45 protein-coding genes and 2 pseudogenes (1 of these 47 running past the window's edge) are annotated in these 57671 nt (G+C 65.8%); 19 read left to right on the top strand and 28 right to left on the bottom strand.

Annotated features, from left to right (window positions below):
• From HWX87_RS35110 to gstA, 4 genes are all read right to left on the bottom strand, one after another.
• A protein-coding gene (locus tag HWX87_RS35110; RefSeq protein ID WP_176051450.1) for an efflux RND transporter periplasmic adaptor subunit crosses the window boundary here: on the bottom strand, nucleotides 1-1460 show its 5' portion. 85 nt of this gene lie to the left of the window's left edge; only the first 1460 of its 1545 coding nucleotides appear in the window; its start codon is at nucleotides 1458-1460; its stop codon lies beyond the left edge, outside the window.
• A gap of 11 nt (nucleotides 1461-1471) precedes the next feature.
• Nucleotides 1472-2764 (bottom strand): TolC family protein, encoded by a 1293-nt coding sequence (locus tag HWX87_RS35105; protein WP_176051449.1) that lies wholly within the window; start codon nucleotides 2762-2764, stop codon nucleotides 1472-1474.
• Nucleotides 2765-2856: 92 nt separating this feature from the next.
• Nucleotides 2857-3234, bottom strand: coding sequence for a hypothetical protein (locus HWX87_RS35100; RefSeq protein WP_176051448.1), 378 nt, complete (start codon nucleotides 3232-3234; stop codon nucleotides 2857-2859).
• Between the two features lie 87 nt (nucleotides 3235-3321).
• Nucleotides 3322-3954 carry a glutathione transferase GstA gene (gene gstA / locus HWX87_RS35095; protein ID WP_176051447.1) on the bottom strand — a complete coding sequence of 211 codons (633 nt, stop codon included), beginning with the start codon at nucleotides 3952-3954 and terminating at the stop codon, nucleotides 3322-3324.
• Nucleotides 3955-4090: 136 nt separating this feature from the next.
• Between gstA and HWX87_RS35090 the strand changes: the two genes are divergently transcribed.
• The 3 genes from HWX87_RS35090 to HWX87_RS35080 are packed head-to-tail and all read left to right on the top strand — an operon-like array spanning nucleotide 4091 to nucleotide 5795.
• Nucleotides 4091-4486, top strand: a complete 396-nt coding sequence (locus tag HWX87_RS35090) for a helix-turn-helix domain-containing protein (RefSeq protein WP_176051446.1) — start codon at nucleotides 4091-4093, stop codon at nucleotides 4484-4486.
• A gap of 33 nt (nucleotides 4487-4519) precedes the next feature.
• Nucleotides 4520-4888: a hypothetical protein gene (locus HWX87_RS35085; RefSeq protein ID WP_176051445.1), complete on the top strand. Its 369-nt coding sequence runs from the start codon at nucleotides 4520-4522 to the stop codon at nucleotides 4886-4888.
• Nucleotides 4889-4931: 43 nt separating this feature from the next.
• Nucleotides 4932-5795 carry an SH3 domain-containing protein gene (locus tag HWX87_RS35080; RefSeq protein ID WP_176051444.1) on the top strand — a complete coding sequence of 288 codons (864 nt, stop codon included), beginning with the start codon at nucleotides 4932-4934 and terminating at the stop codon, nucleotides 5793-5795.
• 74 nt (nucleotides 5796-5869) lie between these two features.
• On the opposite strand, the pseudogene HWX87_RS38360 reads toward HWX87_RS35080, so the two are convergent.
• The 3 genes and pseudogenes from HWX87_RS38360 to HWX87_RS35070 all read right to left on the bottom strand — a co-directional run.
• A pseudogene (locus HWX87_RS38360) lies at nucleotides 5870-6188 on the bottom strand (DNA-binding protein); the annotation flags it as partial.
• The gene (locus HWX87_RS35075; protein WP_176051443.1) at nucleotides 6185-7942 is read right to left on the bottom strand and encodes a ShlB/FhaC/HecB family hemolysin secretion/activation protein; all 1758 of its coding nucleotides are present in this window, start codon (nucleotides 7940-7942) and stop codon (nucleotides 6185-6187) included. The gene HWX87_RS35075 and the pseudogene HWX87_RS38360, both read right to left, overlap by 4 nt.
• Nucleotides 7943-8780: 838 nt before the next feature.
• Entirely contained in the window at nucleotides 8781-17900 is a 9120-nt protein-coding gene (locus tag HWX87_RS35070; protein WP_176051442.1) for a hemagglutinin repeat-containing protein, read from the bottom strand.
• Between the two features lie 543 nt (nucleotides 17901-18443).
• On the opposite strand from HWX87_RS35070, the gene HWX87_RS35065 reads away from it, so the two are divergent.
• Nucleotides 18444-19829 (top strand): MFS transporter, encoded by a 1386-nt coding sequence (locus tag HWX87_RS35065; RefSeq protein ID WP_176051441.1) that lies wholly within the window; start codon nucleotides 18444-18446, stop codon nucleotides 19827-19829.
• Between the two features lie 57 nt (nucleotides 19830-19886).
• On the opposite strand, the gene HWX87_RS35060 is transcribed toward HWX87_RS35065, so the two are convergent.
• From HWX87_RS35060 to HWX87_RS35045, 4 genes are all read right to left on the bottom strand, one after another.
• Nucleotides 19887-20963, bottom strand: coding sequence for a C45 family peptidase (locus HWX87_RS35060; RefSeq protein ID WP_176051440.1), 1077 nt, complete (start codon nucleotides 20961-20963; stop codon nucleotides 19887-19889).
• An 87-nt stretch (nucleotides 20964-21050) separates the two neighbouring features.
• Nucleotides 21051-22634: a DUF3138 family protein gene (locus tag HWX87_RS35055; RefSeq protein WP_176051439.1), complete on the bottom strand. Its 1584-nt coding sequence runs from the start codon at nucleotides 22632-22634 to the stop codon at nucleotides 21051-21053.
• 97 nt (nucleotides 22635-22731) lie between these two features.
• Nucleotides 22732-23847, bottom strand: coding sequence for a polyamine ABC transporter substrate-binding protein (locus HWX87_RS35050; RefSeq protein WP_176051438.1), 1116 nt, complete (start codon nucleotides 23845-23847; stop codon nucleotides 22732-22734).
• Between the two features lie 210 nt (nucleotides 23848-24057).
• Nucleotides 24058-25782 carry an amidohydrolase gene (locus HWX87_RS35045; protein ID WP_176051437.1) on the bottom strand — a complete coding sequence of 575 codons (1725 nt, stop codon included), beginning with the start codon at nucleotides 25780-25782 and terminating at the stop codon, nucleotides 24058-24060.
• Between the two features lie 238 nt (nucleotides 25783-26020).
• Here HWX87_RS35045 and HWX87_RS35040 point away from each other — a divergent pair, with 238 nt between their 5' ends.
• Nucleotides 26021-26851, top strand: coding sequence for a helix-turn-helix transcriptional regulator (locus HWX87_RS35040; RefSeq protein WP_039320668.1), 831 nt, complete (start codon nucleotides 26021-26023; stop codon nucleotides 26849-26851).
• 14 nt (nucleotides 26852-26865) lie between these two features.
• Here HWX87_RS35040 and HWX87_RS35035 read toward each other — a convergent pair whose 3' ends face one another.
• The 4 genes from HWX87_RS35035 to HWX87_RS35020 all read right to left on the bottom strand — a co-directional run bounded on the left by HWX87_RS35035 (nucleotide 26866) and on the right by HWX87_RS35020 (nucleotide 31088).
• Nucleotides 26866-27786 carry a LysR family transcriptional regulator gene (locus tag HWX87_RS35035; RefSeq protein ID WP_039320670.1) on the bottom strand — a complete coding sequence of 307 codons (921 nt, stop codon included), beginning with the start codon at nucleotides 27784-27786 and terminating at the stop codon, nucleotides 26866-26868.
• A 133-nt stretch (nucleotides 27787-27919) separates the two neighbouring features.
• Nucleotides 27920-29110, bottom strand: a complete 1191-nt coding sequence (locus HWX87_RS35030) for an MFS transporter (RefSeq protein ID WP_176051436.1) — start codon at nucleotides 29108-29110, stop codon at nucleotides 27920-27922.
• A gap of 87 nt (nucleotides 29111-29197) precedes the next feature.
• Complete coding sequence (locus HWX87_RS35025) at nucleotides 29198-30658, bottom strand: FAD-dependent oxidoreductase (protein WP_176051435.1); 1461 nt, start codon at nucleotides 30656-30658, stop codon at nucleotides 29198-29200.
• Nucleotides 30659-30743: 85 nt separating this feature from the next.
• Entirely contained in the window at nucleotides 30744-31088 is a 345-nt protein-coding gene (locus HWX87_RS35020; protein ID WP_011356376.1) for a cupin domain-containing protein, read from the bottom strand.
• A gap of 198 nt (nucleotides 31089-31286) precedes the next feature.
• On the opposite strand from HWX87_RS35020, the gene HWX87_RS35015 reads away from it, so the two are divergent.
• The 3 genes from HWX87_RS35015 (at nucleotide 31287) to HWX87_RS35005 (ending at nucleotide 34795) form a co-directional block, all read left to right on the top strand.
• On the top strand, nucleotides 31287-32171 hold the full coding sequence (locus HWX87_RS35015; RefSeq protein WP_176051434.1) for a helix-turn-helix transcriptional regulator: 885 nt from the start codon (nucleotides 31287-31289) through the stop codon (nucleotides 32169-32171).
• Between the two features lie 163 nt (nucleotides 32172-32334).
• Complete coding sequence (speB, locus tag HWX87_RS35010) at nucleotides 32335-33285, top strand: agmatinase (RefSeq protein WP_176051433.1); 951 nt, start codon at nucleotides 32335-32337, stop codon at nucleotides 33283-33285.
• Nucleotides 33286-33313: 28 nt separating this feature from the next.
• Nucleotides 33314-34795 (top strand): aldehyde dehydrogenase family protein, encoded by a 1482-nt coding sequence (locus HWX87_RS35005; RefSeq protein ID WP_176051432.1) that lies wholly within the window; start codon nucleotides 33314-33316, stop codon nucleotides 34793-34795.
• A gap of 152 nt (nucleotides 34796-34947) precedes the next feature.
• Here the strand turns inward: HWX87_RS35005 and HWX87_RS35000 are convergent, their stop codons facing one another.
• The gene (locus HWX87_RS35000; protein ID WP_176051431.1) at nucleotides 34948-35832 is read right to left on the bottom strand and encodes a patatin-like phospholipase family protein; all 885 of its coding nucleotides are present in this window, start codon (nucleotides 35830-35832) and stop codon (nucleotides 34948-34950) included.
• Nucleotides 35833-36346: 514 nt separating this feature from the next.
• Between HWX87_RS35000 and motA the strand changes: the two genes are divergently transcribed.
• The 4 genes from motA to HWX87_RS34980 all read left to right on the top strand — a co-directional run bounded on the left by motA (nucleotide 36347) and on the right by HWX87_RS34980 (nucleotide 40352).
• Nucleotides 36347-37216, top strand: coding sequence for a flagellar motor stator protein MotA (gene motA, locus HWX87_RS34995; RefSeq protein WP_176051430.1), 870 nt, complete (start codon nucleotides 36347-36349; stop codon nucleotides 37214-37216).
• 27 nt (nucleotides 37217-37243) lie between these two features.
• Nucleotides 37244-38215 (top strand): flagellar motor protein MotB, encoded by a 972-nt coding sequence (gene motB / locus HWX87_RS34990; RefSeq protein ID WP_176051429.1) that lies wholly within the window; start codon nucleotides 37244-37246, stop codon nucleotides 38213-38215.
• Between the two features lie 120 nt (nucleotides 38216-38335).
• Nucleotides 38336-38875, top strand: coding sequence for a hypothetical protein (locus HWX87_RS34985; protein ID WP_176051428.1), 540 nt, complete (start codon nucleotides 38336-38338; stop codon nucleotides 38873-38875).
• Nucleotides 38876-39005: 130 nt separating this feature from the next.
• A complete protein-coding gene (locus HWX87_RS34980; protein ID WP_176051427.1) occupies nucleotides 39006-40352 on the top strand; it encodes a DUF2325 domain-containing protein in 1347 nt (448 codons plus the stop codon).
• 24 nt (nucleotides 40353-40376) lie between these two features.
• Here HWX87_RS34980 and HWX87_RS34975 read toward each other — a convergent pair whose 3' ends face one another.
• From HWX87_RS34975 to HWX87_RS34960, 4 genes are all read right to left on the bottom strand, one after another.
• On the bottom strand, nucleotides 40377-40700 hold the full coding sequence (locus tag HWX87_RS34975) for a LysR family transcriptional regulator (protein ID WP_011356385.1): 324 nt from the start codon (nucleotides 40698-40700) through the stop codon (nucleotides 40377-40379).
• Nucleotides 40701-40805: 105 nt separating this feature from the next.
• On the bottom strand, nucleotides 40806-41297 hold the full coding sequence (locus HWX87_RS34970) for a molybdopterin-dependent oxidoreductase (RefSeq protein WP_176051426.1): 492 nt from the start codon (nucleotides 41295-41297) through the stop codon (nucleotides 40806-40808).
• Between the two features lie 139 nt (nucleotides 41298-41436).
• Nucleotides 41437-42204 carry a DeoR/GlpR family DNA-binding transcription regulator gene (locus HWX87_RS34965; RefSeq protein WP_176051425.1) on the bottom strand — a complete coding sequence of 256 codons (768 nt, stop codon included), beginning with the start codon at nucleotides 42202-42204 and terminating at the stop codon, nucleotides 41437-41439.
• 43 nt (nucleotides 42205-42247) lie between these two features.
• Nucleotides 42248-42928 carry an MgtC/SapB family protein gene (locus HWX87_RS34960; RefSeq protein WP_176051424.1) on the bottom strand — a complete coding sequence of 227 codons (681 nt, stop codon included), beginning with the start codon at nucleotides 42926-42928 and terminating at the stop codon, nucleotides 42248-42250.
• Nucleotides 42929-43183: 255 nt separating this feature from the next.
• Between HWX87_RS34960 and HWX87_RS34955 the strand changes: the two genes are divergently transcribed.
• Genes HWX87_RS34955 through HWX87_RS34940 form a run of 4 tightly spaced genes read left to right on the top strand, consistent with a single transcriptional unit; the run spans nucleotide 43184 to nucleotide 47627 of the window.
• The gene (locus HWX87_RS34955; protein WP_176051423.1) at nucleotides 43184-44128 is read left to right on the top strand and encodes a choline ABC transporter substrate-binding protein; all 945 of its coding nucleotides are present in this window, start codon (nucleotides 43184-43186) and stop codon (nucleotides 44126-44128) included.
• Nucleotides 44129-44151: 23 nt separating this feature from the next.
• Nucleotides 44152-44832 carry an HAD family hydrolase gene (locus HWX87_RS34950; RefSeq protein WP_176051422.1) on the top strand — a complete coding sequence of 227 codons (681 nt, stop codon included), beginning with the start codon at nucleotides 44152-44154 and terminating at the stop codon, nucleotides 44830-44832.
• Nucleotides 44833-44877: 45 nt separating this feature from the next.
• A complete protein-coding gene (locus HWX87_RS34945; protein ID WP_176051421.1) occupies nucleotides 44878-45138 on the top strand; it encodes a hypothetical protein in 261 nt (86 codons plus the stop codon).
• Nucleotides 45139-45179: 41 nt separating this feature from the next.
• Nucleotides 45180-47627 carry a phospholipase C, phosphocholine-specific gene (locus HWX87_RS34940; protein WP_176051420.1) on the top strand — a complete coding sequence of 816 codons (2448 nt, stop codon included), beginning with the start codon at nucleotides 45180-45182 and terminating at the stop codon, nucleotides 47625-47627.
• Nucleotides 47628-47730: 103 nt separating this feature from the next.
• Here HWX87_RS34940 and HWX87_RS34935 read toward each other — a convergent pair whose 3' ends face one another.
• The gene (locus HWX87_RS34935) at nucleotides 47731-48390 is read right to left on the bottom strand and encodes a M24 family metallopeptidase (RefSeq protein WP_176051419.1); all 660 of its coding nucleotides are present in this window, start codon (nucleotides 48388-48390) and stop codon (nucleotides 47731-47733) included.
• Between the two features lie 222 nt (nucleotides 48391-48612).
• On the bottom strand, nucleotides 48613-49776 hold the full coding sequence (locus tag HWX87_RS34930; RefSeq protein WP_176051418.1) for a porin: 1164 nt from the start codon (nucleotides 49774-49776) through the stop codon (nucleotides 48613-48615).
• A 758-nt stretch (nucleotides 49777-50534) separates the two neighbouring features.
• Here HWX87_RS34930 and HWX87_RS34925 point away from each other — a divergent pair.
• Nucleotides 50535-51125, top strand: a complete 591-nt coding sequence (locus HWX87_RS34925) for a GNAT family N-acetyltransferase (protein ID WP_176051417.1) — start codon at nucleotides 50535-50537, stop codon at nucleotides 51123-51125.
• Nucleotides 51126-51155: 30 nt separating this feature from the next.
• On the opposite strand, the gene tam is transcribed toward HWX87_RS34925, so the two are convergent.
• On the bottom strand, nucleotides 51156-51941 hold the full coding sequence (tam, locus tag HWX87_RS34920) for a trans-aconitate 2-methyltransferase (RefSeq protein ID WP_176051416.1): 786 nt from the start codon (nucleotides 51939-51941) through the stop codon (nucleotides 51156-51158).
• Nucleotides 51942-52070: 129 nt separating this feature from the next.
• Between tam and HWX87_RS34915 the strand changes: the two genes are divergently transcribed.
• Nucleotides 52071-52967, top strand: coding sequence for a LysR family transcriptional regulator (locus HWX87_RS34915; protein WP_176051415.1), 897 nt, complete (start codon nucleotides 52071-52073; stop codon nucleotides 52965-52967).
• Nucleotides 52968-52983: 16 nt separating this feature from the next.
• Here HWX87_RS34915 and HWX87_RS34910 read toward each other — a convergent pair whose 3' ends face one another.
• Both HWX87_RS34910 and HWX87_RS34905 read right to left on the bottom strand, forming a co-directional pair.
• A complete protein-coding gene (locus HWX87_RS34910; protein ID WP_176051414.1) occupies nucleotides 52984-53742 on the bottom strand; it encodes a transporter substrate-binding domain-containing protein in 759 nt (252 codons plus the stop codon).
• Nucleotides 53743-53782: 40 nt separating this feature from the next.
• Nucleotides 53783-54973 (bottom strand): amidohydrolase, encoded by a 1191-nt coding sequence (locus HWX87_RS34905; RefSeq protein ID WP_244137818.1) that lies wholly within the window; start codon nucleotides 54971-54973, stop codon nucleotides 53783-53785.
• 106 nt (nucleotides 54974-55079) lie between these two features.
• Between HWX87_RS34905 and HWX87_RS34900 the strand changes: the two genes are divergently transcribed.
• The gene (locus HWX87_RS34900) at nucleotides 55080-55991 is read left to right on the top strand and encodes a LysR family transcriptional regulator (protein ID WP_244137817.1); all 912 of its coding nucleotides are present in this window, start codon (nucleotides 55080-55082) and stop codon (nucleotides 55989-55991) included.
• Nucleotides 55992-56016: 25 nt separating this feature from the next.
• Here HWX87_RS34900 and HWX87_RS34895 read toward each other — a convergent pair whose 3' ends face one another.
• The 3 genes and pseudogenes from HWX87_RS34895 to HWX87_RS34885 all read right to left on the bottom strand — a co-directional run.
• Nucleotides 56017-56451: a GNAT family N-acetyltransferase gene (locus tag HWX87_RS34895; RefSeq protein ID WP_176051411.1), complete on the bottom strand. Its 435-nt coding sequence runs from the start codon at nucleotides 56449-56451 to the stop codon at nucleotides 56017-56019.
• 122 nt (nucleotides 56452-56573) lie between these two features.
• Nucleotides 56574-57428, bottom strand: a complete 855-nt coding sequence (locus HWX87_RS34890) for a hypothetical protein (RefSeq protein ID WP_176051410.1) — start codon at nucleotides 57426-57428, stop codon at nucleotides 56574-56576.
• A gap of 109 nt (nucleotides 57429-57537) precedes the next feature.
• Nucleotides 57538-57671: pseudogene (locus HWX87_RS34885) on the bottom strand (putrescine ABC transporter permease PotI); the annotation flags it as partial.

The following is a 57671-nucleotide window of genomic DNA, read 5'->3' as shown; positions in this document are numbered from 1 at the left end:
GGCTTCACGTCCGGGAACGCGTGGGCCGCCGGCTTGCCGAACGCCATCGTCATCGCCCCCCAGCCGAGCGCCGGCACCGGTTGATGCGAGAACGTGATGTCGTCGGCCGTGACCTTCTCGACCTTGCCGGTGGTTTCATAGACCGGCGCCGCCGCTTTCGGCGCCGAAGCGGACATCGCCGCCGCCCCGCTTGCGCCGGCGTCGTGCTCCAGCCGCGGCAGCACGCTTTTCAGGCTCGCCTCGGAATCGATCAGGAACTGCCCCGATGCAACGACCGTGTCGCCTTCGTTCAACCCGTCGAGCACTTCCGTGTCGCCGCCGATGTCGTTGCCCGTCGTCACCTGCACCGGCTGGAGCCTGCCGTCGCCGTTCTTCACGATGACGATCGTGCGCTTGCCGGTCGCAATCACCGCTTCGGACGGTACGAGCAGGCGCGACACGTTCGCCTTCCCGGCGACCCGCACGCGCATCAGCATGCCGGGCGTGAGCTTCTGCGCGGCGTTGTCGATTTCCACGCGCGCCTGCAGCGTGCGGCTGCTCGTGCTGATGCCCGGCAGCACTTCGCGGATGCGTCCGGTGAAGTGCTGCGCCGGGTCGCCGGCGAACGTCGCGTCGATGGCCATCCCCGGCTGCACGTTCAGCGCAAGCGCTTCCGGCACCTCGACGATGAGCCACAGCGTCGACAACCCGGCGATCTTCGCGAGCGTCTGACCGGGTGCGACCATCGCGCCGTCGCGCACGTTCAGCTCGCTGACGACGCCGGTTTCCGGCGCGCTCAGCACGACGTGCGTCTGCGCGCGGCCGGTGCGATCGAGGCTCGCGATCATGCCGTCGGGAATCGACAGCGCGCGCATCCGTGCGCGCGATGCATCGAGCAGGCTGCCGTCCATCCCGCCGCGCTTGAGCGCGAGATATTCCTCCTGCGGTGCAAGCCAGTCAGGCACGAACAGCGACGCCACCGGCGCGCCCTTCGCGATGCGCTGCATCGGTGCGCGTGCATAGAGACGGTCGATGTAGCCGGTGACGCGCGACTGGACGACGTCCGCGCGCGATTCGTCGAACTGCGTGGTGCCCACCGCATCGAATCCGGCCGCCGTCTGCTGGCGCCGGACAGTCGCAAAGCGGATGCCGAGGTTCTGCTGCAGGCCCGGATCGATCCGGATGCCGGTGGTGCCGCCGCCTTCGTCCGCGTAGACGGGCTGCAACTGCATGTCCATGAACGGCGACTTTCCGGGTTTGTCGAAATGCTGGTTCGGCACCATCGGGTCGTGCCAGTACAGCACCTTGCGGCCCGTGGCCGGGTCGGTGTTGCCGGCTGGTGCGGTACCAGGCACGGCGGCCGATGCGGCCGTCGCCGCGCCGCCCGCCGCATGGCGCGTACCCGCGAAATAACCGGCGCCGAGCAGCGCCGCGGCAGCGAACGTCAACAGCACCGCGCGCGCCAGTGATTGCTTGTTCATGAGGATCTCCTTCACTGCGCGGTGGCCATCGTCGACGGCACGACCTGATATTCGAGCTGCGCCCAGATCTGCGACACGTCGCGCCTGAGATCGAGCACCTGCAACTGCGCGTCCAGCTGTGCGCGCCGCGCGGCGAACGTGTCGGCGAGCGAGCCCGTGCCGGCCCGGTACGCGGCATTGGCCAGCTGCACGCGCTGGTCGGCGGCGGGCAGCAATGCCGCGCCGAGGTTCGCGATGCGTTCGCGGCCGCTCGCAAGCGTTTCGGACTGCGTGCGGATATCGGCCTGCACCTGGCGCAGCGTGTCCTCGTACATCAGGCGCGCCTTGGTCGCGAGCGCGGCCTTCTCGGCGACGTCGCGGTTCTGGCGGTTCTTGCGGTTGATCGGTAGCGGGATGGTGACGCCGACGGACACCATGTTCGAATACGCGCCGCCACGCTGCTGGTACGCGACTTCCCACGTCCAGTTCGGGTTGAGCTCGCTGTTCGCGACGGCGGTATCGGCTTCGGCGACGGCGATATCGTCGGCGGCCGTGATCAGCGCCGGCTGCGACAGGCGCAGCTCGTCCGGCGGCAATGAAGACACGAACGATTCCGGCGCGGGCGGCGTGCCCGTGACGTCCGACGCCGGCACGGCGGTCCAGCGCGACAACGCGATGAGCGCCGTCTGGTAGACCTGCTGCGCTTTCAGCAATTGATCCTGCGTCTGCGCGAGCATCGCCCGCGCCTGGACGACGTCGGATGCACTCGCCTTCGCGCCGCGATACGACGCCTTCGTCGCGTCGAATTCATGGTTCATGTGATCGAGCAGCGCCTGCTGCAACGCGAGCGCCTGCTTCGCGTAGACGGCGTTCAGCCACGCCGTTGCGGTTTGCTGACGTACGCTCGCGAGCTGCGCCAGATACCCTGCTCGCTCGCGCCCGACCTGCTCGTTGGCCAGTGCCGTGCGCAGGTGCCGCTTGTCGCCGGACACCCACTCCTGCTCGATGCCGATGCGGCGCATCGTCATGAAGTCCTGGCCGACGGTGAAGCGCTGGCCGCCGTTGACCGGCAAGTTGTCGATGCCGGCCTTGAGCATCGGGTCGGGCAGCTGGCCGGCCTTCACGGCCGCCTCCGAACTGGCGCGCACCGAAGCCTGGGCGGCCTGCATCGACGCGGAATGATCGGTGGCGGACTGCAGCGCGGCGTCCAGCGTTAATGGCGGTTGCTGCGCGTGAACCGCGCCCGCAACCAGCAGCGCCGCCCAAAGCATGGGCGCGCGCCGGCGCGCACGCCGCGCAAGCGGCGTGCCGAAATGGAATGACATGGTTTAACCCCAACGGCGGAACCCCATAGGGATTCCACGTCCTGATACAGGACGAACCTCACCGCGAATGCGGCGAACCTATCGGATCGGGATCAGCTGATGCGTGGAGGGCGCCACAACCCGCTCGGGTCGCGGACCGGGAGGATTTGCGCGTAGTGGAAAGCGACGGTGCTGGCGAATGCAGCGGGACGACTGACTTCGGCGCGAGCGGCCGGGTGATAGAGACTGCCGAACTGGCATTGGGCCGTCAGCTTGCAGGACATGCCCTTCGCTTTCGCGTGGGCGTTGCCGGTGGACGACGACTTCATCGAATCGCAACCCGGCATGTCCGCGGACATGCCGGCGTCCATGTCCATCGACATGCCCTGCTGCATCATCGGGCATTCCCCGGCCAGGCCGCTGGCTGCCAGCCCGCTGATGGGCAGCACCGCGCAGAGCAGCAGCAGGATGATGGTCCGGAGGAATTTCATGCCGGCGATTATAGCGCGGGGTTTTGCTCTGTGGCGGCGCATCGATACGGCGAAGCGACGCGCCGTATCCGCGGCCGCCACCGCACGCTACCGCGCCAACGCCTCGGCCTCCAGCACGGCCTGCACCGCCGGACGTGCGCGCACCCGCTCGTACCACGCGCGCAGATGCCCATACCCGCTCAGGTCGATATCCGCGTTGTACACCGACCGCATCCAGTCGGCCTTCCCCCACCCCGTCAACGCGAACAGATAAGCATCGGCGACCGTGAACGTGTCGCCTATCAAGAACGCGTTGCCGTCGAGTTGACGGTCGATCCACGCAAACCGGCTGTCGAGCTTCGTTCTCGCCGGATCGACGTATTTCCCCGCCTGCACCGCGTACAGCAGCGGAATGAAACCCTTGTGGATTTCCGTGGAGAGAAAGTTCAGCCACTCCATCAGCCGATAACGACCGAGCGTGCCGTACGCAGGCGCGAGCGCGGCTTCCGGACGCCGATCCGCGAGATACTGCGCGATTACGGGCCCTTCGCGCAGCAGCGTGCCGTCGTCGAGTTCGAGCAGCGGCACGTAGCCGAGTTCGGTCACGTCGTAGTAGTTGCGACCGTCTTCAATGACGTGTTTGCGCGCGTCGACCTTGATGACCTCCGCATCGATGCCGGCTTCGCACAGCACGATGCAAATGGCCTGCGAACAGCTTCCGGGAGCGTGATAGAGCTTCATGCGTTTCCTTCGTGGGTTGTCCATGTATCGATTCGCCGCGACGCGGGCGCTAATATCTCGCATCGGCGCAGCGCCGGGAAGACGGCAGTCGTTTGTGCCGTAGTCACAAAAAATTTACCGACCAGGGTTCGGCACGATGAAAACGAGTGCGACAGGATGTTCCGTTGAAGAAGCGATGCGCCTGCTCGGCGGCCGCTGGCGGCTGCTGCTGGTGTCGTACCTGCTCGACGGGCCGCGACGCTTCAGCGACCTGCGCCGCGACATGCCCGGCATCTCGCAGCGGATGCTGACGCTCGACCTGCGCGCACTTGAAGACGCGGGGCTCGTGCGGCGAACCGTCTATCCGGAAGTGCCGGTGCGGGTCGAGTACGATCTGACCGCGGACGGCGACCGGCTGCGGCCCGTCGTCGACGTCATGCGCGAATTCGGGCTGTGGCTGAAGGCACGCGATGTCGATGCGACGTGCGATACCGGCGCGACGCCCGCAGCGGCGATCGAAACGCAACCCGATTGCCCCGGTAACCCGAGATAACCCCAGATAACCCATACGCAGGAACCTACGTTCATGGAACTTCACGCTACCGTCGGCGCGGCGACGTCCGACCTCGACGACGACGAAAGCTTCGCCAACATCTACTGTCACGACGCGGAGCAGGACTATTGCTTCGCGCTGTCGCGCTTTCCGGACGACGCGCTGATCGAAGTGATGGTGCGCGACCAGATCAACTGGCGCGTCAAGGATCTGTCGGTGCGCCTGACGGACGACACGATCGACGTCGAGATCGAGCCCGGCATCGCCGCGCGTCTCGACGGTCAAACGCGTTACGTCATCCATCTCGCACCCGGCCAGTACGATCCGGTCACGCTGCGCGCCGCGCTGAAGGAGATCTTCGTCGGCAAGGACGGCTTTCAGGACGACAGCACGCGCGGCTGACCGATTGGCCGCGCACTCCCTCCGTTCACGCTGACAACCGCTCATGACGCGCACCTCGCCACTCCGACCGTTTCCGCGCGTTGCCGCGCTGCTGCTCTCCGCGTGCGCAACGCTGGCCTCCGCCGCGCATGCGGCCAAACCGCTGCTCACGTTCAAGGTCGACGACACCGTCACGGCCCGCGTCGAGCGCGCGGACAGCGAGCACATCACCGTGCGCTTCCTGCCGAGCGGCAAGACCCAAACGCTCGACGTGACCGCCACCGACGAGGAAGGCCACTATCACCTCGCATCGGACGACTACAACTTCGACGGCCACCGCGATCTCGCGATGCACGCGACGCTCGGCATGGTCAACGACAGCTACGGCATCTACCTGTATGACGCCGCGCGCCAGCAGTTCGAGCCGCTGCACATGCCGGCGAGCAACCTGCCGCCCGGCAACTGCGACGACTTGGTCAACGTGGTGGCCAAGCCGAAGGAGCGCACGCTGTACAGCTCGTGCCGCGGCGGCCCGATCTGGTACACCGATGCGTATCGCTTCGATGCCGGCGGAAAGATGTACCTGTACCAGTCCAGCGAAGCGATACCGGACGACTTGCGCGACCTGCTCGATACCGACAACGGCCCGTCGTCGATGCTGCTGACCTACGACGCGCAAGGCAAGCGCGTCTCGCGCCGCCCCGACGCCTATGGCGGCGGCGCCGTCACGTTCAAGGTGCGCGCGGCACGCCTGCCGCTGCACGATGCGATGACCGATGCGCCCGCGCGCCGCTATGTCGTCGCGGGCGACACGGTGGAGGTGATCGACGCGAGCAACGATTTTCAGTGGCTGAAGGTGCGGTATCGCAATCCGCACGCGGGTGCGGTGCAGGGTTGGGTCAGTGCGAAGGAGGCGATGGGCGGCTGACAAGGGGCAATTTGTTGTACCCAGCGGGAACCCTTTCCTAGCTCTTCAGCGACGGCATTTCAAGGACTCCGATAGATCGGTCGCGACAGCAGAGAAACGAACAGGTCGATCTGCTGTTGAGGGGGTTTTCGCCCAGCGGCGTGTCGACAGTGCGGCAGAAATAGCGCGGGCACGCCTGGCATTCGAACAACGGCAATCTGCCGATCGAGCGTGTTCTGAATCCCGCGTCGCGATATGTCGGCCGCCGCATCGTGGACATCGAGGCCGCGGCTCGTGGCTCTTCGACAGCAATGTGGCGATCTGCGCGGCCAGAGGGACCGTCAGCTCCCGATCCTCACCGACATCGTCGCCGACGACAGCGGACCGAGTCTGGGATCGCCCCTCCTTCATCAGAACTGTGCCGTGACCTGAAAACCAACCGTTACTCGCGCCGTCGGGAACCCGGGCGGTTTGTAGATCGGTGTGCCGGCAAACAGATCGTAACCATAGGCGCCCAATCGAGTCGCAACGCTGCCCTTCACGCCGATTACGGCACCCGCCAGTTGTGTGCCAACGAGGGTAACCGGCTGCGGACCCCACACGTGGCCGTAGTCGATGCCGACATATACAGCCTGCCCGGTTTGGCCGATTGGCGCCTGCAGTTCGTTGCGCCAGTAGAAGCCGCGCGACGCCGCGAGCATCGTCTCGCCGTCGAATCCGCGCACCGTATAGCGGCTGCCGATCGTCAGGTCGTCGATGTAGTACAGCGTATTGCCCGTGTACTGACCGTGGAACGTCGTCACATAGCGGAACGGCTGCTGCGCGATTGCGAACGGCACCGACAGGTTCGCATCGAGCACGGCCATCTTGTAGCGGTAAGTCGGACCGCCGTCGGCCGACAGCGCGTCGTCCTGCGCACCGAACGCGCCGATCCCCTGCCGGTACGCGAGCGTGCCGTCGAATTGCGCGTTACCAAAGTAGTGGCGATCGGTCAGGCCGAATTCAACGAACGTGTTGTTGCGGCGCTGCTGAGGAATCTCGGTGTCTTCGATAAAGCTCTGGCCAAACCGACGCGACAATCGGACCTGCGCACCAAACACGTCGTTCTGGCTACGCGACAGCACGCGGTTCAGCTTGAAATCTACCGTCTTCGAATTTCCGCTCGCGATGAACGTTTGGTTCACTCCGGCGATCTGCTGGTAGTACGTATTTGTGTACGCAGACAGCGTCGCGGTCCAGTAGCCCCACGGGATCGAATAGAAGCCGTTCCAGCCATGCGAGCCGAGCCGCTTGTCTCCAAATTCGAGATCCTGGCTCACGCCGATGTTGAAGATATCGTTTAGGCCTAGGGGATTGTCGATACCGAGAGACAAATTGCCCTGGAGGCGGCCTGTCGCGCGCGTACCCGAGTTGTCGATTGAAGCGACGACCGTCCACGGTTTGCTGCGCTTCACGTCGAGCACCACGTCGCTTTCGCCGGGCACGTCGGCCGGCACGATCTGCATCGATACGTCCTGGCTCGTCACGCGCTTCATTTGCTCGAGGCCCTGTTCGAGGTCACGCAGGTTCAGCAGCTCGCCGTCGCGAGTCGGAAAAGCAGTTTTCCAAGTGCCGCGGAGTTTTTCGTCGGCGAAGCGCACGTGGCGGATCACGCCAGGGATCAGCGAAAACTTGAGGGTGCCGGTCGACAGGTCCTGCTCAGGCAGCAGCACGCGCGTCGTGACGTACCCGCGCGCCAGGATCGCTTGCGACAGGCCCCTGGCGAGGATGTCGAGGCCCCGTTTGCCGACGCACTGGCCGGAGTAGTGCTCGAGCCATTCGCGCGCAAAGGCGAAACGATCCATCGGCAATGCCGACGCGCCTTGCGATTTAAGGGAAGCGGGCAGCGCATCGGGTACGTCGAGTGTGAAACGACCGACACGGAAGCAAGGTGTTTCCGCAGGCAGGGCCGGATATGTTTCAGCGCGCGGCACGTCAGACCGAACCGAAGGTGCTTGTACGACCGCGGTTCGTTGCTCAGCTTCGCGTTGTTGCCGGGCCTGCCGGTCCTGCTCAGCGTTCGCACGGGCGGCCGCCGCACGATCTTCGGGCGCTGGAGCCTGCTGCGCATATACAGCGAACGAAGCGACCGCCAACGGCAACACGACAAGCCCTCTAGTAATTCTCATTTATTGTTTTCCGAAGGGGGCAGAAATTTTATGCACGATTGAAATAGATCTGCAGCGGCCTGCAGTGCAGCCCAACACTTCGAGCATCTCTGTACTCGATGGCTCTTATACGCGAGAATTCCTCGTCAGAATTTCGGGTAGCACCTTGCTGCACCAAATAAAGTAAATTATGAAAAATGGCCCGCCGATAAAAATTAATGTCTTACCCTCGCCGAATCCAAATAAATGGCACACCAACTCTGACGCAAGAAACGCCCAGAAAACACCTGTCCCAAATGATATTGAGGCAACAGCTACAAAAAGACGGGCTTTAGCATAAAATCCCCTATTCATTGATGGCCTGCCCTGGTTTCCTTTGACACGTCATTGTAGACAGCAACCCCTCTCGACCCCACGCCAAACGACATCAAAGGCTGATTTATCCCCAGCAACGGCATTTTTGCGCCGACACACTGGTCACGATAAACAGCAGCGCTGCGGCAGCCGAATTCCCCCGGCGAATAGTTTTCATATTTCATTCAATACGGGATGGAACGGTGGTCGCGGCTTTGACACTCAGATCTGCAGAGCGGTCATCACTTGAACCAAGGGCCGAACTTTTCCGGGTTGTCACTCAACATTCCAGCTCTGCGCAGCGGCTTTGGTAAATACTTCACAAACACGAAGAAAAAAATAATGAACAACGGCAATCCGATTGACAGAAGCGCGATAGTGTCATTCATTTTTAATGCTATACGGCATATCCCCGATATAAGAAAGGCCCAGCAGCCTGCACCAACCGCCGATGCAAGGCACACTGTGAAGCAGATTTGGAGCGTCGCATATAATCTACGCCAGTTCATTTTTTACCTCCGCCATCCCTAACGTCATTGACAACGGCTGCCCCTTTCGAGCCAACTCCATAAAGCAAGAATCCCTGCGTCGTGCCGTATGGCCAAGGCTGTTTAATGAAAGGGAGCAAATTTACGTTATCAATGCGTGGGACAGTCACACCAAAAATCGAAACCGGTCGGTTTAATCCATCAGCGACACCCATATTCAATGGAACGGGAGCTTTCAGGGCGAGAATGGCCATTCCAAAATTGATTCCATCATATATGGTATTTCCCCATTGCGGAGAAAGTTGACTGAAACCCCAGCGGAGTGGATTATCCCCCGGCACATTGATTCCATTGTAACGGTTATACAGGCCACTGCCACCTTCCACGAACTCGCTGATCCCAAAGGTCGTCATCCAGCCACCAACAGCACATCCGATGCCACTTGTACAAAGCGCGGCTCCAGTTTTTGCCGTCATTCCACCGAGCGTCATTTTGGTTACATCTTTTGCAACTCCCACCGGGTCGGTCTTAATGGCGTCGCCGCCTTTCTGCAAAGCGGTATATTCGAACAGACCAGAACTCTTCTGTTGGTTCACCCAGTCGAGCTCCTTTGTGAGCGATGCCACCTCCACTTCGCTCACAAAATTCTTGTTGCGCTCGTCGCTGCCAGCGGGATATTCCGCCCAGCATTTGACGGCATAACACGCGGCACGCGTAAGGCGCTTTTCCTCATCCTTGTCGCCGTTCGCCTTGTCGCCGATCGCCTTCTTTTCGTCCGGGTGCAACTGCCGGTTGAACCGATCCACGTTGTACCCCGAGAACGCCCCCGATTCCCCACCCACGGCCGCACCGGCCCCCGTCGCAAGCGCGTTCGCCACGATGTTGCCCAGTGCCTGATTCATATTGGCATTGCCGGTCGGATCGCTGCCCGCGATCGCGCTACTCAGTTCGTTCAGCTTGCCGGACGCGATCGACGCAATCGCCGCACCTGCGGCGCCGCCTACTGCATTGCCGCCCGCCAGCCCGGTCACCAGCGCTGCACCGGCACCTTGCATCAGCGCGCGATTCGCTCCGCCTTCCTTCCAGGCATCGACACCTGCCTGGTCACCATTCTTCTCGGCTTGCCGTTTCATCTCGTCGGCATAGTCCCCGATCCGGCGCGACACCGCTTCACCAGCCGCGCTGGCCGCAGCCATCATGTCCGACTGGTTGGCCAGCAGGTTCTGCATGTCCGGAAGTTTGGCGACCGTACCGTTCGTGTTCGTCGTATCGCGGTTCAAGCTAGCCACATCCTGCTTCTGGTTCGCCGAATCCGTAACCGTGACCGTTCCCGCACTCACGCCGCTCTTCGTCGTCGCGCTATCGCTGCCGCTGTCGTTCTGGCCGAGCATCGGCGCGGCACCGCCCGCGTTCTTGCCCGAGGTACTGCCGTGCGTGCTGTAGTTCATCCCGCCGTCGCCGGTCGTCGCGCCCGCACTGAAGCCGCTCGAGCTCGCGTCGTAGTGCGACCGGTTCTGGATGTCGGAGAAGGACAGCGAACCTGTCGTCAGCGAATTCTTCGACGCATCCGCTTGACTTGCGATCAGCCCACCCTTCAGATTGGTATTACCGGTGACGTTGATATTGAAGCCGCCATCGCCCGCGTGAATCCCGGCCTGTTCATTGACGCCCGCATAGCTGCCCGACGCGTTGCCCTTGCTCTGGCTGAAGCTCGCACTGGCGCCGCCCTGACTGATGCTGAAGCCGCCGCCCGAACTCGACTGATGCGCCGCGCTCGACAATGTGTCCTGCGCGCTGACGATGTTCAGATTCCCACCCACGTCGGCGTTCACCTGATTGCCCTTCACGTTCGAGCCGATGATGCTCGTATCGCCGCCCGAAATGATCGTCACATTGTTTGCTGCGTTTACATGGCTATTGTTCTGCGTGGCCAGATCGCTGTTGCCGTCGCCGTTGGCCTTCGACATCGCTGCGGAAACACCAAACCCGCCCGTGCCGACCGACACGCCCACGCTCGCGCTCTTCGACTCGTTCGTGCTGCGCGTCGAGTCGGTGTCCGTCGTATTAACGATATTGACCTGATTTTTCGCCGCCAGGATTACATCGTTCGCGTTCACGTTCGAACCGGCTATCGTCACATTGCCGCTGCCAGTCTGACCGTTGCCGGTCGCCGCAAACGCCACCGTCCCGCCTGCATTCACATTCGAGCCGCGATTCGTCACGCTGTCTTCGGAGAATGCGCTCTTGCTGTGACTGCTGCCGACGCTGACTTCGACCTTGAACTGAGGCGTCTCGCCCGCCCCCAGCGCCCGGACCACATCGCCCGCGGCAACGTTCGCGTCCCATGCCGCGCTAGCCGCAGCCATCCCGTGCAGCGCCGCTGCCCGACCGTCCTGGCTGTTTCCGGACGCACGCGATTGACCAACGGCATTCGATACCGCGTCGATCACTGGTGCCTTCAGTGCCAGCGTCAGGCCGCTCTTGGAGACTTCCTGCGTTTCGCCGCGGTGGTTCTTGTCCTGCGCCGAGTCGATCGTCACGTTCGCGCCTGTACCGCTAAGATTCTTCGCTGCGATCAGGTCGCTTCCCGTTACGTGCAGGTCGTTTCCAGCAGTAACGCTGACGTTACCGTTCAGCGAACCGATCGTACTGCCATTGTTCGACACCTCGGTCGTCTGGCTGGTCGTCTTCAGCGAACTGCTGCCCACCGACACCGACAGTCCGCCGCCGGACATCAGCCCGGACTCCTTCTTGTTGTAGTAGCTCGACGACTGCAAGGTGTCCTGCGACGTCGTCACCGTCACGTTACGCGCTGCAGTGAGCGTCACGTCGTTCGTTCCGACGATGGTGCTGCCCTGAACATTGACGTCCTTTCCGCTGACAATGTTCACGCCGTCCGCAGATACCAGACTGCCGCGATTGAGCGTCATCGTCTGGTCGATCCCGCTTGCGACCTTCACGCCGCTTACGACATTGCTGTGGCTGTGCGTTTCGTGCGAATTCAGCTCGTGCGTCTCGGTTGCCGCGCCGACATTCACGTCGCCGGCCGCCAACAGGTTCGCGTTACCCTTGTCGAGGCTGATCGTGCTACCGGAGAGCGTTATATCCTTGCCCGACACAATATTTACCGTGTCGCCGCCCTTGAGTGTCGTGCCGGTCAGCGCCTGATCCGACGTGTGCAGCGTTTCCGCGTAACTGCCGTGGCTGTCGCTGCCCGAGCTATTGCTGTTCACCGTAGACGTCGCGCTCGCCGCGCCGAGCGTCACGTTGCCCTTGGCGGCAAGCGTCCCACCTTGCCCAAGGTCGATCTGCGCGCCCTTCGCCGTTAGATCACCACCCACGACGACATTCGATTGCCCGCCGACCGTCACCGAGCTGCCGGTAACCTTGTTGATGTCGGTGTTCGATATACCGTTCGCGCGCTGCACGATCTTGTGCTCACCCGTCTGGACCGCACCGAGATCCCAGTTGCCGCCGACGTTCATGCCAAGGTTGCCGCCAACCGACAGGTTGCCCGCGTTCTGCTGGAAGTTGCCGCCGGTGACGATCAACGCATCACCCGCGACATCCAGCTTCGCTGTCGGCCCGAGCGTCGTCACCACGCTCGTCGCACCGTCGCGACTCACCCGCGTGTTCGTCTTCGTCGCCGTATCGAGAATCAGGTCTTTCCCAGCGTCCAGTTGCAAGCTGCCAGCCTTCACATTCGCCGACGTCAGGTCGATATTGTTCTCGGTTTTCAGCGACATCAGCCCACCGCTTTGCAGCGCGCCGAATGCGTTGTCGATCTGCTTGCCCTGGATTGCCAGGGTGTTGTCCGCCTTGATCGTGCCGCTATTCGCGAAGGACTGCGCGTTCTGGAAATCAATGTTCGTCGCGCTGATCAACGGCCCGTCGATGTTCTGCTGGCTCGCCTTCGCGAGATACACGACCGGCACAAGCACCGACTGACCGTCGACCACACGTGTTTCCATCATGATCACGTTGCTGGTCAGCTTCGACACCTGATCGGCCGACAGGCTCGCGCCGATCGGCAAATCGAGCGACTTCGACAGATCCGCGCCGGCAGCCATCAGCGATTGATACATCGTCTGCAGGTCCGCATATGGTCCCAGCACAGCCTTGCCGGTCAGCGCGGTGACTTCGTTGCGCACGAGCTGCTGTTCGTAGAAACCGTCGCCGAGGCGCTTCGGAATATGCGTAAGATCGACGCCGAGCTGCCCGAAGAAGTAGTCGCTCGAAATGAAATTCTTCTGGTTCGTGAACGCCGGGTTCGTCTCGATCACGTAGCTCGCGTTCGGCGCGGTGGTCGGCTTGAACAGTCCACCCTGCGGAATCGTCAGGTTGGTCAGCACGTTCAGCGCGGTCGCGCTGGCGATGATCGGGTCGACCGGCGCGGGCGCACCACCGTGCACGGACGACGCCCCAGATTTCGCACCGCTCGCGTTACCGCTCAGATTGGTAGGCGTAAGACCCGGCACCGACTGACCCGGCAGCAAGCCGAGCGACGGAATCGATGCGTTGCCGGCCGTGTTGTTGACACTTACTCCAGTGCCCGAAATCGTGTCGTTCGAATTCAGCGTCGGATCATAACGCGGTAGCTTGTAGTCCTTGATCGACGCCGGCGCCGCCTGCGTGTAGCCACCCGGCCGAGAGCCGACAAACGGCGCATTGCCAAACGGCAGCTTCCAGTCATATTCGGAATTATCGTAGTTGTTGTAGTGATATTGCCCCGAGTAGGAAACTGACACGCCCGGCAGTTTCTGGCCGGATGCCGCCCAGCCATCCGCATCGTAGCGCGCCGGCATCTTGATATCGCCGACCGCCGCGATGTTGCTCCAGTAGTTTTGCAGCGTGCCGACCGACGATGCATCGATCTTGCCGCCCGACACGATCTGGGCGGCCGGGCTGATGTCCGTCACGGTCGTCGCCGTCGCGCTGTCCGCGTAATAAGTCGTGAACTGATACGTGCTGTTCCACTGACCGCCATGAGGTGGCTCGGTGTAGACGCCGCCGATGCTCTCCGAATCCTTCACGCCGACCTGGCCCGTGCGACCGCTGATCGGAATGCCGAACTGCGCGAGCGACGCCGGATCGATCTGGCTGGTGGAAGTCTTCATCACGCGGCGCGTACTCGTCACCTTGTCCGCGTGCAATTCCATGTCGCCGCCGGACTGGATCAGGGCAGACACGTTATTGATCAGCGCCGCGTTCGTATAGTTACCGCCCGCGTCCTTGCCGCCTGCCAGCACAACCTTGCCCATACCGAAGATGGCCGTCGTCGCCATCGAGTCAGTGGCCGTCGTGTCGTCGCGGTTTTCGATGTCATGCGCGAGAATCTCGAGCGTGCCATTGCTGTCGGAACCGCCGATCAACGCGGTCGGCCCAAGGTTCGAGATCGTATTCGTCGCGTTGAGTGATACGCTGGCGCCGACCAGCGCGCCCGTGTTGGTCAAATTGGTCGACTGCGTGCGCAGCAGGCCGCCGGCCGTCAAGGCACCCGCGTTGACGATGTTGCTCGCGTTGACGCTCAGGTTGTTGACCGACTGCAGGTTCGCGTTGTTCGTAAAGGTGCCGGGCAACGTGAAGGCGAGATCGTGACCGACGTTGAACTGCGTGTCGGATGCCGCCGTGTAATCGCCCTGCAGGTTCACGTTGGCGTCATGCGTCGCGCTATATGTGCCGCCGCCTTGCAGCGTGGCCGCTGCCACCGACAGGTCGTGCGTCGAGCTGATCTGGCCGTTCGTGTTCGTAATCGCGCCGGTCGTCGTGACGTTCACGTCGCCGTTCGAATTCGTGACGTTCCCGATGGTGCCACCGCTGTTGTCGAGCGAGTTCCCCTGGACCTTCAGCGATGCACCACTGAGCTGACCGCCCTGCGTGTTGCTGATCGACGCTGCGTTGACCGTCACGTCTCCGTTACCGGTGATGGCCCCCATACCCGACACACCGCCAGCATGACTGTTCGCGATCTGGCTGCCGCCTTGCACCGTCATCTTGCCCGTACCGAGATCGACTATGGCGCCGTCCGCGTTGTCGATCGAAGCAGATTGAATGTCGAGCGTGCTGGTGTCGCCCGCAGCCGATTGCCCGGCCTGGACGTGGCCGCCTCGGTTCGACAGAGCGCCGCCGTTCGTCAACGACAGCGACGGGTCCGATCGCAGCAGACCCTGCGCGTTGTTCACGTCGCCCGCAATCGTGGCATTGATGCCGCGCTGTGCCGCGAGAATACCGTTCGCGTTGTTCCAGCTGCTCGCATCGACGACCGCTTGCCCCTTCGTCACGATGGTGCCTGATGCGTTGTTCAACGCGCTGGCGCCATTACCCGGTGCAATCGTCAGCGTGCCCGTGCCGGCGTGCGTGATGGTGCCGCCTGCGTTGTTCAGCCCGGCGGGCTTGAGCGTCAGATCAGTGCTGTTGGTCTGGATCACGCCACCAGTCGAGTTGTCGAGCGTGCCGCTGACATTCATGCCCATCGCTGACGACCCATACTGCGTGATCGTGCCACCGTGGTTGACGAGGTTGGCGGCCGTGAGCGCAAGCTGATTGGCCTCGAGCTCGCCGCCGCTGTTATCCAGCGTCGAGTCTGCCGTGACCGACAGGTTCGGCGCGACGATCGAACCGCCTTGGTTCGTCATCGAGCCCATGTGGACCGTCGCATTCGTGCTGGCACCGATCTGGCCTCCATCGTTCGCCAGCGTACCGCTGGTGACACTCACGTCCGTGTTCGACAGCAGCTTGCCGCTCGCATTGTTCAGCGTGCCGGCGACGGCCGCCGTCAATCCGGTCTGCGCGTTGATCGAGCCCGACGCGTTGTTCAGTGCACCGGCTTGCGCGACCATGCGTCCGTTGCTCGCGATGGAGCCGCCCACGTTCGATACCGAGCCCGAACCGTTTCCGAGCGTCAGTGTGCCGTTGCCGGCATGGGTGATCGTGCCGCTGTCGTTGACGATGGACGTCGGGGCGAGCGTCAGGTTGGTACTGTTGGATTGCAGCGTGCCGCCGTTGGAGTTGTCGAGCGTGCGCGACACATTGACGGCCATCGCTCCGGTACCGGTCTGCGTGATCGTGCCACCGTGATTCACGAGGTCCGTCGCATTCAACGACACCTGGCCGGCCTGCACGGTGCCGGCGCTGTTGTCGATCGTCGTTGCGCTGACCGTTGCTGTCTGGCCGACAATCGAGCCACCGCTGTTCGTCAAATGTGCGCCGGCATCGACTACGACGTTCTGCGCAGCCTGCAACGTGCCGCCACCGTTGTCGACCGATTGGCCCGCAACGTGGAGATTCGTGTTGGATGTGATCGCGCCGCGGTTGACAACGTTTGCGCCTTGAACCGAAACATCACCGTTGCCGCCGATGACACCGCCTTGAGCACCGTTCGCTGTCGTACCCGCGGCGTTGGTCAACTGACCGCTCGTCGTCACCGACAAGCCATCGCCGTTGAGCGACGTGATCCGCCCTGCCGTGTTATCCAGCGACGCGCCGGCCATCGTCATGCCGGCCGCGCTTTGGATGGTGCCCTGGTTGTTCGCGATGGCGCCGCCGTGTATGTCCGCCGTGCTTTCGGAGATCAGTTCGCCCGACTGGTTAGCGATCTGGCCAGCCACGTTGACCGACAGCGGACCCTGCGACGAGACCTTGCCGCTCTGATTCGAGAGGGCGCCCCCGGTCAGCGTCGTGCCTCCGCCACTCGACAGGCTGCCGTGATCGTTGATTACCGTGCCGGAAGCATTCGCCTGAATTGCGCCTTGCGCGCTCGTCGTCGCGTTCGCGAGATTCACGTCGCCGGCCGTCGCGTTCAACAACAGATTGCCGTTCGCCGCCGTCTGGCTGCCGGCGAGATTCACGCCGGAGCCCGTCAACGATGCGCTGCCGCCCGCGACATTCTGGCCGGTCGCGCTCAACTGACCCGAGACCGTCAGGTTCAGGTCGCCACCATGTGCAACGGAGCCGTCGTCGTTCACGCCCGCGCCGAACGTGCCGGTCGAATTGACGCTGCCGGCATTCACTGTCGTATTCTGCTGCGCCGCGAGCGTCCCGCTGTTCGTGAGATCAGCGCTTGTGGCGGCCGACAGCGATTGCTGCGCGTACGTCGTACCGCTGTTCTGGATGCCGCCCGCGGCCGACAGCGCAAGGTTGCCGCTCGCGGTCGTCTTGCCCGTGAGCACGAGCCGGCCGTTCGACTGCAGCGTCAAATCGCCTGCCTGAGCCGCGATCGTACCTGCGTTGGCCACCCCCACGCCGTTCTCATTCGAGGCGAGGAAGATCCGATTGCTATACATGCCGCCCAACTGACTCACGTCGATTGCAACCGCCGGAGCCGGGCCGTCGCCGGCGATCGGCGTCGCGGCAAGCGTATCGTGGTTGACCTGGCTCGCACCGGCGACCACATTCAGATTCTTCGCGTAGACCGCCGCGTTCACCTGCACCGCGCGTGCAATCAGATCGACTTGATCGGTATTGGCTGCATTCAGGCCCGCGCCAGCGACGGTCACGAGGCCGCGATTGACGTTGTAGCCGGCAAGCGACCCATCGGCACCGTAGAACGGTACGCCGGTTGTCAGGGTCGCGCGACTGGTGTTGAGAAAGCCGCCGCCATCGACAAAAATCCCGGACGGGTTAGCCAGGACGAGTTCCGCACGGGCGCCTGCGATCTCGACTGTGCCGCGGATTTGGGACGGGTTCGGGCTGTTGACCTGGTTGACGATGATCCGCGCAGCCTGTCCGGCTCCGTAATTCGGGTTGCCGTTGATCCAGCCCGCCTGCTGGGTCTGAACCATCGTGGCCGAGTTGTTCAGGATCGCGCCAGCCTTCTGTACATCGAACTGGTTGTAGGTATTGACCGAGACGCCTGCGCTCGACGGACGCGCCACATTGACTTGAGGCAAGCCGTTCGGCGTCTGGATTACGTGCGTACTGGTACCAGGCGTCGGGACGATCTGCGCACCGGACAGGACAGGTAGCATGCCGAGCACGGCGACGCCCGCCGCAACGGCACGCGCGCCGGACACCGATGAACGCCGCCGCGCGCGCGCCTCGCCCGTTGCCGATTTCCCCTCGGCCGTCGCCGTCTCCGCGACGGCGACCACCATTCCCCGACGCCTGGAATACACCAAGCGATGCGTATTCTTGTTCATTCTCGTCGACGCGGCCCGCGTCCATTCGTTGGTTTATTGGATGCGATCTTACCGAGACGACTGAAAGGCAACTGTCAAAAATTACCAAGCTGTTGACGGGAAACGACAAATTTCTAATTTCAGATTCGTCCGATTGACATGCGCCCCGATATCAATATGCATACCTAATAAAAACATGCGGATTTCAATCGTCTGAAATGGCGAAATCGCTCCGTGGTAACGACAGCATCCACGAAAAAGCGCTCATCCCGAGCGATACGCGCGGAAAGCGAATTTGCTGTCTCTTTTCGGATCGGAGATTGGCGTTGCCTGCTGAGCCGACGTGTCATTACGACTAGTTCGAAAATATGCTTCCTTTCTCAGGATGATGCGCGACGGGACACCTCATTTCCCACATATTGAACGCCCAACATCCCATTAATAGGGATGCCTGCTCAAATGTTGACGCGCTTCGCTCCACGGCTCTAACGTTCGCCCCAACGCCATTCGATTCGGCCGCCCCGTTCGCGGGCGCCGGCCGGGCACAGAACACAGGAGACAACCGTGGCCCAATCCGCGTCGCGCACTCACGCGAACCCGACGGATCAGTTGCACGCACACGCCGGCATTGCATCCGATTCCGCCGCCCGTGTGGCCGCGGCACAAGCCGCGCCACCCAGCCGCAAGCGCCTGCTGATCCTCGCGCTGCTGTTCATCACGGTCGTGATCAACTATCTCGACCGCAGCAACCTGTCGATCGCCGCACCCGCCCTGTTCAAGGAACTGAACATCGATCCCGTCCGCGCGGGCCTGGTGTTCTCGGCATTCGGCTGGACCTACGCGCTGATGCAGATTCCGGGCGGCTGGCTCGTCGACAAGGTGTCGCCGCGCGTGCTGTATGCAGGCGCGCTTGCATTGTGGTCGGCCGCGACGCTGCTGCTCGGTTTCGCGGGCTCGTTCGTCGGGCTGATCGTGCTGCGTCTCGCGGTCGGCGCACTGGAGGCGCCGGCCTACCCGATCAACAACCGCGTGGTCACGACGTGGTTCCCGACCCGCGAACGCGCCAGCGCGATCGGCGGCTACACGTCGGGCCAGTTCGTCGGCCTCGCGTTCCTGACGCCGGTGCTCGCGTGGCTGCAGGTGCATCTCGGCTGGCACATGGTGTTCGTCGCGACGGGCCTCGCCGGCATCGCATGGGCTGCGATCTGGTATGCGGTGTATCGCGAGCCGCGCGCGTTTCGCGGCGTCAACGCGGCCGAGATCGCACTGATTCGCGATGGCGGCGGTCTCGTCGATCTCGAGGACCGCATCGCGGCGCGCAGCGAACGCGCGCCGTCGACGTGGCGCGACCTGGGCGTCGTGCTCGGCCGGCGCAAGCTGTGGGGCATCTACCTCGGCCAGTTCGCGCTGAACTCGACGCTGTGGTTCTTCCTCACGTGGTTCCCGACCTACCTCGTCAAGTATCGCGGAATGGACTTCATCAAGTCGGGCTTCCTTGCGTCGCTGCCGTTCCTCGCCGCATTCGTCGGCGTGCTGTGTTCGGGCGTGCTGTCGGACTGGCTGATGCGCCGCGGCGCATCGCAAGGCTTCGCACGCAAGCTGCCGATCATCTCGGGGCTGCTGATCTCGACCTGCATCATCGGCGCGAACTACGTCACGTCGACGGGCTGGGTGATCGCGTTCATGACGATCGCGTTCTTCGGCAACGGCTTCGCATCGATCACGTGGTCGCTGGTGTCGGGGCTCGCGCCGGCGCGGCTGCTCGGCCTCACGGGTGGCATGTTCAACCTGATCGGCAACCTGTCTGCGATCGCGACGCCGATCGTCATCGGGTTGCTGGTCGACGGCGCGGACTTCTCGCGCGCGATCACCTACATCGCCGCGATGGCGCTCGCAGGCAGCCTGTCGTACGGGTTGCTCGTCGGCAAGGTCGAGCGCATCGACGCATGAGCATCACGAGGGCGGCACACGCGTGCCGCCCTGCCTTGCCGCCGCCCGCGTGCGGCGTCAGAACCGCATGAACCCGTCGCGCGCGAGAGCGTGCGGATTGCCGGCCACGTAGTCGAGCGCGCACGCATCGGTATCGATGCCGACGGTCAGCAGCGTTTCCCAGCGCTCGGTGTCGGGCATTGACAGGTCCGGGTGGAAACACACGACGGCCGCGTCGCCGGCCGCACCGCACATCGCCGCCGCGCGCTCGCGCACATCGGCGCTCGTCATCCCGGTCACGACTTGGTTCAGGTGCGCGAAGCGCTCGCGCGTGGTCGAGCTGTCGGGCATGCATTCGCCGCCGCTCAACGCGCGATCGAGGAAGTGGTTCGTATGCAGCAGCCAGCCGTCCGGACGCGGCACGACCACACCAACACCCGACGGGCTCAATTCAATGCTCGCGGCGCGCGGGTTCGCGTCGTGCCGCGTAAACACGGTCAGCACCGTCGATGCGCTCACGCGCGCGGTGCGCGCGATCTCGATCGCCTCCTGCACCGTCGTCGCATCCTCCAGCAGGCGCCGCGCGATCGCGTGCACGGGCACGCCCGCGCTGTCGTTGTCGCTCGCGTGATGCAGGATGTTGAAATGCAGCCCGAGCCCCGCGCTGTTCACGCCGAGTTTCGCGAGCATCCCGAATTCGGTGAACAGCTTGACGGTGCCGCCCTGCGACGTCGAGAACTGCATCAGCAGCCCCTGCGGCGCGAGGCTGTCGTGCCAGTCCCACGTCTGCAGCGTGCGTGGCGCCTGCGGGCCGGCCGGCGCGTAGACGGTCGTCGAGCATTCGCCCTCGGCCGACGCGGGCGCGGTCGCGAGAATCTCGGTGCGCGCGTTCAGGCACGCGAGCTGCCAGCGCGGCAGCTCGACGCCGTCGGCGATCGCCTCGACTTCGGCGGCCAGGCGCGGGCACCATGCGTCGAGCGCGGCCAGGCTCGCTTCGCCGATCTCCCGCGCGCGCTGCGGATCGATGCCGAGCTTCGGGAAAAACGCGAGATAAAGCGCGACCGTTTCGCGGATCGCCGGCGCGAAACGCGCGCCGATCAGGCGGCCCCGCTCGCGCGGATCGGTAATGTCGGTCGCGAATGTGTGCAGCTTCAAGATCAAACCTCCTGTGTTGAACTGGATCCGGGCCCGCGCGGCCCGGAACATGTTGCGTTGTACGAAAAAATCGGCCCACGCCAATCGTCAGAACGAGTAGATGAACTGCATCCCGGCGAGGTCGTTGCTGCGCGCGTACGTGCCGTTGCTCTTCAGGAACACCGGATGGTTCGCCGCGTCGTGGCGGTATTCGAGCTTCACGGTGATCTGCTGCGTCGGATAGAACAACAGGTCGGCCGTGATCGCATAGCGCTGCGCGCCCTTGCACTCGGTGCCGTTTGTCGCCGAACCCTGGAAGCACGCCGGATCGATGCCGAAGCCGCTCGTGCCGTTCACCGACGGGTTGCCGCCCGCGAGCCCGTACTGGATGTTCGTGCCGCCGCCGCCGTTCGACGTGTTGTTCAGGTAGTCGAAGCGCAGCGTCGCGCCCATGCGGCCGACCCACGCCTGCGTCCACTTCGTATGGCCCAGCAGCGACATCCCGTACCAGCGCGCGGTGCCGCCGTTCCATGCGCCCTTCTGCAGCTCGCCGTAGTCGACCTGCGCGTTGACCTGCGTTTTGTCGTGCGTATAGGTCATGTCGGCTTCCACGTACTTGTAGAGGCCGGTCGGCGACGAGCCGTTGCACTGGTAGCCGTAGCCGCCCGCCACCGCGCACGGCGAGAACAGCGACTGCCGGCCGAGCATCCCGGAGATGCCGAAGTCGAAGGCCGTCGACGTCGCGTTGTCGAAGCGCGCGGTGATCGTCGGCGTCCAGTTGGTCTTCGTCGTGTTGTTGGCCGCGTTCGCGATCGCGCCGGCGGTGCGCAGCACCTCGTTGCCGATCACGACCTGCCAGAAGCGCGTCATCGCCGCGTTGGAACCCTTCAGCCCGATGCCGATCAGGTTGCCCGGCTCGCTGAAGTCGTACAGCATCCCGTGCGTGAGCGTGAGCATCTGGTTCGACGGCTGCACCTCGTAGCCCGCGAGGCTCGGCATCATCCCGATCTCGAAGGTGCGCGTCGTGCTGAGCGGCACGGTGACCACCGCCTGCGTGACGATGTTGTTGCCGACGCCGCCGTGCGAATTGCTGAACACGTTGCCGAAGCCGCGGTTCGGCTGGATCACGATCTCCGCTGCCGGCGCCATCGGGCCGACGCCGAAGGTCTTCTTGATGTCGAGGTAGACGTCGCCGATCGTGCTGTTGTAGTAGTCGTACGCACCCGGGTCGTGATTCAGGAACTGGAAGCCGGACGTGCGCTGCGCACGGTTGAACAGGTACACGGGATCGACGTAGCCGGTGATGCTCAGGCCCGCGAGCGGGCCGGTCGTCGCGGCTTCCTGCAGCGAGTCGACCTTCAGCGACGCGTTCGCGATCTGTTCGCGCATCTGCTGCAGGTCGTCGTTGGTGAACGCCGGTACGGAATCGGCTGCCGGCGCGGCGGCCGCCGCCGTGTTGATCGTGCCGATCTTCGCGCTGCCCGATGCGGCAGTGGCCGTCTTGGCGGCGCCGGCCGGCTTCGCCGCCAGCATGCTCGCGCGCAGCTCGTTCACCTGCTGCTGCAACGCGGTGACCTGCGCCTGCAGCGCCTTCATCTTGCCGGCATCGGTCGCTTGCGGTGATGTGTGTGCGAACGCCGAGGCCGCTTCGAATGCGAGCAGGCACAGCGCCGTCATGTGTTTGATTTTCATGTTCTGGGTGGTCGTCGGGACGAGCGCGCCCCCGCCCGCCGCGATGAGCGGCGGGGCGCGCGTAAGGTATGCGGGAGTGCGGGGAACGGCGGCCGGCTTACTCGGTCTTCAGCTTCGTCCAGAGACGGTTCTGCAGACGCATCAGCTCGGGCGGAACCGGCTTGCTGAGACTCAGCTTGCGGATCACGTCGGCGGGCGGGAACACGGCCGGATCGCTCGTCACTTCAGCGCGCACGAGGTGCTTCGACGACGGCACGGCCGACGGGTACGACGTGTCGTTGGTCAGGTTCGCGCTCTCCTTCTCCGACAGCACGAAGTTGACGAACTTCAGCGCGGCGTCCGGGTGCGGCGCATCCTTCGGCACCGCCATCATGTCGAACCACAGCGCGCTGCCCTCGGTCGGGATCACGTACTTGATGTGATACGGCTTCTTCGCGGAAGCGGCCGCGATCCGCGCGGAGTTCACGTCGCCCGACCAGCCGAGCGCGAGGCAGATGTCGCCACCCGCGAGATCGTTGATGTAGCTGCTCGAATTGAACTGCGTGATGTACGGCCGCACCGACTTCAGCAGCTCGTACGCGGCCTGGTAGTCGGCCGGGTTCGTCGTGTTCGCATCCTTCTTCAGGTAGACCAGCGCCATCCCGAACGCATCGACCGGCGAATCGAGCACCGACACGCCGCAGTGCTTCAGCTTCTGCGCGTACTTCGGGTCGAACAGCAGCGCCCAGCTGTCGAGCGGCGCGTCGTTGCCGAGCGCGGCCTTCACCTTCTCGACGTTCATCCCGAGCCCGTCGGTGCCCCATGTCCACGGAATGCCGAACTGGTTGCCCGGATCGTCCTTCGACAGCACCTTCATGATTTCCGGATCGAGCAGCCCGTAGTTCGGCACCTGGCTCTTGTCGATCTTGCGGTAGATGCCGGCCTGCAGCTGCCGCGCCCAGAAGATGTCGGACGGCACGACGACGTCGTAGCCCGACGTGCCCGACAGCAGCTTCGCCTGCAGCGTCTCGTTCGAATCGAACTCCTGGTAGACGACCTTGATGCCGGTCGCCTTCTCGAAGTTCGCGATCGTCGCCTTGCCGATCGAGTTGCCCCAGTTGTATACGTTGACGACGTCCGCCGCGTGCGCAACCGGCACGCCGGCCCACAGGACGCCGCCCAGCGCGAGCGCCGCGCATGCCGTTCCCAGATGCTTGCTCCAATCCCCTGCCATGGTTTCCTCCGTCGATATCATGATCCGCTCGCGATGAACGGGGTGTGCTTCGGTCCGGAAAAATGTAGCCAGAGGAAATTGGCCGGTCTGCCCTGCCAATAGGGGGACACGCTGCACAATCGGGGCATCCGGTTCCGGACGGATGCGCCGATCGGCACGACACGGAAGCGATTTGAAAGCTTCCGTGCCGCTTCGCCGGCGCAAAACCGCTCAGGATGCCTGCACGCCCGTGCGCACGCCGAATTCCTCGCCCACGTGCGTGACACGGCCGCCCATCATCGTCAGCCCGACGTCGATACGGCCGATGTCGTACTGGCCGACCTCGAACAGGTCGTTCTCGAGCACGACGAGATCCGCGCGCTTGCCGGGCGTGAGCGAGCCGACCTCGTGCTCCATCCCGAGCTGGTACGCGCCGTGGATCGTATACGCGGCGATCAGCTGCGGAATGCTCAGGCGCTCGGCGATATCCGGGAACACCGGCGCATCGGGCTCGCCCGCGAGCTGGCGCGTATGGCCCGACTCGATGTGTTCGAGCGGCTTGTGCTGGCAGCGGCACTGGCATGCGAGGCCGTCCATGCCGATCGACACCGTCACGCCTTCGTCGAGGAACGTGCGGAACTTGTACATGTTGCTCCAGCGCTCGTGGCCGTAGTGGTCGCGCAGCTGCTCGGTGTACGCGTCGACCACGCCCCACTGCAGCTGCGTGTTCGCCATCACGCCCGCGCGGCGGAAGCGCGGGATGTCGTCCGGATGCGTGAGGAACGCGTGCGTGATCACGTGGCGGCGGTCGCGTGGCGGGTTCGAGCGGTTCACCTCGTCGAAGCCGTCGAGCGCCATCCGCACGGCCGCGTCGCCGACGCAATGGACCATCACGTTCGCGTTCGCGCGATCGGCTTCGACCAGATAGCGGTTGAACGTGTCGGCCGGCATCGTCGGCGCGCCGCAGGTGTCGGGTCGGTCCGCGTACGGTTCGAGCAGGTAGGCGGTGTGGTTCGCCTCGGTGCCGTCGAGGAACAGCTTCAGCGCGCGCGCCTTCACGAGCGGCGAATCGTACTGCTCGCGGTATTTGACGAGCGTGCCGACCGGATCGTCGATCTCGCCGATCACCGCGACGCTGCCGACCACCCGCAGCTTCAGGTCGCCCGCGCGCTCCATCGTCTGCAGCGTCTCGTACAGCAGCGACTGGTCGCCGCTCGGATCGAAGAAGCCCGCGTCGAACACGGTCGTCACGCCTGCCGCGCACAGCTTCTTCTGCCAGGGCGGAATCGATTTCAGGTACAGGTCGATGCCGGTCGGCAGCAGGCCGGCCGCGCTGATCCGCTGCATCAGCAGCGAATACGCGGCGCCGTCGACGATCAGGCCGGTCGGCTCGCCCGTCACCGCATCCTTCTCGAACCAGCTCGCGCCTTCCTGAACGGGCGGCGTCGACGCGTCGATGCCGGCGATCTCCAGCGCCTTCGAGTTCACCCACATCGAATGGAAATCGGTCGACAGCAGGCACACGGGACGATCCGCGCAAATCGCGTCGAGCGTCTCCTTGCGCAACATCGCCGGCGGAATCGTCGCCTGCACCCAGCCCATCCCGGTGATCGCCGGCTCGTCCGGATGCGCTTCGACGTAGGCGCGCAGCGCACCAAGCACCTTCTGCGGATCCTCGTAGTTCACGAATGCCTGGAACGCGAACGCGGTCGTCTCGAAGTGCCAGTGCGATTCGACGAAGCCCGGCAGCACGAGCCGGCCTGCTGCGTCGACCACCTTCGTCTGCGCACCGACGTACGCCTGCACGGCCGCCGTGTCGCCGACGTGCACGATCCGGCCGTCGCGCACGGCGACGGCCTGCGCCCACGGCTTGTGCGGATCGACGGTATAAACCTTCGCGTTGGTCAGAACGAAATCCGCCGGCGTCGTGGCGGCGGGCGTCGGTTGCATCTGCATGGCCTGTCCTTTCTGGTCATCAGGTTTTCGAAGTGCTTTCACTATAGGCAGACGATTCGCGCCGGTATGCCCCCCCGCCGCCGGGGCTTGGGCGAATTCCCGCGGCCGCGCGCACGGTCTTGTCATCGTTTTGGGGACAACGCGCGAAATCCGCGGGGTGGATCCGGTGAATTCCCGGCTGACGCGTGCACGGCGTTCGCGTAACGTCGCGCTGTCCCTTGACCGCTCCGGCCCGACCATGCGACTTCTCCAGCCCGACCCTGCCGCCCGCGGCCACTACCTGATCGGCGTGCGCCCCGATTCGCTCGGCGCGACGTTACGCGCGGTCGGCACGCCGGATTTCGTCGGCGCGGTGACGGAGTTCGTCAACGACAGCATCGACGCCGACGCCGTGCACCTCGAACGCTGGCGCGCGGACACGGGCAGCACGTCGGGCTTCGTGGTCGAATGGCTCGGCAGCGGCAGCCTGCGCTTCGCGGCCGATACGCTGCGCGTGATGGACGTCTACTACCAGGACTATTGCCAGGCCGACCCGCTGGTCGCGCCGCTGCGCGGCAAGGCCGGCACGCTGCTCGTGCAGCGCCATGTCGACGGCATCGCGCAAGGCGAGTTCCGCCGGCGGATCTTCGACGAACCCGGCATCGGGCAGGAATGCCTGCTCGTGCACGGCAACGCGCACCTGCAGTACGCGCTCGGGCTCGCGCGCACCGTCGGGCGCGCCGCGTTCACGACGGACGAGCTGTTCCACTTCCGCCAGATGGTCGACCTGCTGTTCCCGATGTTCGAGCTGCATGCGCGCACCTGCGCGGCGCGGCGCGTGGCGGCGGTGTCGGTGAATGTCGAATCGCAGGCGAGCTTCGACGCACGCCTCGAGCGGCAGGACGTGCAGTTGTCGCGCCGCGAACACGAGATCTGCCGGCTGATGCTGTGCGGGCGCTCGGTGCCCGAGGCCGCGCAGCAGCTCGACGTGAAACTGTCGACGGCCGAGTCGTACGTGAAGCGCGCGTTCGCGAAGCTCGGCGTGCGCACGCGCCGCGAGCTGTTCGACTGGGTGCTGGTCGACTGCTGAGCGCGCGCCCGTATTTACGCGGCCAGTGCGGCCGCCTTGATGTTGAAGGCGCGCAGCAAGTCCTCGCAGAATGCATCGACGATCGGCTTGTCGCTCGTGCTGCGCTTCATCGCGAGATGCAGCGGCACGTCGAAGCTGAACGTCGTGCGGCCGACGGCCTTCACGAGCCCGCGCTGCTCGAACGGCTCCGCGTAATGTGCGGGCAGGTAGCCGAGATGACCGCCCGACAGGATCAGGATCGTCGCGGCCTCGATGCTGTCCGCGCTCGCGGTCACGCGCCGCTCCGGCAGCGGATACTGCTCCTCCGGCACCGGATAGGTGCGCCACACCCAGTCGTGAAGCTGCAGGTCGTCGGCCGTCACGGGCCGCGACGCATGGAACAGCGGATGCCCGCGCCCGCAGTAGATCACCTGCTGCTCGGTGAAGAGCGGCGTGTAGAGCAGGCCCGGCACGCGATGCCAGAAATAGCCGATCGCGAGATCGAGCTGGTTGTTGACGAGGCTTTCCTCAAGCTCCTGCGGCGACGCGACCTTCATCGAGAACGTCACGGCCTGGTCGCGCTTGCGGAACGCACCGATCGCGTCGGCCACGCGCGCGTTCTCGACGAGCGGCGCCTGGCCGATCAACCCGATCGACAGCGTGCCGACCAGCTTGCGGTCGATGTCGCGCACGCGCGCGACGAATTCGGACGTTGCCGCGACGAGCGTGCGTGCGGTGGCCGCGAAGCGTTCGCCCTTCGACGTCAGGCGAAAGCCGCCGCGCCCGCGATCGCACAGCTTGAAGCCGACGCGCGCTTCGAGCGCCGACAGCTGCGTGCTGATGGTCGACTGCCGCACGCCGAGCGACGCCTCGGCGGCCGTGATGCCGCGTGCGTCGACGACGGCCAGAAAGACCCGGATGAGCCGGAGATCGAGATCGGAAGTATTCGAGAACATGCTTCAAGCCGCTGCGCGTGTGCGCGTTGCCCGGCCGGCCCGCACGACGCGCATCGCGCGCCACGCCGGCCGCCTGCGCCGATGAACCGAACCGGACGCGCGCCGCCATCGGCAACGGCGCGCGTCGCAACCGTCATTCAGATGCCACCGCGAACGCGCGTTCCATGCCGAACACGGCCGGCCGCAGCCGCCTGTAGCAAAGGAACGCCACCGCGCACAGCACGATCGCCGCGATCAGCGCCGACTGCGTGCCCGCGCTCTCGATCAGCGAGCCGCCCGCGACCGAACCGACGCCATAGCCGAGCGCGACGCAACCCGGCGACAGCGCGGCCGACTTGCCGATCAGGTCGTACTGCGGAATCGTCGCGTAGATCAGCAGCGCGCCGCCCGTCCAGCAGCCGATGAACACGATCGCGCCGAGCGTGAAGGTCGCGACCGAGGCCGGCATCGCGAGCAGCACGGCCGCGACCGCGCAGCCGCCGAGGTTCACGAGCGTCCAGCGGCGCAGGCCCTTGCCGGCGCCGAGTTTCGGCATCGCCGCGCAGATCACGAGACTCGCGACGTTCGCGATACCGAGCACGAGCGATACCGACTTGCCGCTCAGGCCCGCATCGGTGCCGATCTTCTCGAGGAAGGTCCACACGACGCCGACACCGCCATACAACGCAAGCTGCGCGCACAGCACGAGCATCGCGCCCTTCCGGTCGATGCTGCCGGCGACGCCGGCCGGCGTCGGTACGGCCAGCGTCTCGCCGCGGCGAAACAGCGGCGCCGCGAGCACGAACACGCCGAGCACGCATGCGACGAAGCCGAACACGCCGTGCGCGCCCCATGTTCCGCTCAGCATCGGGAAAATGTAGGCAAGCAGCACCATGCTCCACGTCACCTGCCCCATCAGCATGATCCCGAGATTGCGTTCCGGCGCGCGCGAATACGACAGGTAGCGCAGCGCGATGCCGTTCAGCCCGCCCGAGCCGACGCCCGCGATGAACTGCAACGCGGAATACGCGACGAGCCCGTGCGTCGCGAGCGTGCCGAGGTTCGCGCCGGCCGCGAGCGTCACCGCACCCGCGAGCACCCACCGCACCGGCTGGCGGCCGAGCACGAACGCGACGAGCAGCGTGCCCGTCGATTCGCCGAGCACCTCGACGAAACTCGACAGCCCGAGCGCCGCTTCGCCGAAGCCCCAATGGCGTTCGACCTGCCCGACGATCGCGGGCAGGCCGAGAAAGACCGTCGGCCCGAGGATGCCGAGCAGCAGCATCACGACGACGAACAGCGCGCTTTCCTGTCGCGCTTCATCCTGCAGGTTGACTACATTCATCTGGTGTCTCTCTCCGTGTCCGCGGCGCGGACCGTCTCCTCGGGGGAGTTTGGTATGGCGGCGGCCCGGCCCGGGCCGCCGTGTCGCTTACATCGGGAAGCCCATCGCCTTGAGGCCGCTGATCCACGCGCGCTTCCAGCCGCCTTCGGCGTCCGCGCCGTCGAATGCGTGGAACGTGATCTTCGCGGCGACCCAGCGCATCGGCTCCGGCGGAATGTAGCTCGGGCTCTGGTTCGCGATGTCGAGCTTGCGCTCGGGGCTGTCGCGGTCGAACAGGATGTTCAGCCCCATGAACGCGCCGAACCGGCTCGCCGCGACGCCGAAGCCCGTATAGCCGGCGACGAACACGGCCTTGTCGCCGAGATAGCGCTTCGCGAATACCGAACCGCGCGAGCAATAGTCGATCGGGCCGCCCCACGCATGCGAGAAACGCACGTCGCACAGTTGCGGGAAGGTGCGGTAGAACGCTTCCGCGAGCCGGTAGTAGGTCTCGCGCTGGCCGTCCTGATGCGGCTCCGGATCGCCGTCGAAGTGATAGCTGACGAGGCCGCCGAAGATGATGTTGTTGTTCTTCGTCAGCCGGAAATAGTTGAGCTGCGTGCGCGTGTCGTACACGCCCTGGCGATTCTTCCAGCCGATCCGCGCGAGCTGCTCGTCGGTCAGCGGCTCGGTCGCGAGCACGTGGTCGCGCACCTGCATCACGCGGCGGTTGATGTCGGGAATCCCGACTTTCGCGGTACCGCTGCCGAACACGACGCGCGGCGCGCGCACGCTGCCCTTCGGCGTCGTCACGAACACCGTGCTGCCTTCGTCGGTCACGGTCACGAGCGGCGTGTGCTCGTACAGCTTCACGCCGAGCGACAGCGCCGCGCGCTTCAGCCCCCACGCGAGCTTGGCCGGATGCACGATGCCGCTGCGGTTGCGCGACCACAGCGCGCCGGCGAACATCGGCGAATTCAGTTGTTCGAGCGTTTCCTCGCGATTCAGCAGCACGACGTTGTGGCCGTATTCGCGATGCAGGTCGTAATCGCCCTTCAGGTGCGCGATGTGCTCGGGATCGACCGCGACCGTCATCTCGCCGTTCCACTCGATGTCGGCGTCGATGTCGTAGCGCTTCAGCGTTTCCTCGAAGCCGTCGAGGTTGTGATGGCCGAACGTCTCGAGCTGCGCGATGTCGTTCGGGAACACGCGTACCGCGTTCGGCAGCCCGTGCATCACCGACGTCGAGATGATCCCGCCCGCGCGGCCCGATGCGCCGTGCGCCACCTTGCCGGCCTCGATCAGCACCACGTTCAGGTGCGGCATCTGTTCCTTCGCCTGCACGGCCGACCACAGCCCCGTGAAGCCGCCGCCGACGATCAGCAGGTCGGCGCTCACGTCACCGACGAGTTCCGGCTCGGTGGCCGGCGCGGCCGGGTTGTCGAGCCAGTACGGGAACAGCTTCGTATTCGCGAGCGCCGCCTCGACGCCCAGCGCGACCGGCGCGCCACGCAGCGCGTGCGCCTGCATCGGCGCGGTCTGTTTTGCTTCGTTGACTTCCATTTCCATGATCCCAGCCATCACACGCGAAAAACGAAACCGCCGCCGGGCTCGCGTCACACGGACGACGACACCACGGCGGCGGCTTCGGACATCACGACTTCTCGAGCAGCACGTAGAACTTCTTCGCGTCCTCGATCGTCTCCCAGCGGCCCGCGAAGCCGGCCGGCAGCAGGTAGCCCTGGCCCGGCGTGAATTCCTTGCGGTTGCCTTCGACGTCGGTCAGCGCGATCCGGCCCTCGACGAGCCATACCGCTTCGTCGGCCGCCGTTTCCGGAAACTCCACCGAGCCGACCTTGCCTTCCCACCAGCCGATGATGTAGTTGCCGCTCTTGCCTTCCGCCGCGCGCCAGTCGCTTTCGTCCATTCCGAAGTCGAGCTTCGTGAATTCGCCGATACCTGCGCCCAGCGGCAGGATGTCCTTGATCAGTTTGGTCATCAGAATCTTTCGTCTCTTGATTGAAAAAAGCAGAGACAAAGTTACTCATTTACACTGCCCCGGTATGCCCCCCTCCGGGGGGGACAAGCGGTGTTTTCCAGGGCAAGGCAGGTCGCAAGGACACCTGCCGGTATTTCCCCCTAATGACGTTTTTCGTTGCCGACGCTACAATCCGCCCGCTTTTCACCGGGGAACCGCATGCTGCTCAACGTGAACCCCTTCCACCGCGACAACGACCGCTTCAACGTGTCGTTCAAGGCGCTGGGCGAGCTGATCGAGACGGTCGGCACGCCGCACTTCGTGCCGCGCCTCACGCAACTGCTCAACGAAGTGGTACCGCTCGACGTCGCGCATGTCGAACGCTCGCGCGTCGACGGCTCGATGCCCACCGGCTACCGATGCGAATGGATCGGCAGCAGCGGCATCGGCACCGAATCCAACGAAATCTCCGACGTGATGACGCTCTACTACGAGCGCTTTCTCGACAGCGACCCGCTGTTCGCGGGGCTGCGCGGCAAGACGGGCACGATGCTCGTCGTGCGCGACATCGCGGCGATCCCGCCCGGCGAATTCCGCCAGCGGATCTTCGACGACGTGCAGATCGGGCACGAATGCGTGCTCGCGCGCGGCACGCGCTATTCGCAGCACTCGATCGCGCTGGAGCGCGGCCGCGACCGGCCGCCGTTCACGCTCGCCGAGATGAACCGCTTCCGCAGCATCAGCGACGTGCTGTTCCCGCTGCTCGAACTGCACGCGTCGACGACCGCCGTGCGGCGCGTCGCGCATCCGACACCGGAAGTCCATCCGCTCGCGCAGTTCGACGCGCGCATCGCGGCCGACGGCGTGAAACTGTCGAAACGCGAATACGAAACCTGCAAGCACCTGATCTCCGGCAAGACCGTGCCCGAAACCGCCGAGATTCTCGGCGTGCGCGTCGCGTCGGCCGAGTCGTACGTGAAGCGCGCGTTCGCGAAGCTCGGCGTGCGGACCAAACGCGAACTCGCCGCGTGGGGTTCGGCAACCACCGCATTCCCTTCCGCCGGATCGCACGACGGCACCACGCCGCCGGCCATCGCGGGTTGAGCCACCCCGGCGGCGCGGCCGGCTCCGGTTGCACGGCGTCGATGCGGCGGCGCCACTCGCATCGAGACCCGTCGATGTAAACGTTGCGACTTCAAAATCTTCGCGCGGGCGTTCTCCTCTACCATCGGCCGATCGCTTTACCTCAGAAAAAGGAGACGGCCCCATGCCCCGCGAACTCAATCAACCGATGGGCGGCAACGAAATGCCGCGCTTTGGCGGCATCGCCACGATGATGCGGCTGCCGCAGGCCGCGACGACCGACGGCCTCGACGTGTGCTTCGTCGGCGTGCCGCTCGACCTCGGCACCTCGAACCGCTCGGGCTCGCGCTTCGGCCCGCGCCAGATCCGTACCGAATCCGTGCTGCTGCGCCCGTACAACATGGCCACGCGCGCAGCACCCTTCGATTCGCTGCAGGTGGCCGACATCGGCGACGTCGCGACCAACCCGTACGACCTGAAGGACTCGGTGCGCCGCATCGAAGAGGCGTACGACGAGATCGTCGCGAACGGCTGCCGGCCGATCACGCTCGGCGGCGATCACACGATCGCGTGGCCGATCCTGCGCGCGCTGCACAAGAAGTACGGCAAGGTCGCCGTCGTCCACATCGACGCGCATGCGGACGTGAACGACACGATGTTCGGCGAGAAGATCGCGCACGGCACGCCGTTCCGCCGCGCGGTGGAAGACGGGCTGCTGCAATGCGACAAGGTCACGCAGATCGGCCTGCGCGGCACCGGCTACCACGCGGACGATTTCGACTGGTGCCGCCAGCAGGGCTTCACCGTCGTGCAGGCCGAGGAATGCTGGAACAAGTCGCTCGTGCCGCTGATGGCGCAGGTGCGCGAACGCGTCGGCGACACGCCGGTCTACCTGAGCTTCGACATCGACGGCCTCGACCCGTCGTTCGCGCCCGGCACCGGCACGCCGGAAATCGGCGGCCTCACCGTGCAGCAGGGCCTGGAAATCATCCGCGGGATGAAGGGCCTGAACATCGTCGGTGCGGACCTCGTCGAAGTGTCGCCGCCGTACGATCCGGCCGGCACCACCGCGCTCACGGGCGCGAACCTCGCGTTCGAGATGCTCTGCGTGATGCCGGGCGTCGCCTACCGCTAACCCGACCGATCTCGACAGGATGAACCTCATGTCTACCGCCGAGCTTTCCCCTTCCGCCGCGACGTTCGTGCTGCCCGCCGCGCACATCGCCGGCCAGCCCGTGCATACGCATTCCGACACGGCTGGCGCGCCGATCTTCGACGCGTCGACCGGCAACGCGATCGGCTGGCAGGAATTCGCGACGGCCGCGCACGTCGACGCCGCGGTGCGCGCCGCGCGCGACGCATTCGCCCGCTGGCGCGACACGCCGCCGGCCGAACGCGGCCGCGTGCTCGCGACAATCGCCGCGCGCGTCGAAGCGTCGCGCGATCGCCTGGCCGCGCTGCAGATGCAGGTCAGCGGCAAGCCGCCGTTCGAGGCCGAGGCCGACGTCGGCGACGTCGCCGCCACGTTCGCGTACTACGCAAAGCTGTGCGAAGACCCGGCGCTGTTCGCGGCCGAACCGGTCGCGCTGCCGAGCGACGCCGTCACGGCCGAACGCTTTTACGACGCGGTCGGCGTCGCGGCGCTCGTCATGCCGTGGAACTTCCCGATGGTCACGACCGCGTGGAAGCTCGCGCCCGCGCTCGCGGCCGGCTGCGCGGTCGTGCTGAAGCCGTCCGAACTCACATCGCCGACCGAGCACGCGCTGCTCGAGATCGTTGCCGAAGCCGGTGTGCCGGCCGGCGTCGTCAACGTGGTGAACGGCGGCGCCGAGGTCGGCGCGGCGCTGACCGCGCATCCGCTGATCGACAAGATTTCGTTTACGGGCAGCACGGCGGCCGGACGCAAGGTCATGCAGGCCGCCGCTGTCGACATGAAGCGCGTGACGCTCGAACTCGGCGGCAAGTCGTCGCTGATCGTGCGCGACGACGCCGATCTCGACGTCGCGGTGTCGCTCGCGGTCGCGGGCGCGTTCACGAACGCGGGCCAGATGTGCTCGGCCACCGCGCGCATCCTCGTGCACGACAGCGTGTACCGCAGCTTCATGGCCGCGTTCGAGACGGCCGTGCGTGCGCTCGTCGTCGCGCCGCCCGCCGCGGAACAGGTCGCGATGGGGCCGCTGATCTCGGCCGCGCAGCGTACGCGCGTCGAAGCGATGCTTCAGCAGGGCATCGATGCGGGCGCACGCGTCGCCTTCAGCGGCCGGGTGACGGAGGCCTGCGGTGCCGGCTTCTTCATGGCACCCGCCGTGATCGCCGAGCCGGCGGCCGACAACCCGCTGTGGACCGACGAAGTGTTCGGCCCCGTCGCGTGCGTGAAATCGTTCCGCACCGACGACGAGGCCATCGCGCTCGCGAACGACACGCGCTACGGGCTCGTCGCGACCGTCGTGACGCGCGATGCAGGTATCGCGAGGCAATTCCAGCAGCGCGTGCGCGCGGGGCTCGTGTGGATCAATGCACCGCAGCTCATCTATCCGCACGTGTGCTGGGGCGGCTTCGGGCTCAGCGGGATCGGCCGCGAACTCGGCGTCGCGGGGCTGCGCAGCTATCAGGAACTGCGCCACGCGATGCGCGCGATCGACTGACCAGTGCGGCCGTTCAGGCCGTTGGCGGCACCGTGGCGAATCGCACGGTGCCGCTTTTTTTTTGCGTGCTTCGCGGAATTCCGCGGAGAGCGCCCGGCGGCCCGGCAATCCACGTTCGTCGGCCGTGAGTTGCCACGACGCGCGGGCAACCTTCAATGCGACAGCGCCGCGGCGTGATCGTGCTCGTGCAGCGGGCCGGGAATCTCGCACTGCGCGAGCCCGCCCCCATCGATCCACGCGCGCGTGCGTTCCGCGGCCTTGTCGATCAGGTGCGCGCACTGCGAGTAATCGTATGACGACACGTCGAGCGGACAGAGCGGCGGCACGACGTGGATTTGCGCGCGCGCCGCATACAGTTCCAGATCGCGCACCAGTTGCCGCGCGATCACGAGCGTCAGCGCGTGCGTCGCATGCGCGATCGCGCTGCGCGGCGGTGCGCGCAACGCACAGGCGAACCCGGCCGGCAGCACGACGATCCGCTTGACGCCGAGCGCGATCGCCACGGAGATCGGCGTATTGTTCGCGACGCCGCCGTCGACGAGTTCCACGCCGCCGATGCTGACCGACGGAAACACGCCGGGAATCGCCGCGCTGGCCTGCACGGCATCCACGACCGGGCCGGCGGACAGCACGACTTCGCGGCCGCTCAGCACGTCGGTCGCGACGATGTGGAGCGGCAGCGCGGCCTGCTCGATCCGCTGGTACGGCAGGTTCTGTTCCAGCAGGAAGCGCAGCGCATCGGCCTCGACCAGATGCGGCCGGTTGCGCAGCAGCATCGCGACGATGCTGCGCATCGAGAACGGCATGACGTCCTGGCGGCGGATCCGGCACCACAGCGCGGCGAGCATCGCGACGCCGTCCGCGTCCGGCCGGCCGGCGAAATAGGCCGCATTGATCGCGCCCGCCGACGCGCCGACGACGCAATTGGGCCGTTCGCCGCTCGCGACCAGCTCGCGGAGCATGCCGACCTCGATCGCGCCAAGGCTGCCGCCGCCGGCGAACACGAAGGCGGTCGAGGGAGTGGGATCGGGAGTCACGGGGTGCCCTCCTGCGGTTTGCCAAGACAGTACCTTCGCCATGATGGATCGCGCGGCGCTCCGGATGTCCTGATGAAAACCCTGCCGGCGCGCGGCCCCGCCGTCCGGCCGACGATGCGCGCCGCGTTCCCCGGCATCCCGCGATGAAGCTTTCACGGGGAGCGTTACGACTGTCGCCCCCCCTTCCGGGCCGCATCGATACGGAACTCCACGCGAAGGCCGCGCACTTTTTGACCTCGATCAAGAAAGTCGCGCACATCGCCGCCCGCAAACGTGTGCCGGGGCGTGAATCACGCGCGATACGTGGAATCACGGGTTCAGTCGTCCCGACGATCGCCGTTATTGCATCAACACCCGCCGACGGGCATCGCGTTGCGACGCATCGGGACGACCGCCCGGATCGCACCCGACACGCAGCGATCCGGCGCCGTTGCGGGTAGTGAGCGAGACCGCCAGGCATCCCGCTCGCTTTTCCAAAACAGATGCAGCAGCGCTAGTCGCGGATGAGGTAATCATGTTTGTAGCCATCGGGTGGATCGTCGTGATCGCGTCGGTGATCGGCAGCTTTGTCGGCGTGGGCGGCCATTTGCCGGCCTTGCTGCAACCGTTCGAACTGCTGTGCATTTTCGGCGCCGCGCTGGGTGCGTTCGTCGTCAGCAATCCGGTCACGACACTGAAGAAGACCATCAAGAGCCTGCCGACCTGCTTCAAGGGCGGCGGCTATACGAAGCAGCAATACGTCGAACTGATCGCGCTGCTGTACGAACTGCTGCAGAAGGCGCGCAAGGACGGCATGATGGCGCTCGAGGCCGACGTCGATGCCCCCGAACAAAGCCCGCTGTTCCAGAAGTATTCGCATGTGCTCGAAGACCATCACCTGCTCGACTTCATCGTCGACTACCTGCGGATGATGTCGAGCGGCAACGTGAACGTGCTGGAGATGCAGGACCTGATGGATGAGGAACTGCACACGCACCATGCGGAAGCGTCGGTCGCGGCCAATGCGATCCAGAAGATGGCCGACGGCCTGCCGGCGTTCGGCATCGTCGCCGCGGTGATGGGCGTCGTGCACACGATGGGCTCCGTCGGCGCGCCGCCCGCCGTGCTCGGCAAGATGATCGCCGGCGCGCTCGTCGGCACGTTCCTCGGCATCCTGCTCGCGTATGGCTTCGTCGGGCCGCTCGCGGATCTGCTCAACGCGAAGGGCCGCGCCGCGGCCAAGCCGTTCCAGTGCGTGAAGGCCGTGCTGCTCGCGTCGATGAGCGGCTACGCGCCATCGGTGGCGGTGGAGTTCGGCCGCAAGGTGCTGTTCACCGCCGATCGCCCGAGCTTCAAGGAACTCGACGACGCCGTCCGCGCGACGAAGTCGCCCAAGGCCGCGTAACGGATACGCGAGGATACGGAACACGCCATGGCCGACCATCGCTCCAGTTCGTCGAAACAGTCCGCATCGCCGTCGCTCGTCGTCGTGCGCCGCAAGAAAGGCGAGGACCACGACGCCCACCACGGCGGCGCATGGAAAATCGCCTACGCCGATTTCGTCACGGCGATGATGGCGTTCTTCCTGCTGATGTGGCTGCTCGGCTCGGTCTCGAAGTACGACAAGCAGGGGATCGAGGACTACTTCAACACGCCGCTGTCGACGCTCCTGTCGGGCGGGAAAGATGCGCAGGCACCGCGTCCGAGTGTCGTGCAAGGCGGCGGCCGCGACCTGTCGGACCCCGCGCCGGCAATCAACGCGAAAGCGCAACCGGTGCCGGCCAGCTCGCCCACGGCGCTCGCGAGCATCGTCGATACGCAAAAGCTCGAACGCCTGAAGGCGAAGCTGACCGCGGCGATCGCACAGAGTCCGTCGTTGCGCGCCTACCAGGACCAGATCCGGATCGCGATCACCCACGAGGGCCTGCGCATCGAGATCGTCGATTCGCTCAAGCGCCCGATGTTTGCATCAGGCAGTTCGCAACCGGAAAGCTATGCGACCGCGATTCTCACGCAGGTCGGCGCGGCGCTCGACGACGTCGAAAACCGCGTGTCGATCGCCGGGCATACCGATTCGACACCGTATCCCGACGGCCCGAACGGCTATTCGAACTGGGAACTGTCCAGCGATCGCGCGAACGCCGCGCGGCGCGCGCTGGTCGCCGGCGGGTTGCGGGAAGCAAAGCTGCTGCAGGTGCGCGGGCTCGCGGATGTGCTGCCGCTCGACCGGAACGTGGCGGACGAGCCGACCAATCGCCGCATCAGCATCCTCGTCATGAACAATGCCGCCGAACAGGCGTTCTTTCGCGACGGTGGACGCACGACCGTCGACGAGACACCCGGCATCCGGCCAGCCGTCCCGCCGGTCGCGCTCGCGCGGCAGCACCCGGCAACGATCAACTGACGAGCGCGGCCTTTCAGGCCGTTGACGACACCCTGCCGCGCGGCACGGTGTCGTCTTTTTTTTTGCGTACCCGATATATTCCGTAGAATATATCGATACCTGCCCACCCGGAGAAACTGCATGGCCCGCACGTCGACGGATCGCGCCCCGCCGCGTACCGCTCGGGAACAGCCGATTGCGCGCAAGATCCGCGCACTCAAGCCGTTGTCGAGCGACGCGCGGGCGCAGCAGGTCACGGATGTCGTCGATGCGTTCCGGCGCCTGCGCGGCAGCATCGTGCGTTTCATCCGGATGCTCTCGTCCGCACACGCCGACGCGATGCCGGACGAAGCATTGTCGGCGCTGGGCTTTCGTGAACTGCTGGCGACGCTCGAACACGAAGCACGCGCCGCCCGCTTCACGCGTCTGCCCGACCTCGAACGCGCGATCGGTCAAGCGCGCGGCCTCGAACGCACGCGCGACGACGTGTTTTCCGATTCGTTCAGCAACGACCCGGCCGCCATGCGCGACGCGGTCGCTGCGCTGGAGCGCGTCGACGTGCTGTTCGTCGGGCTGTGCGTCGAATCCGTGATGGCGCGCCACGCGCCGCCATCGCTCCCCGTTTCGCCCGCGGCACCGGCCGCGCTGCCGCAAACCGACCGTTCGACGGCGCTCTGCTGACCGCGCCACCCGGCGCCGCCCGGCGCCACCCGGTGGTTTCCCCGGAATTTACCCCGTTATATTCCGTGGTATATTTCGCAGATCTTTCGCGCATCCGTCTCCGGTCCGATCGTGCCGGATAGAGGTCAACATGCACGCTCCGCCCTTTCGCCTTGCCCGCACGGCGGATCTCTCGTCGCCGGGCGGCCATCCGTCCGCGGCCGCCGGCGCGCGGATCGACGCGTGCTGCGCGCCGTCCCGCGCGCAACAGGTCGAGTTGAAGCGCCGCACGCGCCTGTCCGAACTCGATGCGAACCTGCACTGCTCGATCATCGGCACCTGCCTGACCACGCACGAACTGCGCAAGCTCGTGCCGAAGTTCACCGACCTCGACCGGCAACGTGCGACCGACCTCGAAATCCATCACGCGGCCGTCGAGCTCGCGATCGACGGCACGGCCGGCGCGAAGGCATTGCACAAGGCGCTCGACGAACGCTATGCGGGCGCGATACGCGCGTTCGACCAGGCAAAGGACGCGGATGAACTGCTCGCGCGCTGGCAGGAAGCGCTCAAGAGCGGCGACATTCCGCCCGCGTACTGGGCGCTGATGACGCATCCGCGCACGACGATGGGCGTGCGCCAGGCCGCATTCGGCGACCTGCACATGCTGTCGCATCTGGTCGGCGCGGCCAATCGCGCCGATATCCGGCGGCTGGTCGCGCTGGAGGAAGAGAATGCGGAACTGCACGCGAAGGTCGAACGGCAGCAGGCGCGCCTGCACGAGATGAGCACGCAGCGCGACGCGGCGCTACAGGAACGGGATGCGCTCCACGCGCGCCACCACGCGCAGCCGCTGGCCGCCGAAAGCGCGTTGCGCGACGAAGTGCATGAACTGCGCGAGGCGCTAGCCGCGCGCGACGAACGGCTCGCGCTGCACACCAGCCGCCGCGAAGCCGCCGAGCAGCGGATCGCCGCGGAACAGGCGAGCGCCCGTGCGATGCGCGCACGGCTCGACGACCTGATGGCGATGGTGAAGACGCTGCGCGCCGAAGCGAGCGCGATCGAACAGGCCGTGCAGGCGTCGGCGGACGATCCGGTCGACCGGGCGGCGAATTCGCTGTCGATGCTGCAGGGCACGCGCGTTGTCTACGTCGGCGGGCGGCCCGGTTCGAACCGGGCGATCCGGCGGATCGTCGAGGCGTCAGGCGGTGAAGTGACGCTGCACGACGGTGGCATCGAGGATCGCAAGGGCCTGCTGGCCGCTGCGCTGCCGGGCGCGCAGATGGTCGTGTTCCCGGTCGACTGCATCGATCACGATTCGATGAACCTGCTCAAGCGCATCTGCGAACGCCACCACATCGCGTACTACCCGCTGCGGACCGCCAGCGTCGCGAGCTTCGTCGAACTGATCGGGCGGCTCGATGCGCAGGCGCGCGATGTCATCGTGCCGGACGGCGCCGCGAGCGACCCGTCACGCTTCTGCCTGCGGCACGGGTAGGCAGGCGCCGGCGCAACGCGCCTTTCAGCGACGCACCATTTTCGTGAGCGCGGCGATGTCGTCCGCGCAAGCCGCGTACGCGCGCTCCTCGATCCCGCGATAAAGACGGATGATCTCCTCACCGACCGGCGTCAGCACGCTGCCGCCGCCGCTCTGCCCGCCATGTTCCGACACCGTCGCAGGCGATTTCAGCGACCGGTTCAGTTCGTCCATCAGCAGCCACGCGCGCCGGTACGACATCTTCAGGCTGCGCGCCGCCGCCGAAATCGAACCGTGCTCGCGCACCGCTTCGAGCAGCGCGACCTTGCCCGGGCCGAGCGCGATCGTGTCGGCCTGCTGGATACGCATCCTGAACCGCACCTCAGGCTTGGGGTGTGCCGAAGTCTTCATGTTGTCCGCCGAGTGATCGATGCGGGCAAGCATACACGATGGCCGGTACGGCGAACGCCGCGCTCAAACCTCCAGCACGCGCGCGACGATGCCGGCCAGCCGCTTCACGTGGCGCGGCGCGGGCAGCAGGTCCGCGCCCGAAAACAGCAGCGGCGCGCCGTCGTCGATCGACAGCGGCGCATCGCCGCATTCGAACGCGACGATCACGTGCTCGCCGACGGGCGTGTTGAACAGTTCGTGCCACGAAAACGTGACCGCATAACCGTCGTGCGCATGCGCGATGAACACCATCCGCTTGAAGTCGCCGGGTTCGTCGTTGCGCAGCCCGGCCGCGTCGAGCAGGTCCTTCAGCCGCGCGCCGCGATACGGCGCGACCGAGCGGATGAAACGGTTCGTCGTGAAGCAGCGCAGGTCGAACGGCTCGGCCGTCGCGCTCGCGTGCCGGCGCAGTTCGTCGAGCGTCACCGTCATCGGCCGCACGAATGCACCGGTCAGCGTGATCGAGCCTGCCGCCGCTTGATGCGCCGAAGGCGCCGCCGTTCCTGCCATCTCCATCGCCCGCCTCCATGACGGCTCGCCGGTCGGCGGGCCTGCGTTGTATCGGCGAATATATTACGCCGGGAACGGTCCGGCCGGCAGAATGCGCGCCGCATGGGCGGTATACGGCAGCCGATCGCGCCCCTTCCCGCAAGCGCTATGAAAGCACGACGCTCCCGACGGCCTTCCTGATGCTCTTGTAGCTGTCGACCGATTCCGCCTTCTGGTCGGTCACCAGCGTGCCGATCCGCGCCGGCTCGCAGAAGCTGATCCGGCTGTTCGTGCCGAGCTTGCTGAAATCGGCCAGGATCGCGACCTCCGCCGCGTTGCTCACCATCGCGCGCGCCACCTCGGTTTCCATCCGGTCGTAGTTGGTCGCGCCGCGGACGGCATCGACGCCCACCGGCGACAGCAGCGCGAGATCGGCGCGGTAGCGGAAGATCTCGGCGACCGTGCCGTCGCCGACCGTCGCGGCCGCGCGGCTGCCGATCATCCCGCCGAGCAGGATCGTTTCGTTCTTCCCTTGCGCCGGGTCGCTCGAGCGCATCTTCAGCGCGACGTCGATCGAGTTCGTGACGATCGTAAGGCCCGACAGCTTCGCCAGTTCCTCGGCCAGCAGCGTGGTGGTCGTGCCGGCGTCGATGAACAGCGTCTGCGAGCCCGTGACCAGCCTGGCCGCCGCGCGCGCGATCGCCAGCTTCGCCTTCACGTGCGTCTGCGCGCGCTCGGCGATCGGCGCTTCATCGCCGACCTGCACCGCGCCGCCATGTACGCGCTTCAGTTCACCGAGCGCCTCGAGGTCGACGAGATCGCGGCGCACGGTTTCCCGCGACACGTTCAGGTCGGCCATGATCCGGTCGGTGGAAACGCGCTGCATCTTCGATAACAGAAGCCGGATCCTCTGGTATCGCTCTTCTTGCCACATGGAATGTCCTCGGAGTGAACGTCAATGTTATTCGAACGACGAACTACGCAGCGCTCTCCTCCATTTTTTTGATGCCGACGAGGGTCTGCAGGGATTGACGGACCACCTGGAATTCACGGCTCGTCATCTTCGAAAACACCACGTGGATGTGGTCGTCATCGGGTGTCGCGTCGTCCTGCTCGATGATGAACTGGACGATGCGCGCCTGGTCGATGCCGGGCATCGACTGCAGCGACGTCAGCTTCACCGCGCCGCGGCTCGCGAGGATGCGCACGCCCCGGCGCTGCCGCTCGGCGAAAAAGCGTTTCTCGATCGGCTTCAGGCCGGCCAGGATCGCGAGCACGATCGCCGTCGCGGCGATCGCGGCCACGTACATGCCGCCGCCCACGGCCAGTCCGACCGCCGCGACGACCCACAGGCTCGCCGCGGTCGTCAGCCCGCGGATGATCTCGCCACGCAACATGATCGACCCCGCGCCGAGAAAGCCGATACCCGACACGACCTGCGCGGCGACCCGCGACGGATCGAGCGACACGTTCTTCGCCTCCTGGATATCCGCGAAACCGAATGCCGACACGATCATCACGAGCGCGGCGCCCACGGCCACCAGCATGTGCGTGCGCAGCCCCGCCGCCCATGACAGGCGCTCGCGCTCGATGCCGACGATGCTGCCGAGCAAGGCCGCCAGCAACAGGCGGGAAACGATTTCCAGCTGACTGATCATTCGAGGTCTCCTTACGGATTCACTTGATGACGCACGGACCGTGCGGACCGCATCCCGGCTTTTCCCGGCTTCGCTCGCCCGCCTTCGCGTGCGACGGGTTGTATTTTTGTGCAATCTTGCGATTTTGTGCTTTCTAATATACGGTACGCAAAACGACAAAGCCAGACCCAGGTTCGTTTGTTTCATCCGATCCGCGCGATCAATCGTCAGACCAATCAGGCAACACGATCCGAAACACTTGCTTAGGAGACCATCATGATCAAGAAGGCATGGATGCTGGCAGCCACGTTGGTGGCGGCGCTGGCTACGGCCCCCGTTCACGCATCCGAAGGCGACGTCTGCAAGAAGGTGACGCTCGGCGATGTCGGCTGGAGCGACATCGCGGCCACCACCGGCGTCGCGATGATGCTGCTCGACGGGCTCGGCTACGAGGCGGCCAAGACGATCGCGTCGCCGCCGATCGTGCTGGCCGGCGTGAAGAAGGCGCAGATCGATGCGTTCCTCGGCTACTGGGATCCGAGCATGACGCCGACCGTGAAGCCGTTCGTCGATGCCGGCGCCGTGCACCTGCTGCCGCAACCGAACCTGGTCGGCGCGCGCTACACGCTGGCCGTGCCGCAGTATGCGTCGGACAAGGGCCTCAGGAGCTTTGCCGATATCGCCAAATTCCGCGACCAGCTCGACGGCAAGATCTACGGGATCGGCGCCGGCAACAACGGTAACGCGCTGATCCAGCGGATGATCGACAAGAACGAGTTCGGACTCGGCGGCTTCAAGCTGGTCGAATCGAGCGAGGCCGGGATGCTCGTCCAGGTCACGCGCGCGGTGCAGGAGCACCGGATGATCGTGTTCCTCGCCTGGGAGCCGCATCCGATGAACCTCAACTACAAGATCGCGTATCTCGACGGCGGCGACACCGTGTTCGGCCCGAACTACGGCTCGGCGAAGGTCTACACGCTCGTCACGCCCGGCTATCTCGAGCGCTGTCCGAACGTCGGCCGGCTGCTGACCAACCTGAAATTCACGACCGACGAAGAAAACCAGCTGATGGTGCCGATCATGAATCACGCCGATCCGGTCGCCGTCGCGAAGGAATGGGCGAAGAAGAATCCCGGCGTGCTGTCGAAGTGGCTCGACGGCGTCACGACCATCGACGGGAAAAACGCCAGGGACGCGATCGAGAAGCTCATCGGCGCGTAAGCACGCAATCCAGGGAATGACCCATGCACAAGAATCTCGCGCTGTTCGACCTCGATCACACGCTGCTGCCGCTCGACAGCGACCAGGCCTGGAGCCGCTTCATCACGCGGGTCGGCTGGCAGGAGGACGACGCGCATACGGCGCTGATCGACGAGCACTACGGCCACTATGCGGCCGGCACGCTCGACATGGACGCGTATCTCGCCGTGACGCTCGCGCCGCTCACGCGCTACTCGCGCGAGCAGCTCGCACGCTGGCATGCGCAGTTCATGGACGAGGTGATCCGGCCGGCGATTACACCGGAGGCCCGCGCGCTGGTCGACCGGCATCGCGAGAACGGTGATCTCTGCTGCATCGTGACGGCGACCAACGTCTTCGTCACGCGACCGATCGCGGCCGAATTCGGCATAGAGCACCTGCTCGGCATCGAGCTCGATACCGACGACGGCACGCCGGCCGGGCAGTTCACCGGGCGCAGCATCGGCGTGCCGAGCTTCCGCGAAGGCAAGATCGTGCGCACGGCCGCATGGCTGAGATCGCTCGGCTACCTGCCGTCCGATTTCGAACGAACCTACTTCTACAGCGATTCGATCAACGACGTGCCGCTGCTCGACTACGTCACGCATCCGGTCGCGACCAATCCCGACTCGAAGCTTTCCCAGGTCGCCGGCAAACGCGGCTGGCCTGTCATGAAGTTGTTCTGATTCGAGCGATATTCTCTGCTGTCCATTTTCATGTCTGGAGGGGTAATGAAATTCGGAGCACGCAGCAATCATCATGATCAATCAGGAATCCGATTTGAATCGGATCGAAAGCATGTCATGCCGCCTGGCCATGCGGAAAGCCGTATTCCGCACTGGCGCGGCGTTCTCATGATCGCGCTCCTGTGCACGCTGGCAGCGTGCGGCGACGGCGACTCGGGCGCGGCCGGCAATGTCGCCGCGGCCCGCGCATCGGCACCGGGCACGGCGTCCGCGCCGGTCCTGCACTGCGCAAGCGCGTGCCACTGACCGGCCCAGGCCCGACCCGCCACCCAGGACAGAGAGCGATCATGCAAAACAAACCCACGACCCGACGTCAGTTCCTCGCCGATGCGCTGAAGCTCGCCGGCGCCACCGCAGTGACGGGCATGCTGCCCGAAAGCATCCTGCGCGCACAATCCATTCCGGCCGCCACCGTCACCGGCACCCTCCAGGACGTCAAGCACGTCGTCATCCTGATGCAGGAAAACCGGTCGTTCGACCACTATCTCGGCACGCTCGCCGGCGCGCGCGGCTTCGGCGATCCGCGGCCGGTCGTGATTTCCAGCGGCTACCCGGTCTGGCGCCAGCCCTGGATGCTGTCCTATGTGTTCCCGTTCAACCCGACGCCGCCGACGTCGGGCGTGGCGAACGGCGACACCTATTACGGCGACCTCGATCACTCGTGGAGCGGCACGCACAGCGCCTGGAACAACGGCAAGTACGACAACTGGGCCGATGCGAAGGGCAGCGGCACGATGTACTACTTCACGCAGAACGACATTCCGTTCTATTACGCACTGGCGAGCGCATTCACGGTGTGCGACGACTACCACTGCTCGATGCTCGGCCCGACCGACCCGAACCGCCTGTATCTGTGGACCGGTTGCTGCGGCAACGTGCCGGGGTATTCGCCCTATACGACCAACACGATGACCGGCACCGGCTGGACGACCGTGCCGGAGCGCCTGAACGCGGCCGGCGTCACGTGGAAGTTCTACCAGGACAAGGGCAACGGGCTGGACGCCGCCCACGGCTACGGCGAGTACAACGGTTCGAGCAAGGATCTCTGGTGGAACGGCAACTACGGCGACAACGTCATCCTGAACTTCAGGCAGTACCAGAACCTCGGCGCCAATGATCCGCTCGCGCCGGCGCTCAACGGCACGCAGGTCGATCCGTCAGGCGGCGGCAAGGAATACGACACGAACCTGTTCAGCCAGCTGCAGGCCGACGTCACGAACGACACGCTGCCGCAGGTGTCGTGGATCGCGGCGCCATACGCGTATTGCGAGCATCCGTCGTGGGCCGCGAGCGGCGGCGAGTGGTACGTCAGCAATGTCCTGAACGTGCTGACGTCGAATCCGAAGGTGTGGGCCAGCACGGTCCTGCTGGTGATGTACGACGAGAACGACGGCCTGTTCGATCACGTCCCGCCCGCCGTTCCGTCGAGTTCCGCCGCGGGTACCGGGCAGTCGACCGTGTCGACGGCCGCGGAGTTCGTCGCGAGCGGCGGCGGCGCATCGGACGGCTCGGCGAGCGGCGACGTGCCGATCGGGCTCGGGCCGCGCGTGCCGATGTTCGTGATCTCGCCGTGGTCGAAGGGCGGCAAGGTCAATTCGCAGGTCTTCGATCACACGTCGGTCATCCGCTTCCTGGAGGCACGCTTCGGCTTCCAGGAAACCAACATCTCGCCGTGGCGGCGCGCGGTCTGCGGCGACCTGACGTCGGCATTCGATTTCTCCAGCCCCGACCAGACGGTTCCGGCGATCCAGCGTCCCGCCAGCAACATGGACCCGAACGGTCCGGCGGTCCTCATCCCGTACCCGACCACCACCGCCGTGCCGGCCCAGGCGAGCGGCCGCAATACCGCGTCCCGGCTGCCGTACGAGTTCTTCGTCCAGGGCCGCGTCAACCGCTCCGGCAAGACGCTCGCGCTGACGATGACCAACACCGGCGCGGCCGGCGTGCACCTGCAGGCATGGGTCGACGGCACGAGCACGACGCCGCGGCAATACACGATCGGCGGCGGCACGGGCGAGTGTCTCACGGATTCGCTTGCGCTGAATTCGGGCGGCGGCTACGACTACTCGATCTACGGCCCCAACGGCTTCCTGCAGACGTTGCGTGGCAGCATCGGTGCATCGGGGAACACGGGATCGACCGCCGAAGTGAGCCTTTGCTACGACGTGCAGAACGGCAACGTGCAGATCACGCTCGACAACTCGGCCGGTTCGAGCGCGACGACCTTCCAGCTCGTCGACAACGCGTACGGGATAAACAGCGCGCAATCGGTCAGCGTACCGGCCGGCGCGACGCAGGCCGTCACGTGGTACGGCGACGCCGGCTGGTACGACGCGAGCATCCGCGACGCGAGCGACCCGAATTTCCTGCGCCGTATCGCCGGCTGCGTGCAGGCGCAATCGGGCACGTTGCTGACGGATTCGGCGATCGGCAATACGAACGGGAAATTCGTCGCGGCGCTGGCGTCGCAGGGGTCGTCGTACGCCACGCTGCGGTTCGACTACGTCGTGCCGCCGTGGCGGCACAGCCCGAAGAACTGGGTGGCCATCTATCCGCGCGGCGCGCAGCCGACCAAGGGCGGCTACAAGTCGTGGGCGTACGTGCCCAAGAGCACCGGCTCGCTGCTGTTCTCGTCGAGCGCGAACAGCACGCTCGCGCCGGGCCAGTACGATGCGTGGCTGCTGTTCGACGACGGCTATACGCCGCTCGCGGGCCCCATCGCGATCAGCATCTGATGATCGCGGTGCCTGCATCGTCTCTCCAGCGTCCCGGCGGTGCGCAGGCATGACGCGCGGCGCCGGGCGTCGGGCGCCGGGCGTCGGGCGCCGGGCGTCGGGCTCAGACGAGCAGGTCTTCGTAGAATGCGCCGAACGGCCGCGTCGGGTGTGCGATCTGGATTTCGAGGATCCACAAGCCGGCGGCCGGCGCGGCATCGAAATCTCCGAGGTTGCCGGCCTTGTAGATCGCGTGCGGAAAATCGCTGACGCGATGGCCCTTGATGTCGACATTCAACCGGAAGCCGTGCGCGTCGGCGCGTTGCGCGGCGAATTCGTACAGCGCGATGCCCGCGCAGCCAGTGGTGCGCCAGTGATGCTCGACTTCGTCGTAGATCACGCGCGCCGCGTGCGCACATGCATGCATGTCGGGATCGTCGCCGCACACGAACGTCGCGCCCGCATCGCCCTCATGCTTCGCCCACACCGCGCCCAGGTCGATGAAGAAGATGTCGTCGTCGGCGAGCACCGGGTCCGCCACCGAGCGCTCCTTGAACGTACGCAGCGTGTTTTCCCCGAAGCGGACGAGCACCGGATGCCAGATCCGGTCCATCCCGAGCGCTTTCAGCACGCTCAGCCCAAGTGCGTTGGCCTCCGATTCCAGCATGCCCGGCCGGATGCCCTCGGCGATGGCGTCGACGGCCTGCCAGGTCATGGTTCTTGCGTGCTGCATCGCGTCGAGCGAAAAGGCTGCGCCGACGGCTTCGCGTTGCGTCGAGTTCAAGATGGGGCTCCCGTAAGGGTGAAGGTGGGGTGACACGATCGACCGTCGCTTCGATATGCATGATGGAATATATCGCTTTCCGGGCCGACGCGTTTCCGGGTCATCGTGTTGCCCAAAGCAAAACGGGCGCTCCGATGGGAGCGCCCGTTGTCGTGCCGGCTCAGGTTCCGGACGTCGCGACGGGTGCAGCCGGCATCGGCAACGCCCGCCTTCCTGCGTCGATCAGAACTTGTGACGCAGGCCGATCCGCGTGACGAACTGCGTGTTCGCGCCCGCGTTGCCGATGAACGATCCCGACGAGCCGATCTCGGCCTGCACCGGCACCGCACGGCCATTGATCGTGTTGCTGCCCGACGCCTTCTGGTAGGCCGCGCTCACGTACACGTCCGTGCGCTTCGACAGCGCGTAGTCGACCGCGGCGTTGACCTGGTGCCACTTGCCGTCAAAGCGGCCGTCGAGCTTCGAGAACGTGTAGCCGAGGCCGCCGCTCAACGCAGGCGTGAACGCATAACGACCGCCGACTTCGTAGTTGTTCAGCTTCGACGATTCGCCCGACAACGGCGTGAACTTCGTATGCGTCCAGTTCGCCCACACGAGCGCCGCCGCGATCGCATAGCGTGCGCCGACGCCGACCGTCTCGAGGTCGCGCAGCCCCAGTGTGTTGATGTTCGCGATGCTCACGCCGAATGCGGGCGTCGCGCCGTTCGGGAAGCGGATGTTCGTGTACGCGGCGCCGATGCCGAACGGACCTTGCGCGTAGTTCGCACCGAAGCTGTACGCACTCGACGAGCCCTGCGAGCCGTTCGCGCCGGTCGTGGTCGGCGTGCCGGCGAACTGCGTCGAATTCGAGAAGCCGTACATCGCGCCGAACGTCAGACCCGCGAAGTTCGCGCTCTGGAACTTCACCGCGTTGTTGATGCGGCTCGACGTCAGCTGGTCGAGATCGTTGATGTGATACGCGTAGTTGCCGGCCGGCGTCTGGCTGCCCATCGTGTAGTTCGCGCCGATGTAGTCGGTCGAGAACGAGTACTGGCGGCCGAACGTCAGCGAGCCGATCCCGTTCTTCGACAGGCCGACGAACGCCTGCCGGCCGAACAGCGCGCCGCCCTGGCCGATCGTGCCGTCGCCGCTGCTGAAGCCGTTCTCCAGCACGAACAGCGCCTTGAGCCCGCCGCCGAGATCCTCGGTGCCGCGGATGCCCCAGCGGCTGCCCGATGCCACGCCGTCGCCGTACTTGACGAGCTTGTCGTGCCCGCCCGCCGTCGCGACCTTGTTCGAATACGTGATACCCGCATCGATCAGCCCGTAGAGCGTGACGCTGCTTTGCGCGTGCGCGGCGGTGCCGAACATCCCGAGTGCGGCCGCGGCCACGATGGTCTTCTTCATGCTGCTTCCTCTTGTTGTTGACGCGCGCGCCTGCGTCGCAGCGAGACGCGCGGCGTATCGACGAAAAAATGGTTGACGGACGAGCGCAAGCCTCCGAACCGAAGGAACGCCGGACACGCCAAACCCTCATGCGCGCGCACGATGTTCCGTTTCGATGCCAGTGTGGGCTTGCTGAAGCGGCATGCCGCGGGGCGGCCGCTCGTGTTGCAGCGTCGGGAAGCGCGCGCACCGGTTGCGCATGCCATGACGACGCGTTGCTCCGGCGATGCAGGTCAGAATCTCTTCCGGCTTTCGTGGAGCAGATGGACGACGTGACGCCTGACGGCGCCACGACTTTCGATATGTTTTTCGGAATATATCGAGTTGTCACCAAACGGTAAACAATTATTCGGGTTCCTGTCGTCTTTCATCCACAGGCGATCGGCTGCCGAACCGGATCGGAGACACGACGTGCGGCCGGCCCTCATCGCACCGGCAGCAGCACCGTGGCGACGCCGAAATCCAGCATAATCAGGCGGTTGAACGAACGCCTCTGCCGGCGCACGCAGGCCGCAAACGTGTGCGACGCCGCCCGGCGCACGGCTGGCCCCGGGCCGGCAGCCGGACACGCAGCCGGTCTGTGCCGGTTTCGCGCGCGGCGAATTGTGCAGATGCAGAAAACGAAGAACGGAAACGGACGCGATTCGACGCACATCAGTGCGCCGGCGATCGCGTCACCGACGAGACCACACCCTCCGCCGAAGACAGGACACCGACATATGGACCGAGCCGAGCACATCAGCATCGAACCGGCGATCTCGCTTGCCGCCGACGAACTGGACCAATGCGACTTCTCGTTCGACATCGCATGGGAGCTGAATGCGCCGTATCAGGATTTGCTCGACCTTCGCGCACTGCCCGCGCGCCGCAAGGACTACGGGTTCGATCCGGCCGGCTGGGCGGACGAAGCGCCGGGCAAGACAGCGCTCTTTCGCGCGACCGCCGGCGGGCAGTTCGCCGGGTTCGTCGCGGTCGCCGAGAACTGGAACGGGATGGCCGAAATCGCCGAACTGGCCGTCGACCGGGCGCATCGACGCCTCGGTATCGGGCAATTCCTGCTGGCGGCAGCGGAAGCCTGGGCGCGCAATCACGGGTTCGGCTTCATGCGGCTGGAAACGCAGGCGAACAACGTCGCGGCCTGCTCCACCTATGCGCGCGCGGGCTTCGCGCTCGGCGGCCACGACCGCTTCCTGTACGCGGATGGCGAGAACGCCGGGGAGGTCGCGCTGTTCTGGTACAAGGACCTGCGCGACGGGCAGACCGCACGCAGCCGCACGGTCGACCCCGCATCGGTGCGGCCGGTGCGCTGACGCCCCGCCGCCCGGCACGTCATTGCCGTGTCACTTGCGCGTCGCGACGACGAACAGGCGCGGGAACGGCAGCAGCACGGTGCCGTCGTCGAGTGCCGGGTAACCGTGCGGCCCGGCGATCGCGTCGCGATAACGCGCGAGGAAGGCGCGCTGTTCGGCGTCGTCGAGCGCCGCAAGGAACGGCCGCAGCGCACTGCCCTTGAACCATTCCACGACCGCGTCCGCGCCGCCGCGCAGCGGGTGGTAGTAGGTCGTGCGCCACACGTCCACGCGCGAACACAGCGGCGACAGCAACGCATAGTAGTACCGCGCATCGAACCGCTCGGTGCGCGCCGCGTCTTTCAGCTTGCCGGCCCACGGCCCGCCCGCGGCGACGTCGCGCATCAGCCGGTGCGCGGGCTCGTCGAGATTGTCCGGCATCTGCACCGCGAGATGGCCGCCCGGCGCGAGCCTGCCGACGAGCATCGGGAACAGCGTGTCGTGCGCCGGCACCCATTGCAGCACCGCGTTCGACAGGATCAGGTCATAGCCGCCCAGATCGTCCCACGTGGCGACATCGGCGAGATCGAAACGCAACGCCGGCAGTCGCTTGCGCGCGGCCGCGATCATGTCCGCCGACGCGTCGATCCCGTGGATCGTCGCGTCCGGCGCGCGTGCAATCAGCGCCTCGGTCGAATTGCCGGGCCCGCAGCCGATGTCGATCGCGGTATGGATCGGCGTCTTCGGCACGGCGGCCAGGAGGTCGCGCACCGGCCGCGTGCGTTCGTCCTCGAACTGCACGTACTGGGTCGCGTATTGATCGATGGGGGGCATCACGATGGTTCTCCTTGTCGGCACGGGCGGCATGCGCGCCGGGATCCGGGCAGCCGTCGATGCAGCGCATTCTGCGACCGCTCGCGACCTTCAGTAAAATGAATTTAATATCGTTATTGATTCAAAATTCTGATGAAGATCGATACGCTCGGTGTCCAGGCTTTCGTCGCGATCGCCGACGGCGGCAGCTTCAGGCAGGCAGCCGACACGCTGCACGTCACGCAAACGGCGATCACGCAGCGGCTGCGCAAGCTCGAATCCTATCTCGGCGTCGCGCTGGTCGAGCGCACGACGCGCCGCACCACGCTGACCGAGATCGGCCAGCGCTTCCTGCCGCAAGCGCGCCGGCTGCTGAACGAATTGTCCGACGCGCTGACCGAAATCCGCGAGACGGGCCTGAGCCAGCGCGGCGACGTCACGATCGCGTGCGTGCCGACGGTCGGCGTGCAATACCTGCCGCGCATCCTGCGCGCGTTCTCCGGGCACCGTCCGCACGATCGCGTGAAGATCCTCGATCACGCGTCGGCGTCGGTGCTGCAGGCCGTGCTGCGGCGCGAAGCCGAATTCGGCATCGGCATCGCCGGCGATCGGCATCCCGAACTCGTCAGCGTGCCGCTCACGCACGATCCCTACGTGCTCGTGTGCCGCGACGATCATCCGCTCGCGAAACGGCGGCGCATCCGCTGGGCGGCACTGCAGCCGCACCCGCTGATCTTCGCCGGCGAAGTGAGCGGCAATCGCGGGCTGCTCGAAGGCGCGCTGAAGACGAACGGCGTATCGCTGCATTCGTTCTACGAGGTGCAGCGCAGCTCCACGGCGCTCGGGCTCGTTGCGGAAGGACTCGGCGCAGCCGTCGTGCCGAAGCTCGCGCTCCAGAAGAACGCGTATCCGATGATCCGCACGATCGAACTCGTCGAGCCGTCGGTGTCGCGCACGCTCGTCCTCGTCACACGCAAAAGCGCGCAACTGTCGCCGGCCGCGCGCGCGCTTTACGACATGATCGTCGAGCGCGCGGCGCCGGCACGATAGCGGCAGGCCATGGCCCTCACTCGGCGCCGCCGCCCGCGCCGAGATGCTGCCGCTCGAGGCGTGCGATCGTGCCGTCCGCCTTCAACCGCGCCAGCGCCGCGTCGAGCAGCCGCAGCGTTTGCGTGTCGCCCTTGCGCACGCCGATCACGATCGCGGCGCCGGCGATCGCGGGATCGTCGATGCGCGGCCCCGACAGCATGAAGCGCGCGCCTTGCGGCTTGTCGAGGAAACCGAGCCGGGCGGCCGTACCGAGCACCAGCGTGCCGTCGAGACGGCCGTTCGCGAGATCCGCATAGATGCTGTTCTGGTCCGCGTATTCGTGCATGACGACGCCGCGCGGTTCCCAGTTCGCCTTCACGAACGCGGCTTGCGTCGAACCCTGCAGCACGCCGATCCGCTTGCCGGCCAGCGATGCCGGCTCGGGCATCAGCCGGCGGTCGCGCGCGGCCACGAGCCGGATGTCGGCCGCGTAGAGCGGCTGCGTGAAATCCATCACGCGCCGCCGTGCGGCAGTCGGCGCCATCGACGCGTCGATCGCATCGAACTTGCGCGCGGCGAGCCCCGCGACCAGGCCGTCGAAACTGCTCTCGACCCACACGCAGCGCACCTGCGCCGCCGCACACACCGCGTTGCCGATGTCGATGTCGAGGCCCGCGAGCCGGCCGTCAGGCGTCTTGTATTCGTAGGGCGGATAGGTCGGGTCGGTGCCGAAACGCAGCGTCGCGCCGGCGGCTGCCGCCTCGCCCGAGGCCGCCGATGCGGCGATGGCCAGCATCGCTGCCAGCGCGCGGACGACTCCGCGGTACCGTCGTGCTTCACAGGTCATTGCAATCGCCTCCCGAACCTTCCTGCCGACGCGCGAGCCGCGCATGCGCGAGCGTCACGAAATAGCGCACGCCGAGCGGCAGCACGTCGTCGTTGAAATCGAACTCGGGGTGGTGGCAGTACACGCCACCCTGCCCGATCAATGCGTACGCGCCCGGCCGGCGCAGCAGGAATTCGGAGAAATCCTCCGAGCCGTTGAGCGGCAAGAAATCGCGCAGCACGTTCTGTGCGCCGAACACGTCGGCGGCGGCCGCGGCGGCCGCCTCCGCCTGCTCGCGATGATTGACCATCGCCGGCGAGCTGTTCGCGAAGTCGACCGAGATCGCGCACTCGCTCGCCAGCGCGATGCCCTCGCAGATGCCGCGAATCCGCGCCTTCGCCAGCGTGCGCACGCGCTCGTCGAACGTGCGCAGCGTGCCGGTCAACGCCGCGTGACTGGGGATCACGTTCGGCGCGCTGCCCGCATGGATGCTGCCGATGCTCAACACGGCCGCGGCACTCGGCTCGACCGTGCGGCTCACGACGGTCTGCAACGCGCAGATCAGCTGCGCGGCGGCCATCACCGGGTCCTTGGTCTTCTCCGGCGCCGACCCGTGGCCGCCGACGCCCACGATCGAGAACACGATCTCGTCGCACGACGCCATCATCGCACCGTCGCGCACGCCGAACGTACCGGGCTCGAAATGGGGCGCGTTGTGCAGCGCGTAGATCTCGTCGTAACCGAAGCGTTCCTCGAGGCCGTCCGCGAGCATCGCGTTCGCGCCGCCGCCCGTCTCTTCGGCCGGCTGAAACACCAGCACGATCGTGCCGGCGAAATCGCGATGCTTGCCGAAGTGGCAGGCCGCGCCCAGCAGCATCGCCGTGTGGCCGTCATGCCCGCAGCCATGAAACACGCCGTTGCGCAGCGACCGGTGCAGCGGCCGGCCCTCCTCTTCCATCGGCAGCGCGTCCATGTCGGCGCGCAGCGCGATCGTGCGACCCGCGCCGCGCTGCCCGCGCACGACGCCGACAACGCCCGTCCCGCCGATTCCCGTATATGTTTCGATGTCCCAAGCGCGCAGCTTCGCGGCGACCAGTTCGCCGGTGCGATGCTCGTCGAACGCGGTTTCAGGGTTGGCGTGGATGTCGCGGCGCAATGCGACGAGCTCGTCGAGATCGACGTCGATACCGTTCGTTGTCAAACCTGCCTCCTTGTATACTCGTGCCGTCTTGCCGGCCGGTGCCCACAAGATAAGCGCGCCGGGCGGCCGGCCGATTTCCAATTTCTCATGCGTATAGCGAACGCTTATGGAACGCGGCACCCTGAAGACAGCACAGTTGCAGATGTTCGTCGCGATCGCCGAGCACGGCACGCTGATGGCCGCGGCCGAAGCACTGAGCGTGTCGCAGCCGGCCGTCACGAAAAGCATCAAGGAACTCGAAGCGCGCGTCGGCGTGCAGTTGCTCGAACGCAGCGGCGCCGGCGTGCGGCTCACGCGCTACGGCGAGGCACTGCTGCGCCATGCGCGCACGGTGGTCGCGGAAATCGCACTCGCCGAACGCGAGCTGGAAGCGATGCGCTCCGGGGCCGGACGCATGCTGTCGGTGGGGGTGTCGCTGCTGGCCGCGTCGATCGTCGTGCCCGACGCGTTGCGCGCGTTCCGCGCCGCGCGCCCCGACGTGTTGCTGAACGTCTACGAATGCGCGCCGACGCAGATCATCGACGGGCTGCGCGACGGTTCGTTCGACCTGTGCGTCGCATTCGTCGCCGACAGCGACCGCACGGCCGAATCCCGCGTCGTGCCGCTCGGCACGTCCGCGCAATCGCTTGGTGTCGCGCACGGCGATCCGCTCGCCGGCGAAACGCGCCTCGCCCGGCTCGCCGGCGCACACTGGCTCTACAATCACACTCGCGACAGCTGGCCCGCGTTCTGGCGCGCGCTCTGCGGCGACGGCGTGCATGCGCCGACGCCGCGTGTGACGGTCTGCACGTCACAGCGACTCTACGGCGAACTGGCACGGGAACCGGGCGTCGTCAGCATATGGCCGGATTTCCTGCTCGACGACCCGGTGCACGGCGGCCGGCTGGTGCGGCTGCAGACGGATGCGAACCTGTCGCCGCTGACGCTCGGGCTGATGCACCGCAAGGATCTCGTGCCGGGCGCAAGCATGACGTCCTTCATCGAATGCCTGCAACGCGCGGCGCATCCGGCACCGTGAACCGAAGCGCCGGCCCGGCTCCGGATCAAAGCACCTTCACCATGAACACCCGCGCAGCCCCTTCCGGCTCGCACGGCACTTCGCCGAACGTCTCGTAGCCCTGTTTCCGGTAGAAATCCGGCGCCTGGAACGAAATCGTGTACAGCACCGCCCGTGCGCATCCGCGCCGTTTCGCCTCTGCTTCGGCCTCGCGCAGCAGCCGACTGCCGAAGCCGCCGCCGCGCAGCGATTCGGGCAGGTAGAACAGGTCGATGAAGAAGAGGCCGAGCGACGTCCGGCCGGTCAGTCCGCCCAGAATCTCTCCGGTGGCCGGGTCGGTCACGTAGACGTCGAGCGCGGCCGCATCCGAACGCCCCGTCATCGCATGGTTGAATTCGCCGAGCTTGCGGCTGATGAAGTCTCGCGCGGCCGGCTGCTCGGTGTCGGTCAGTCGAAGGGTAACGTCGGGATGGGCTGTCATCGGGCGAACGTGTGCGTGAAAAGGCCGCCGCGCGCACACCACCCGCGGCGGGCATCGCACGACTATAGCGCGTCAGCCGCCGCGCCGCGATCGCGTTACTCGCGTTACTCGCGTTACTCGCGTTACTCGCGTGCGATATCGCGCACCATCTGGAATTCCCACGCATTGTTCGGCCACAGTGCGAAGCCGAACCACGGCGCCGACGGCACCGCCGCCAGCCGCGTCGGTTGCGCCGCCTTGCATGTCGCATCGTCGCCGTAGCCGACCAGCTCGGTCACGAGCGAGCTCGCGTTCTTCAGCAGCTCGGCACTCGTATCGACGAACGTCGACGGCGGGAACCCGCTTTGCGAATACGCGCGCAGCACGGCACGGCCGATCGATGGCGCATACCAGAACACTTCCTTGCTGTACCCCGACACCGTGCATTCGGGATCGTCGCAATGCATGTCGCCGAGCGCCGCATCGGACGTGCCCGGCGCGCTCTTGGTCCACGACGTCGTGCGCGCGATCACGAACGTATCGAACGTGCCGCCGCCGACCTGCCGCTTCTCCGTGCCGATCACCTCGCTCGACGCGACGGCCTTGTAGCGGTAGTGCCACGCGTGCCCGCCGCCGAGGGTCGTCGCCACGGTCTCGTCGAAGCGGTCTTCCCACTGCTTGCCCTGCTTCAACGGGAACGCGATCAGCCGGCGCTCGCCGTTCCGGCCCGGATTCAGCGGCGTGTAGGTATCGACGTGCTCGTCGAGCGCCAGCGGCGTGCCGCCGGCCGGGCCGATGTCGTAGCGCGCGACGCCTGCATGCACGGCCTTGAGCGTCATCGCCGACACGTGGCCCGCGCCGACGCTGTAGCACCACGTCGTACCGGCAGCCGGCAGCGTTCGATGCGCCGCCGTGGTCGCGGCCGGTGCGGCACCGGCCGGCAGTCCGTGGCCCGCCAGCGCGACCGCGGCGGCAACGCCGAACGCCGGCGGCAACATTCGTCGAAGCGAGAAGCGGAACATGGTGCGGCCCCGTGTCGTGGAATGGTTCGACATGATGCCAGCAAAGCGCGGGCGTGACGCAACCGGCGTGTTGCGTCACACCTGCTCACGCCATCGCGAACGCCGCCTTCAAGTCGGCCATCCGGCGCCGCTCGCGCGCGATCATCATCCGGTTCACGACGATCACGCCGATCGTCACGGCCGTGATGAACAGCGTCGCCAGTGCGTTCATCTCCGGGT

Origin of the sequence: Burkholderia sp. BCC1644, from assembly GCF_902833225.1 — a bacterium.
In the GTDB taxonomy this organism is placed as follows: domain Bacteria; phylum Pseudomonadota; class Gammaproteobacteria; order Burkholderiales; family Burkholderiaceae; genus Burkholderia.
Note: the sequence above shows the minus strand (reverse complement) of the source record. Positions and strands in the feature narration are given on the sequence as shown.

Coding starts and splice junctions, on each gene's coding strand:
- HWX87_RS35100 (WP_176051448.1), bottom strand. CDS start 3,234: ATGAAATTCCTCCGGACCATCATCCTGCTGCTGCTCTGCGCGGTGCTG.
- HWX87_RS35005 (WP_176051432.1), top strand. CDS start 33,314: ATGTCTACCGCCGAGCTTTCCCCTTCCGCCGCGACGTTCGTGCTGCCC.
- HWX87_RS34975 (WP_011356385.1), bottom strand. CDS start 40,700: ATGCGTATCCAGCAGGCCGACACGATCGCGCTCGGCCCGGGCAAGGTC.
- HWX87_RS35090 (WP_176051446.1), top strand. CDS start 4,091: ATGAAAACGAGTGCGACAGGATGTTCCGTTGAAGAAGCGATGCGCCTG.
- motA (WP_176051430.1), top strand. CDS start 36,347: ATGTTTGTAGCCATCGGGTGGATCGTCGTGATCGCGTCGGTGATCGGC.
- HWX87_RS34910 (WP_176051414.1), bottom strand. CDS start 53,742: ATGCTGGCCATCGCCGCATCGGCGGCCTCGGGCGAGGCGGCAGCCGCC.
- HWX87_RS34970 (WP_176051426.1), bottom strand. CDS start 41,297: ATGGAGATGGCAGGAACGGCGGCGCCTTCGGCGCATCAAGCGGCGGCA.
- HWX87_RS34985 (WP_176051428.1), top strand. CDS start 38,336: ATGGCCCGCACGTCGACGGATCGCGCCCCGCCGCGTACCGCTCGGGAA.
- HWX87_RS35025 (WP_176051435.1), bottom strand. CDS start 30,658: ATGGAAATGGAAGTCAACGAAGCAAAACAGACCGCGCCGATGCAGGCG.
- HWX87_RS35050 (WP_176051438.1), bottom strand. CDS start 23,847: ATGGCAGGGGATTGGAGCAAGCATCTGGGAACGGCATGCGCGGCGCTC.
- HWX87_RS35040 (WP_039320668.1), top strand. CDS start 26,021: ATGCGACTTCTCCAGCCCGACCCTGCCGCCCGCGGCCACTACCTGATC.
- HWX87_RS35015 (WP_176051434.1), top strand. CDS start 31,287: ATGCTGCTCAACGTGAACCCCTTCCACCGCGACAACGACCGCTTCAAC.
- HWX87_RS34890 (WP_176051410.1), bottom strand. CDS start 57,428: ATGTTGCCGCCGGCGTTCGGCGTTGCCGCCGCGGTCGCGCTGGCGGGC.
- HWX87_RS34930 (WP_176051418.1), bottom strand. CDS start 49,776: ATGAAGAAGACCATCGTGGCCGCGGCCGCACTCGGGATGTTCGGCACC.
- speB (WP_176051433.1), top strand. CDS start 32,335: ATGCCCCGCGAACTCAATCAACCGATGGGCGGCAACGAAATGCCGCGC.
- HWX87_RS34980 (WP_176051427.1), top strand. CDS start 39,006: ATGCACGCTCCGCCCTTTCGCCTTGCCCGCACGGCGGATCTCTCGTCG.
- HWX87_RS34950 (WP_176051422.1), top strand. CDS start 44,152: ATGCACAAGAATCTCGCGCTGTTCGACCTCGATCACACGCTGCTGCCG.
- HWX87_RS34895 (WP_176051411.1), bottom strand. CDS start 56,451: ATGACAGCCCATCCCGACGTTACCCTTCGACTGACCGACACCGAGCAG.
- HWX87_RS34955 (WP_176051423.1), top strand. CDS start 43,184: ATGATCAAGAAGGCATGGATGCTGGCAGCCACGTTGGTGGCGGCGCTG.
- HWX87_RS34900 (WP_244137817.1), top strand. CDS start 55,080: ATGGAACGCGGCACCCTGAAGACAGCACAGTTGCAGATGTTCGTCGCG.
- HWX87_RS35055 (WP_176051439.1), bottom strand. CDS start 22,634: ATGAAAATCAAACACATGACGGCGCTGTGCCTGCTCGCATTCGAAGCG.
- HWX87_RS34945 (WP_176051421.1), top strand. CDS start 44,878: ATGAAATTCGGAGCACGCAGCAATCATCATGATCAATCAGGAATCCGA.
- HWX87_RS34915 (WP_176051415.1), top strand. CDS start 52,071: ATGAAGATCGATACGCTCGGTGTCCAGGCTTTCGTCGCGATCGCCGAC.
- HWX87_RS35085 (WP_176051445.1), top strand. CDS start 4,520: ATGGAACTTCACGCTACCGTCGGCGCGGCGACGTCCGACCTCGACGAC.
- HWX87_RS34940 (WP_176051420.1), top strand. CDS start 45,180: ATGCAAAACAAACCCACGACCCGACGTCAGTTCCTCGCCGATGCGCTG.
- HWX87_RS35035 (WP_039320670.1), bottom strand. CDS start 27,786: ATGTTCTCGAATACTTCCGATCTCGATCTCCGGCTCATCCGGGTCTTT.
- HWX87_RS35020 (WP_011356376.1), bottom strand. CDS start 31,088: ATGACCAAACTGATCAAGGACATCCTGCCGCTGGGCGCAGGTATCGGC.
- HWX87_RS34960 (WP_176051424.1), bottom strand. CDS start 42,928: ATGATCAGTCAGCTGGAAATCGTTTCCCGCCTGTTGCTGGCGGCCTTG.
- HWX87_RS35030 (WP_176051436.1), bottom strand. CDS start 29,110: ATGAATGTAGTCAACCTGCAGGATGAAGCGCGACAGGAAAGCGCGCTG.
- HWX87_RS35105 (WP_176051449.1), bottom strand. CDS start 2,764: ATGTCATTCCATTTCGGCACGCCGCTTGCGCGGCGTGCGCGCCGGCGC.
- HWX87_RS35045 (WP_176051437.1), bottom strand. CDS start 25,782: ATGCAGATGCAACCGACGCCCGCCGCCACGACGCCGGCGGATTTCGTT.
- gstA (WP_176051447.1), bottom strand. CDS start 3,954: ATGAAGCTCTATCACGCTCCCGGAAGCTGTTCGCAGGCCATTTGCATC.
- HWX87_RS35075 (WP_176051443.1), bottom strand. CDS start 7,942: ATGAGAATTACTAGAGGGCTTGTCGTGTTGCCGTTGGCGGTCGCTTCG.
- HWX87_RS34965 (WP_176051425.1), bottom strand. CDS start 42,204: ATGTGGCAAGAAGAGCGATACCAGAGGATCCGGCTTCTGTTATCGAAG.
- HWX87_RS35070 (WP_176051442.1), bottom strand. CDS start 17,900: ATGAACAAGAATACGCATCGCTTGGTGTATTCCAGGCGTCGGGGAATG.
- HWX87_RS35080 (WP_176051444.1), top strand. CDS start 4,932: ATGACGCGCACCTCGCCACTCCGACCGTTTCCGCGCGTTGCCGCGCTG.
- motB (WP_176051429.1), top strand. CDS start 37,244: ATGGCCGACCATCGCTCCAGTTCGTCGAAACAGTCCGCATCGCCGTCG.
- HWX87_RS34925 (WP_176051417.1), top strand. CDS start 50,535: ATGGACCGAGCCGAGCACATCAGCATCGAACCGGCGATCTCGCTTGCC.